The following is a 57,671-nucleotide window of genomic DNA, read 5'->3' as shown; positions in this document are numbered from 1 at the left end:
CCACCTATGACGATGGTGAAGTGCAATACGACCTCGCTGAGATGAAACCCGCTGACCTGAAAGAGTATCGCCGCCGCGCGCAACTGATCTTTCAGGACCCTTATGCGGCACTCAGCCCGCGTATGACTGTGCGCGATATCATTGCCGAGCCGCTTGAGGTCATGGGTCTGACCAAAACGCGCGACGAAACCGACGCCCGTGTGCGCGAGATCGCTGCGAAATGCCGGTTGAACCTTGAGCATCTGCGTCGCTTCCCACATGCGTTTTCCGGGGGTCAGCGGCAGCGCATATCAATCGCGCGTGCTCTGGTGTCGGGGCCGAGTTTCGTTGTGGCAGACGAATCCGTCGCCGCGCTCGATGTCTCAATTCAGGCCGATATTCTGAACCTGCTAAAAAGCCTGCAGGAAGAGCTGGGCCTGACGTTCATGTTCATCAGCCACGATTTGAGCGTCGTAGCCCATACTTGCGATCATGTCGCTGTGATGTATCTGGGCCGCATTGTCGAAAGCGCCCCCACACGCCAGCTGTTCGAAGCCCCGCGCCATCCCTACACAAAGGCTCTGTTCTCGGCGATCCCCTCGCTTGATCCCGATGAGAAGGGCAAGGCGCAGAAGCTGGAGGGCGAAATACCGTCTCCTACGAACCCTCCGACCGGGTGCAAGTTCAACACACGCTGCCCTCATGCGATTGATATCTGCCGCCAGAAAGAGCCGCAGCTTGAACATGAAGACGCCACCCACTTGGTTCTCTGCCACCGATGGCGCGAGCTGATGGAGGCCTGACGCGACCTGTTTCTAAAAAACCTAGACATGCTGAGCACTTACAGTATCGTAACCGCATAGAATCTCGCGCTGGCACACCCGTGCCGGACAACTAGTCGGACGTTTGCGGACCGATCTGAATTTTTGGCGAATTGTGCCGAGGTCCATCTTTGTCACGTCCGGCTTTTGCCGAACCTGATATTGTGAGGTGAAGTATGCTCGATTGGCTGGTGAATATTCTTCAGACCTATCCTGAACTGGCGGTATTTCTATCCATCGGTATCGGTTTCCTTGTCGGCCCATGGAAGCTGATGGGGTTCAGTCTGGGCACCGTGACTGCAACCTTGCTGGCGGCGGTGGTGATCGGGCAGGCGCATATCGACATCGACTCAGCGGTCAAATCGACCTTCTTCATTCTGTTTATCTTTGCTGTGGGTTACGGTGTCGGACCTCAGTTCATGCGCGGCCTGAAGGTAGACGGCGCGCGCGAGGTTTTCTTTGCGCTCAGTGTCCTTGCTCTCTGTCTGGTGATTCCTGTCATAGCTGCGAAGGTGGCAGGGCTGGAATTGGGGTATGCCGCGGGACTTTATGCTGGCTCGCAGACGATCTCGGCGGCGATCGGGGTTGCGACCGATCAGATTGGCCAATTGGGCCTCTCGGCCGAGCAGGCCAAGACCTATGCCAACCAGATCCCAGTCGCGTATGCGGTCACCTATATCTATGGCACTATCGGTTCGGCCATAATTCTGGCCAAGATCGGGCCGCGCCTGATCGGCGTTGATCTGCCCGCCGCCTGTAAGGAATACGAGGCCAAGCTGGGTGGCGGTGCATCGGTGGAAACCGGTGAAGGCATCGTCTCGGCCTATCGCGCTATCGAAGCGCGGGCGTTTGAAATTCCTGCGGGTAGCGACCTGCTGGGCCAGCCGGTCAAGGATCTGATGCCGGGTGTACGCATTTATGCCGAACGACTACGTCGCGGCGATCAGGTGATCGAAGTAGACGACAATACTGTGCTTGAGGCGGGAGATGTCGTCATGTTCTCGGGTCGTCGTGCCGATCTTGTGACCCTGCTGGAAACCAATCTGAAAGAGGCTGACGCTCCCGATCTGTTAAGCATCCCGTCCGAAAAACTGGACGTGTTGATCACCAGTAAGGAGGTCCACAACAAGACCCTCGAACAGCTCAGCAAAATGTCGATTGCACGCGGTGTCTATGTTTCGAAGCTGACCCGCAACATGCTGGATCTACCGCTGCTGCCGGGCACCGTGGTCCATCGCGGGGACATTCTGACCCTTCAAGGTGCCAAACGCCACGTTGAGGCCGCCATCGCCGAGATCGGCTATGCTGATCGGCCTGTCGACACCACCGATCTGGCCTTTGTCGGCTGGGGTATTTTTATCGGCGGTGTGATCGGCACGCTGGCGATCATGATGGGAGGATTTCCCATCAGCTTGTCCACTACAGGAGGGGCGCTGTTGGCCGGTCTGGTACTGGGTTGGTTGCGGACGGTGCACCCAACCTTTGGCCGCATACCGGGGCCTGCGCTATGGCTGATGAATACGCTGGGTCTGAACGTCTTCATAGCGGTGATCGGGATTACTGCAGGGCCGGGCTTTGTCGCCGGGCTGCAACAAGCGGGGATTGCGTTGCTTCTTTGGGGGATCGTTGCCACTTCGCTACCGATGATCTTTGCGGTTTATGTCGGGCACTACGTGTTCAAATTTCACCCCGCTATCTTGTTCGGCGCCTGTGCTGGCGCACGAACGACCACGGCTGCCTTGGGTATGATCCAGGAGGCTGCCCAAAGCCGCATCCCGGCGCTTGGCTATGGGATGCCCTATGCCATTGGCAACACATTGCTGACCATTTTCGGAATGGTCGTTGTTTTGATCCTAAGCTGATTTCGAAAGGTTCGATCCATGGATAGACTCACGCTGCACGATTACGAAGCGCTCAGCCCGTTTCAGATCAAGGATGAGCTGATCCAACTGGCCTCGGCCGAGGCGCGCAAGGCCAACAGCGCCTTTCTGAACGCAGGTCGCGGCAACCCCAATTGGGTTGCCACCCGCCCGCGCGAGGCTTTCTTTGCGTTGGGTCAGTTCGCAGTGACCGAGTCCAAACGCGTGATGGACCATCCGGCAGGGTTAGGCGGTATGCCTGCTATAAAGGGCTGTCATGGCCGATTGCAGGACTGGGCCGCGGCAAATGCCGACATGCCAGGCGTCGATATCCTGCTGGAAGTTGTGGCCCATGCCATTTCAGCCTTCGCGTTCAACGCGGATGAGTTTGTCCATGAACTGACGGATTCCATCATTGGTGATAATTATCCTGTCCCGGACCGTATCCTGAAACACAACGCAGCCATCGCGCATGAATACCTGATGTGGGCGATGTGTGCGGGTCACCGTCCCGACGCGCAATTCGACCTGTTCGCGGTTGAAGGTGGAACAGCAGCGATGTGCTATATCTTCAAAACGCTGAAAGCGAACCGGCTGCTGAGTCCGGGTGACACCATCGCGCTCTGCACTCCGATCTTCACGCCTTATCTTGAGATGCCCGAGCTTGAGGACTACGCCCTCGAATCCGTGCATGTGGAAACGGATGAGGAAGACGGATTTCAGCTGACCGATGCCGCGGTGGAGAAGCTGAAAGACCCCAAGGTAAAGGCGTTCTTTCTGGTCAATCCGGGCAATCCTTCCTCGGTGGCGCTCAGCACCGCATCACTACGCAAGTTGGCTGATCTGGTTGAAAACCACCGACCCGACCTGATCGTGCTGACCGACGATGTCTATGGCACGTTCGTACATGACTTTACCTCGGTGATGGGCCATCTGCCGCGTAATACGATCGGAGTTTACTCTTATTCAAAGTACTTCGGCTGTACCGGCTGGCGTCTGGGTGTGATCGCCGTCGCGCAAGACAACATATTTGACCTGAAACTCGCCGAGCATCCCGAAGACATCAAACAGAAGTTGGACAAGCGCTATGGCACACTCAGCCTGACACCGCGCGATATCCGCTTTATCGACCGGTTAGTGGCCGACAGCCGGGATGTGGCACTGAACCACACGGCGGGACTATCGCTACCGCAACAGGTGATGATGACGCTGTTTTCACTGTGTGAGCTCGTAGATACCAAAAAAGCCTATCAGACCGCCTGCATGGAGCTGGTCCACCGCAGGTTCAAACTGCTGACCGAGGCGTTGGGGGTCGAGGTTCAGGCGGGCGAGCATTATGATGCATACTACGGCATCATCGACTTCGAATTCTGGCTGCGAAAGTATGTGGGTGAGGATGTGGTCACCTGGATCAAGCAGAATATCCACCCGCTCGATATCGCCTTCAAACTGGCCGAGGACTACGGCATCGTCCTGTTGAATGGCAGCGGGTTTGACGCCCCAAGCTGGTCAGCCCGCGTCTCTTTCGCCAATCTTCCGGACGAAGCCTATTCACAGATTGGAACTGCAGTCCGCTCGGTCGCGCGAGGATATGTGCAGGCCTATCGCGCTGCGAACAACCAACCGCTACACGGTTAGACAAGGCCCTACACCTGCGCCCGAACTGGTGTTACCCATAGGCGCAGGGGAGGACGGAATTGGAGATTACCGAACAGCGCATTAAGGCGATGACCACTTCTGGCTTGAACCTCATCGGCCAGGCGCTGTCGATCTACGACAGCAAGCTCCGTCTCGTGCTCAGCAATCTGCGTTTTCAAGAGATGTTTGACCTGCCGGAAGAACTCGTCCAGCCGGGGGCATTGTTCCGCGACACTATCCATTTTCTTGCCAGCCGCGGGGAATATGGCGCGGATGGCGCTGTTGAGGATATGGTCGAAAGCCGTGTCGCGCAGGCCCTGGCCTTTGAGCCTCATTACATGGAGCGTGTTCGCCCCAATGGTCAGGTGATCTCCATCGAAGGTGCACCACTGCCAAATGGTGGCTGGGTGGCCGTTTATACAGACATCACCCGAACCCGACAGGTCGAGGATCTGTTGCGCGCCCGGTCCGAAGAACTGTCAGGGCAGTTGCTGAGCCACGCCGAAGAGCTTTCGGCCACCAACCGCAAACTTGCTGCCACCATCACCGCGTTGGAAGAGGCCAAACGCCAGTTGACAGAGATCGAAGCCCGAACGCGGATGACGACCGAGATGATGCCTGCGCATATCGCGCATCTCGATGCCAACAAGCAGTATGACTATTCCAACCGCCGTCTCAGTTCGGTCATGCCGGGTCGCCCGTCAGAGATTCTGGGGCTCCATATATCTCAGGCTCTAGGTAAGGCGGCCTATGACCGGGTCAAACCGCACCTGGAGCAGGCCTATGGCGGGCAACCATCAGTGTTTGAATTCACCGAAGATCAGGATGCCCGGCGCATTCGCGTGTCCTTTACACCAGATCAGGTCGGCGGGGTTTATGTCATGTCGGTGGATATCACCGAAGAAACACAGGCACGCGTTGCCCTGCAGCAGACCCGTCGCCGCGCCATGGCTGCGCAAATGACAAGCGGGTTGGCCCATGACTTCTCAAACCTTCTGACCATTATCCTGGGGATGCAGTCTCGACTGGCCAAGATGGAGCTGCCAGAAGAGGCCGATAAACTTGTGGCGGCCACTCAGTCGACTGCGCGCCGTGGTGGTCAATTGCTGAACCGTATCGCCGACATGACCGGCAACCGAACGCCGCAGCCCAAAGCCACGGATATGCGCGGGCTGCTTGAGGATTTACGGGTTCTGGCGACTCCATCACTGCCACGCGGCATGGGGTTGTCTGTCGTGAACACTTTGCCTGACGCGCCTTTGATGCTTGATCCGGGGATGGTGCAGGACGCTTTGCTGAATCTGGTTCTCAATGCCCGTGACGCCTGTGGCAGCTCGGGACAGATAACCATCAGTGCCCACGCGATCGGAACGATCTGGGCCGAGGTCACGGTCTCGGACACAGGCCCTGGCTTTTCGCCGGAGGCGCTCGACAAGGCGCTGAACCCGTTTTTTACGACGAAGGGAAGCGATGGCTCGGGGTTGGGTCTGCCCATGGTCTACGACACTGTAAAACTTGCCGGAGGAGATCTGAGTCTGCGCAACACTCCATCCGGGGCATCAGTGGTAATGCGCTTGCCCTACCGTCCTGCGCCGCCGGCGAGATCGGGTCTTGTCCTGCTGGTTGAGGATAACGATGACCTGCGTGACCAGTTTCGCGACATGCTGGTCGAGCTGGGTTGCTCGGTTATCGAGGCAAGCTCGGCTGATGAAGCGCTTGAGTTGACGGCAGAGATTGATGACATCTCGCTAGTCGTGACCGACATCCGTTTGGAGGGGGAGGGGACTGGCATCGACCTTGTGGACCAGATCAACGGTGCGCTGCCCTGTATAATGATGACATCCCTGCCTCACTCCGATCCGCTGCACAATCAGGCATTGACCCGTGCGCCGGTCCTGCGCAAACCGTTTACTCAGGCGCAATTGTCGGCGCTGATCCGCACCGAGGCCGCATAGATGACAAATCCTTTGGTCACTATCCTTGATGATGAGCCCGAAATTCGGCGTATTCTGACCGATGCTCTGGAAGAGGCTGGATTTCGCACCCAGAGCTTTGCCAGGGCCCGCGAATTTGAAGCCTCGCTCAAACGTGTCACCCCGGATGTCTGTCTAGTGGATCTATCGTTGCCCGATACCGACGGCTTGGCGTTGGTGCATCGATTGGCGCTGGAGCAAGGTGCAGCGGTGATCATCATCTCGGGCCGGGCGCAAGTGCAGGATCGTGTCACCGGACTTGAGCTTGGTGCCGATGACTACATCACAAAACCCTTTGACCCCGCCGAAGTGGTTGCCCGTATCCGTGCCCGTCTGCGGTCGTCTGGCCCTGCGGTTCAAAGCTCGGATGTGGCCGAATTCAATGGTTGGACAGCCCAGTTCGATCGATATGTTCTGATTGATGCCGACGGTATCGAAACACCGTTCAGTCATGCAGAAGGTGAAGTGCTGCGTCTGTTTCTGGAAAGCCCCAAACGCCTGATCAGCCGTGCGCGGATGCAGGATATGCTGGGTGGAGGTGCTGGTGACAGTTTTGACCGCGCGATGGATGTCCGTATCTCTCGCTTGCGGACAAAGCTGGGCGAAGACCCTAAAAAACCACGCCTTATCAAAACAATATACGGTGCGGGTTATATCTTCCTCGGCGATGTAAGCTGGCATTGAACACTGCGGCGCCAGCTTGATGCGGCGCCGAACCGGGCCAAGCTATTCACGCAAAGCCTGATCTTTTACCTTCAGAACCGGTTGGATGAGGTAATCAAACACCGTTTTCCTGCCCGACAAGATATCAACCTCCGCAATCATTCCAGGGATGATCTCAACAGCCAAGCCACCCGAATCCAGCATGGTACCTGTGGTCTGGATCTCGACCACAAAAACCTCTTCGTCATTGCGCTCTGAGCGCGTAATCGTGTCGGCCCCGATGCGGACAATTTCACCATCCAGGCTTCCATAGCGCGAAAAATCGTAGGCTGTGATCTTGATCTTTACCGGCTGGCCCGGATGCAAAAAGGCGATATCGCCAGGTTTGACATAAGCCTCAACCAGCAATCGATCATCCAACGGAACAAGCTCGATCAATTCCTCACCGCTGCGCGCCAGACCGCCTATGGTGGTGCGATGGATGCGGTTCACGACCCCCCGCATGGGCGCGCGTATCTGCGCACGCGACACGCGGTCGCGCAAAGCGGGTAGCGCGGGTTGCAATGCAGCCAATTCTGCGGTCACCAGCGCCAAGTCGGTCAAGGCAGCACTGCGGAACCGGTTGCGAGTGGCGCGGACTTTGTCATCAACCTCATCAAGGCCGGTTTTCAATCTGCTGATTACCGCTTCTGCACGAACCTTGCGCCCCTTCCACTCCGCCTCGCTGCGTCGCAAAGCCAACAGAGTCGTCATGGGCTCCATACGTTGCTCTACCAATGGCACCATCAGTGCGCGTTCTTCCGCCAGAACATTCAGTGTTTCGACCGCTGTCACCTGATCGACCAGCCCCTCTTCGTATTCGCGCTGTCTTTGCTCGCGCTGTCTGTGAAGGATGGCAATTTCAGCCGCCAGTTCGGCTTGTCGACCCTGATACAGCGCCGTCTCAGAACGGACGACGCCGGGAGCACCACTCAGCAACTCACCACTGAATATCAGGTCTGTCCCATCGATTTCAGCTTGTAGCCGCTGGGCCCGCGCCATCAAGCCATAGACGCGTTGTTGTTCCTGACTCAGCTCGCGCGCAATCTGATTTGTGTCGAGTTCCATCAGCAAGGTGCCCGCATCAACCAGCAGGCCTTCTCGGACATGCAAAGCCCGCAATACGCCCGCCTCGGTGGCTTCAATCACCTGCACGTCACCCGAGGGCACAATCCTACCGTCGGCGCGCACCACATCGTCAAGTTCCGTGAAATAGGCCCAAATAAACGCACTGATCATGCAAACGGAAATCATGATCAACAGCAGCGAACCCCGAAGCGATGTGCGTCCACGCATTTCGCGGGCAAGAGTTTCAAGCTCAGGATGCCGCGACATTCAAATGCCTCCCGGTCTTGCGCACGTGTTGCGTGAGCAGGCTCTTGGACCCGTCGATGCCAACTTTCCCGTTTTCAATCACGATCACCCGATCGACAAGTTCGAGCAGGCTCGAACGATGTGTGACAACAACTACCGTTTCCTGCTGTGTGGCTGATTTCAGACGCCGTATGACCTCAGCTTCGGATTTGATGTCCATCGCGCTGGTGGGTTCGTCCAGCAGCAGAACCGGCGGCCGTCCAACAAGTGCCCGGGCCAAAGCAATTGCTTGTCGCTGCCCGCCCGACAAACCTTCGCCACGTTCAGCCACGCGCAGGTCATATCCGTGCGGATGCCGCGAGATAAAATCCTCAACCCCAGCCAACTGGCCCGCTCTGATCAAGTCTTCATCCCGAACCCGAAGCCCACCACTCGCGATGTTCTCTCGCACGGTGCCTGAAAACAGCCAGACATCCTGCAATACCGACCCGACATTGCGACGCAGATCGCCCGGATCGATTTGACGGATGTCCAACCCATCCAGCGTCACCGAACCCACCCGAGGGTGATAAAGCCCCAGCATCAATCGTGTGATGGTGCTTTTGCCTGAGCCGATCTGGCCGAGAATGGCAACTTTTTCACCTGGCTCAATGTTAAATGATACTCCATTCAAAGCATCATCCACTTGGTCTGGATAAGCGAAATAAACATTGTTGAACGAAATTCGGCCTTTGAATTTGGGATGACTTATCCATTGGCGTCCATCGGGCCTTTCGCTTTCAACATTCATCAAAGTGTCGAGATTGCGATAGGCGCTTCGCGCCTGATTGACACGCGTCAAGGTCTGAGCCAATTGCCCCAACGGTGCCAGAGCACGCCCGGTCAACATCACCGATGCGACAAGCGCGCCCATGCTCGTCTGCCCATCGGTAATAAGAAATACACCATAGAAGACGACCAAGACTTGTGCCGCCTGTTGCGTAAAACCGGTCAGGTTCAGTGCGAATTGTGTAATCGCCCTGGTGCGTGATCCGTGGTTCGATTGACGTTTGATCGCCTCTTCCCATCGAGATCGCATCAACCGCGAGGCTCCTGTGGTCTTGATCGTTTCAAGGCCTGTCAGGGCTTCAACCAGAACAGATTGTTTTGATTGGCCATCCGAAAAGCTTTGCTCAGCCAACCGGGACAGCATCGGTTGTATCGCAAGACCGGTCAGTAGGACGACTGGAATCGCCAAGGCAGGAATCAACGCCAGTGACCCCCCAACCAAATAGATCGTAAAAAGAAAAAGAGCGATGAAGGGAAGGTCGACAACAGCGACCAGAGTTGCCGAGGTGAAAAATTCACGAAGGGTCTCAAATTCGCGTACGGTATTGCTCGTAGCACCGGTTGACCCCGATTTCCCAGCCATGCCGATGTTGATCAACTGATCGAAAATGCGTCGACCCATCGCCAGATCCGCCCGCTCACCCGCGCGATCAATAAATCCTGCACGCAGTATCTTCAGTAAGAAATCGAAGAGTAGCGCAAGGCCGACACCAAGGGTCAAAGCCACCAAGGATGCTGTCGCTTCGTTTGGCAGCACGCGGTCATAGACGACCATGATAAAAACGGAAGTAGATAACCCGAGAATGTTGGCCAACGCAGCCGCCATCGCGACCTGCGCATATGTCCATCGGCTCGCGGCGAGCGCTGACCAGAACCAGTGGCCTTCGTGGACGTTCCGACCCGTTGTCGCGCGATCCTGATACGCTCTGCGAAAAAGCAACGCGTAACCAGTATAGTTGTCTTTCAGAGCGCTTTCGGGGATTTCCCCAATCCCTTCATCCAAATCGGGATCGAATATCAGAAAGTCACCGTTGTCAGACCGGCCATGATAGACCACTGCCCGCTCGTTTTCCAACAAGAGGATGGCGGGGAAGAGGGTCGTATCGAAATCAGGCAACTTCATTGAACCAAAACCCACCTGCAATCCGGCCCGCTGAGCGGCAGCGATGGCGTCGCGGATCGTCAGATTACCGCTCTTTCCTGATTGCGCAGCATGTATTGATGCGAGCGTCACAGGTCGATCGAGCGTTACGGCGACATTCAGCAAACACGCTTCCAACGCAGTAATAGGGCTGTCCTGAAAACTCATGGTGTCCCGTTCCAATTCGTGAAACTCAATTCGAGCAAATCAAGAATGTCACCGGTCAGGTTTAGAACGGCGTAATTGGTCAGAAAGTAACTCTGTTCCGCCAGGATTAACCTTTCCTGCGCATTCACGTAGTCCCGTTGAGCGTCCAGAATTTCGATCAGGCTGCGTCGACCGATGGTAAATTGTGCGCGGGCGGCAGTGACGCTTTCGGCATTGGCCTGCATCGCCAGCCGGGCTTCTCGCAAGCGATCCGCGCCCGCTTTCTGATCCGATCGTATAAACCCAAGTTCACGCCCGATTTCGCGGATCAAAACCTCACGCTCGGCCTCGACCTGCTTGACCTGTTCCTGCGCTGCGGCGATTGCGGCACGGCGTTGACCAGTGCTGTCGAGTTCGTAGTTAACCGACAAATCGACGCCGAAATCCGTATCCGAGAAATCATCGTGATTGGCAAAAGCGGTGAGGCGCACATCCGGTTTACGCCTGGCCTGAGCCGCAGCCCACTCGGCACGAGCAGCAACCAACGCGGCATCTGCACGTCTAATCTGAGGGCTATCAAGCACGATCTGCTCGTCGCTGCGACTGAGTTCAGGAGCAGGAACTGCGGGAGGAAGAGTTCCCGCAGGTATTCCGAACACTTCCTGAAACCGGGCCTCAGCACGATCCACCCTTGTTCTTGCATCAGCAAAACGTGTTCGCGCATCTGCGGCGCGAGATTGTGCTATAAGAATATCGGCCCGAGATCCAACGCCGCTGTTCACCCGTTCAGAAATTTGTTGCTCAATTTCTTGGTGAACCTCAACATTGCGCTGCGATATGTCATAGATTTTGCGGCGATCCAAAACCACGACATATGCCTCTATCGCAGACAGAGCAGTCGCCGCAGCGGTTTGCAGTTGATCGCCACGGCTTTCCAGCACGCGCGCGCGTGCGGCAGTAAGCGAATTGGCGGCAGCTCCGCCGTCATAGACAAGCTGTGATACACGCACGTAAGGGGTGAGGTCTTCCCGATCCGAATACGTTCGTTCCGAACGCGCATTGAGCCCCAGTGAAACCTGGGGTAGAAATTCACCTCTCGCGGCATCACGATTGGCTTCTGCAATTCCCATCCGTGATGCGCTCTGCGCCAGAGCAGGGCTGTTTTGAACTGCAGCGCGAACGCGTTGTCCAAACCCACTTCGGATCAATGTTGTCGAAGGGTTTATTGCACCGGAGCCTGTCGATCCGTCGGCAAAGGACATGGAAACCTGCGTTAATTCAGGAGTTTGAGCGCAGGCCGACGTCAGAGCCAAGAACACGAGGGAAGAATAACATCTCAAGCCAGACCTAACCCTGCGCATAGGTCACCCGATTTTCATGCTGCAAACGGATCATGTCTTGACCCAACGCTGAGACGAACCCGCATAAGCCGGAGTTCGGCTTTGGTCGGTATTTCTGCCGCTGGCTTTGTGCTTCTGACAGCCACTCGCAATGTGACAACGAAACCTGGTGTGCGTGGATCATCCGCAACGCGGTGACGGGGATGGGTTCATTGGAACCCGAGCCCAAGTATTCAGCCAACTCGTCTTCGTCGACCATCAACAGCTCAGGCAGAGAATTTGACCCCGAAGCAGGCCCGAACCGAGAAAACAAGCCCAAAGACTGAATTCGCTTGCATATTTTGTGCGTCTCTCGCACCGCAGCTTCGCGCATTCGGAAGAAGTCCAGAACGCTCTGCAGTTCGGTCGTAACACGCCCGTCTCTCGTGAAGAAAGGCATGTCTTCTGGATCGGATGAAATAAGGCCCGATGCTTCATCGACCAGAAGTCGGTATTGCTTTTCACTCAAGCGCTCAGCTCGAAATGGAAAGCACCGAAGGGCGGACGGCACGTAGCAAGCGAGCCATTTACCATCGTCAGAGACAAACGGCGACGTGAGCCCTGCTGTCATGGAGAATAGAGCAACAGGTTCGATACGCTCGCCATCCGACTGAAAGAGCATCGGATATGCAGCCGCTACTTGCAGAACCTCGGGACTGACCACGGGACAAGTAACCTGGCTGGCAGCAAAATCGTAAGTGGTGAAACGCTGCCAGTACCGATGCCCATGCCGTTCATGAGTTACAGGAACAACGCCAATATTTGCCATGATTTTATCATCCATCTGCACCACCAGCCTCAATCAGGCGCTTGCACCCGTTGGGTCCGAAAGCAAAATATTATCTGCATTGAGATCAGTCAGATCAGCGAGCCCATCGAACTGTGCTATCGTCTCAACTGTGGCGGTATCAGATGATGAGTAATCGACTTTCACCAGAAGACTGTCATTCCCATCCGTTGCCATCAGATAGATTTCGTCACCCGCTTGCGCCCCGCCAAAGGTTTCCGCTGCGGCTGCAATCGTGTCGCTATCGAGGTCCGATAATGCCGTCTGCAATCCGACGAAGCCTGTGTCTTGCCCTATCGATCCTCCGAGGTTCAGGCTCTCAAAACCGGTGCCGTTTCCACGCAAGCTGCTGGTATCGAGCCCCGCGAACCTGATTGCATCGGTGACTTCGGCAGCGGGCCCCAAAGTGAAGCCCGTGATCGTATCTGTGCCGTTGATCGTTGGATCAACCTCGAACACGACAACGTCCCGTCCTGCGCTGGTGAGGTCAATCGCATCGTCGCCGCCAGCCCCGCGAATGACATCGTCAAGGGCGCTTGCAGTCAGCGTATCGGCCCCATCCGTTCCCAGGTGAAACTGAGATGGGCCGCCATCCGGGGTTGTTAGTGACAAGATGATCGGCTGCGACGCATCCTGTACGGTCATCGTGAACGTCATGATAGGTTGTGACAAATCACTAAAACTTGTCGAAGCACCTGCGAAACTGATGGTTGCAGCCCCTTGCGGATTTGCGAGGAAGAAGGTGAAATCGCTGTTTTCAACCTCCGAGCTGGTATCATAGGTTGCAACCGCCGGGTCAAACCCAAGATCCGCAGTAAAATCCAGCCCCCCCGAGATATCTCGGTCTGGGTCGGCATAAACTTCGAAGGTCACTGTCGATCCGCTTCGACCAGCTTCAGCGATCGTGTAGGCCGCAGGCATGTGGGCGATGGCCTGATTGGTGGCGGGCGTAGGGTCTTGTCCCGCTGCAACCGATGCCTGCGCCTCAAAGCTCAGGTCGTCCCCGGCTTCGACAGATACGAACTGTGAAGCCGGGATGCTGAGCGACCAGGAGCCATCGACGGCAACAGTCCCGCTGCCTACCGGAGCGCCATTGAACGTAACTGTAACGGCCTGTCCGGCACTCAGCCCAACCGAACTACCTGTAATCGTGGTGCCGCCATTCTGCAAATCGCTCAGCGACAGAGCCTCATTGGTTCCTACGTCGCTCATACTCAGTATCGGGCGGAAATCCGTGGTAAGAGATGTCGTGGCATTCGCAGCCGCATTTCCCGCGGCATCTTGCACTGAAGCAGTGATCGAGAACGTACTCGCGTCCGCCAAAGCGGCCAGATCCAGTGCGGGAACCGTTGCGACCCAACTGCCGTTTGTCACGGTCGCAAAATAGTCCTGGCCATTCAGGTTGACGGTAACGATTTGACCATTCTCTGCGCTTGTTGCGCCGGTGATCTGCAGATCCGTCGCTTGTTCGAGAACATCCAGAGTTCCCCCGACCGCAAGCGCATCTAACGAGAGGGTGGGTGCGCTCAGATCGGTATCAAAGCTGGTATTTGTGCTCGCGCTGTTGCCTGCGGCGTCCGAAACAGAAGCTTTTATCTGGTAGGTTGCTCCATCCTGCAAACCACTCAGATCGCCCGAGGGGGCCACATAATTCCAGATCCCGCCGCTTACGGTCGTTGTGCCGTTTGTTTCGAGCGAACCGTCAGGGCGACGTATCTCGATTACAATTTGTGAGCCGTCGACAGCATCAGAGGTGCCCGAGATCGTCAGGCCGCTGTCCCTTTCAACCCTGTTCAAAACAGCCCCCCCAGATGTCGTTGTGATTGAAAGGGAAGGTGCAGAGAAATCCGTGTCAAAGCTGCCGGTTGCCTGCACTGCAGGGTTGCCGGCGTTATCAGAGATGTCAGCGGTTACATTAACTGTTGCCCCATCCGACAAAGAACTGAGGTCGGCCGTCGGTACCGTTACGCTCCATGCGCCGCTCATTGTGGTTCCGGTGTACGGCTGGCCTTCGAAGGTAAGCGTCACTGTTTGACCGTCTTCGGCGGTTGTCGACCCGGTGATAACCAAATCCACGCCTTGCTCGGTGGCATTCATCACCGCACCCGCCGAGAATGTATCAATACTCAGCGATGGCGGGGTCGCATCCTTAACAAACCCGAGCCCTGCCTGCGGCGCGTTAAGTCCATCGCTATCACTCACATCAGCGGTTAACGTGAAGGCTTCACCATCTGCCAACGTTGTAAGATCCGCGCTGGGGATACTAACGTTCCACGCACTGCCGGAGACAATTCCAGTATAGGTTTGACCATCCAGAGTGACTGTGACGGTCTGACCATCTGCAACATTCCCAACCGTGCCACTTACCACCAAATTCGAACCTGCCTCAGCCGCATTGAGCATGTCCCCAACCGACAGCGGATCGATGGCGATAGATGGACCCGTCAGATCTACGGGCACAGACACCGAGACCGGCGTTGCGGGGTTGCCTGCGGAATCTGTGACAGCGACCGAGATGGCGACGGGGGTGCCCGTCGACAGGCTAGCAAGATCTGCGTTCGGAATAGTCAGGCTCCAACCGCCTCCGGACACAGCGCCGGTGTAGTTTTGTCCGTTGAAGGTAACGGAAACCTGCTGACCGTCCTCGGTGTTCGACGATCCGTTCAGAACCAGATCGGCGCTCACGTCAATCAATTCGATTGATCCTCCGGCAACGGGGTTCAGAGTCAGCGTGGGCGCGCTGAAATCGGTGTCAAAACTGCCACTTGCTTGTACTGCCGGGTTACCGGCGAGATCGGAGACGTTCGCGGTTACCGATATCGTCGCCGCATCTGATAGCGAGGCAAGATCGCCCGCGGGGACCGTAACGCTCCATCCTCCGTTCGTAACGGTGCCGCTGTAATCCTGACCGTTGACTGAAACTGTCACTGCCTGTCCGTTCTCAGCATCGGTTGCTCCAGAGATTGTCAGGTCGATCCCCTGTTCGGCTGCATTCAGAACCGCGCCGTGGGAAAAGGTGTCGATGGAAAGAGTTGGGGGTATGGTATCGACATCAAACTGCGCAACCCCAACCGACAGAACTGTTCCATCACCGTCGTGATATTGAACGGTCACGGCCGAAATCCCCTGAGAGAGGGCCTGAGCCTCGGCCTGTGTTAACGACACGCTCCAGCTTCCGTCGACTGCTGGGGTAGCGGTTTTGGTAACCGTTCCAATCATGACTTCAACTGACGCCGTCCCATCAGGTGCAACAGTCTGTGTGCTGATATCGCTGAGCGCGTTAGATTGCAGCTCAGCAAGATTTAGGCTTGGAGGTCGTGGCGTGGGGGGAACCACGGAAGGTTCCTCGGTACTCTCATCATCACGACCACCACCACCGCCGCCGCCTCCGGCGGCGGCTGCCGCACCAGCAAGGCCGAGACCGCCCAACGCCAGTCCGGCACCGCTGATGCCACCGCCCGCAGCGGCTGCGCCCGCAACTTCAACAGCCGCGAGTTCTGCAATTTCCATCGCAGCTTCGTCAGCGACCATGATGGAACCGTTTTCAAGAACCTGAATGTTCTCGGCCCCTACTACGACGGTACGCCCGTCCATCATCTTCAGTTGCACGTCCCCGTTCGGCATGAGTTGTGCCGAGCGCACACCAGTAATTGCTTCGGCAAACTGGAACGAAGAAAGCGCGTCATCCGTAGCCTGCGCCAGCGCAGGCAGAGCCATTAAGGTGGTGCTCAACCCCCCCAGCAATCCGCGCCCGGCCCAGCGTTGAAGCTTTTTGTCGATCCAGCTGCGCGTCTGTCCGTTGTGTTGTGATGTCTCGGAGATCTGAGTATCGGTCGAATCGATGTCTTTGGTCATCTTCCCTCACAATCGGTGATCGCGTTCTGTCAGTCGACAGATGGCAACCCGCCGGAACCGGTTGGTCTTCCCGTCCTGATGGCAATGGGGCCAGATGGGAAAACTTGAATAAAACTGAAACCGAAGTCCTTGTTTTCACCACATTCCTGCTCTGGTTTCGCACCGGAGCATCGGGTCATTCTGATTGCAGTGCCAATGTTGGCATTGGGGGCAAACAACGATGATGCTTCAGTTCGACAGAGTGGTTGCAACGGGGACCGCAGCGCTCGATTCAGGTATCGGCGATCTGGCTTTAAAAACGTTTAACAGCGAAACGTACCTCTATAGTGCGACCGGGCTGCAGGGGGGGATTGCCTCGTGGCACCTGACAGATACCGCTGCTCCGGTATTGCAGGATCAGGAATACTTTGGGGCCTCCATCGCGCAGCAGGTCGGGCGAGGCGGAGCACTTGTTACTTTGGGCACCGAGACCCGGTTGATATTGGATGTAGATACCGCTGCGGGGCTGGTCGGGTATGATCTGAACACCGATGGGACCATCGGTGCGCTGCAAGAAACCACGGGGCTTTCGGGCGGAGGCGATATCTCGGCCGTGGCGCAATCCGCGATCGGGACCGACAGTTTTCTGACCCTCGCGCACACGGATAGCGCCCAGATTGGCACCTATCGCGTGAACGGAGATGGGTCTCTGACCCTGACGAGTCTGACCTCGAATCGCGCGGACGCGATGCAGGCCGCGCAATCGGGTGGAAACCACTTCATACTCACGGTGGATACGGCAAGCAGCACGATCAGAAGCTTTGCCGTAGATCCCAACACGGGGGCTCTGACCCTCACGGATGGGGCCGCCAGCCTTCAAACGTTGGGTATCGGCACGCCGACTGCGATTGAGGCGGTGCAGGCATACGGCAAGTCTTGGGTTGTTGTCGCAGGCGCGGACAGCAATTCCATTAGCGTCATGAACCTGAGCAGTAACGGAACGCTCAAAGCAACCGATCACGTGCTTGATACATTGCATACTCGATTTGCATCGGTGCAGGACCTTTCGGTGATCGAAGTTGATGGCCGCGTCTTTGTCGTCGCCGGGGGTGGGGATGACGGCATTACCTTGTTTACAATGACCCCGGATGGTCAGCTGATCCATATGGACAGTTTCGAAGACACAACCGCAAGCGGGTTGCAGAATGTCGAAACGCTAGGCGTTGCGCATATCGGAGACGAGCTGCAGATCTTTGCAGCCTCACAACAGGATCCGGGCCTCACGCAATTAAGTGTTTCGGTCTCAAATCTAGGTGTTATCGATCAAGGTTTTGGGTCGCTCAGCGGTACAGCCGGGGATGATATGCTGAAAGGCGGGCTCCTGGATACCAATCTGAACGGCGGGGCAGGGGATGACATTCTGATCACGGGCACCAGCGCAACCACCATGACGGGTGGGACGGGCGCAGATATCTTCGTGCTGCGCGAAAGCAGCGGTGTCACAACCATCACAGACTTTGAGGTCGGAATCGATCGGCTTGATCTGACCGACTATTCATTTCTGCGCTCCCCGGCGCAATTGAGTTTTACCACAACCGCGCAAGGTGCTCGAATTGCATATCGCGAAGAAACGATTGAGGTAATTTCGGCGCAAGGCACCTCTCTAACCAGCACGGATATCTTTGGCACCGGCTTTGACGGCCCGGACCATATCCCAACAAATCTTGGCAGCGGACCGGACAACAATGCATCTGATGGGGTTTCCGGCCCGGTTACCATTGACTCAAGCAGCCAGAACCCGGCGTTGACCGATGCGGAAATCAGGTTCACTCCTGACGGCGGCGCAACCGTCGTGGCACAGGCGGATGAGCAGGGCGTATTCGATCTGAATGTCCCCGATGGCACCTTTTCCGGCAAGCTGGATATCGTCAAATCCTATTCGAACGCGAGCAATGATATCACCGCCCTTGATGCGCTTCAGGTGCTACGCATCGCGGTCGGGCTGGACCCAACCTGGGGACCCGCGACACCTCAGAACCTCATAGCGGCAGATGTCACGCAGGATGGAAAGGTGAGTGCACTGGACGCTTTGGTCATTCTGCAAACTGTCGTCGGCCTACCCTCTCCACACGAACCGGAGTGGGTGTTTCTGGAGGCGGATCAGGACCTGTCAGGGATCACCAGAAACAATGTCGACTACACTACAGGAACGGATATCACCATTGTCGATGGTGCATTCACCACCGACATGACATCAATCCTGCTCGGCAATATTGAGGCCCCGTAAGGTTTATTCCCTGAACGCGCGATAGAAGTAGTCCGCCAGCGGTTTGATCAGATAGGACAGGGGGGTACGCTCATCTGTCTTGATCATCGCCTCAACCGGCATACCGGGCAGCAACTCCTGACCGTTCAGGCGTTCAAGTTGTCCGTCATCGGGCTCCACCTCGGCGCGGTAAAAGGTAAAGCCGGTCGTTTCATCGGTGAATGTATCTGCGGACACGTTGATTACATGACCGTCAAGCTCGGGCGTTTCGCGCTGGTTGAAGGCAGGAAAGCGCAGGGCGACCTCCTGCCCGCGGTGCAACTGATCGACGTGCAATGCATCAACGCGTGCGGCCACAAGCAAAGGCGTATCCTGCGGAACAACGTACATCATGGGCTCTGCAGGCTGAATGACCGACTGGATGGCAAAGACCTGACTGTCGTAAACGGTGCCTGCCACCGGTGCACGAATATCCAGACGCGACAATCTTTCGGTCAATGACAAACGGCGTTCGGCGAGTTCCACAACCCGGGATTGGACATCCCGAAGCTCAGCAATCGCCTCTTCCCGACGGGTTGCTTTCAGCTGAACAATCTGGATCTCGGTAGTGGAGATTTGCCCATTCAGGCGCGCAATCGTGGATTCCAGCTGTCCGATTTCACCGTTCAAACTGGCCTCTTCCCGCTGCAGTGCCGAGACGCGGCTGGCCTGTGTCAGGCCGCGTTGCAGCAACCCTTCCTGATCTCTCAACTCATTGGTGATCAGCTCGACCTGCGTGCGCAATGCAGCCAATTGCGCTTGTATACCCTCGATTTCATCTTCGATCTGAATCTTCTGCTTACCCAACTGGTCAATCTGCTGAGTGAGCGTGTCCAGACGCGCATCGAACAGGCGCTGCTGGCCCGCCAGAAGGTCCTCTCCGATATGCTCCTGCGCCTGAAGCTCACCGAGACGGGCATCAAGTTCAGAAGCGTCTACGCCATCTCGTTCTGATTCCAGCCTCGTTTTGCGCGCCATAAGCTCGAACAGCTGTGACTCAACGATCGTCTTCTCGGACGCAAGAAACGTGTCATCCAGACGCAACAGCAATTGCCCGCGCGCGACGTCGTCGCCATCGCGCACAAATATCTCGCCGACCACGCCACCATCGGGATGTTCGATCACCTGACGGTTGCTTTGGACTTCAACCACCCCTTGCGAGATGATCGCGCCCGCCAGTTGAGTCCGGATGCTCCAAACGCCTAGTCCCAGAACAAGAATGGCCAGCGCCAACAGCCCGACCAGAGCGGGTGCCGTGATGCTCCACGCCGTCTTTTCACCCTTCTTGAACATTACTCACCCACCTTGTTCAGATGCCGTTTGATAACATTGGCATTCTGCACCATCGTGCTGAGCACCTCATCGCGCTTGCCAGATTTCACGATTTGGCCTTTTTCGACGACCACCAGATCATCACATTCCGAAATCGCCTGCGGTCTGTGCGTCATGATGATGACGGACTTACCCGCGGCCTTGAACTCACGCACGGCGTTGTTCAGCGCAAGCGTACCATCAGCGTCAAGGGCTGAGTTCGGCTCGTCCAGAATCAGCAACACCGGATTTCCATAAAGCGCACGCGCAAGAGCGATACGCTGTTTCTGGCCACCTGAAAGCTGGCTGTCATTGCCTTCCAGAAAGGTATCATACCCTTTTTCGAGGCTTAGAATAAGCTCATGCGCATTTGCGGTTTTGGCCGCGGCGACCACAGCCTCTGGGTCCGGAGTTTGTGACATCCGTGCGATATTTTCGGCGACGGTACCGTTAAACAGTGTGACTTCCTGCGGCAGATACCCGATGTGGCGCCCCAGATCATCCGGGTCGTACTGATCCAAAGTGGCTCCGGCCAAACGGATCTCACCTGCGGCAGGCATCCACAATCCAAGCAGAGCTTTTGCAAGTGTTGTCTTGCCCGAACCGCTTTTACCGATCACGCCCAGAGCTTTTCCCGGTTCGAGGTTCAGGTTCGCATTCCGCAAAGTGGGAATTTTAGCGCCGGGTGGCACCACCGTCAGAGTCTTGGACACAAGATGCGCCTTGGGCACCGGCAGCTTCGTACGCGACGCCTCGGGCGGTGTGGCATCCAGAAATTTGTTCAGGTTGATCCAGGCGGTGCGCGCCCGTTCGATCATCGACCATTGCCCGACAGCCATTTCCACGGGGGCAAGTGCGCGACCCAGAAGAATGGTCCCTGCAATCATTGCACCCGGCGTCATCTCATTGCGCAGAACAAGCAATGCCCCCAAAGCGAGCATCGCAGACTGCAGGAATAGCCGCAGAGATTTGGTCAGCGAGGTAAAGCTGCCTGTCCAGTCGCTGGCGGAGATTGATTGAGACAACGCTTCGGATCGCTGTTTCATCCAGCGGCGCGCCACATCCTCCTGCATACCTTGCGAACGGACAACTTCGGCCGCCTGTCGCGCATGCTCAGAGAACGCATTAGCCTTGGCCGACGCACTCTGTGCTTCGGCGACCTTCCGGTGGGTCAGCATTTGGTTCAGCATGGCGATCACTATGAGAAGCGTACCGCCGCCGACAGCCAACCATCCCAGAAGCGGGTGGAACAAGAAAATCGCGGCGACAAAGATCGGCGTCCAAGGCAAATCCATCACGGCCAGCAGCACGGGCGATGCACAAAGGGAGCGGATCGATTCAAGATCACGCAAGGCAGTCGCAGGGGCCGAGCGGAATTGCGGGAACAGTGCCCGTCGCATCGTTCCTTCGAAGACCCGTTCATCCAGCGAAGACTGAAACCGCGCCCCGAACCGGGCAACGATGCGCCCGCGCGCATAGTCGAGCATAGCCATCAAGCCGTAGAGCAGAGCGACAAGTAGGAACAACGCCGACAATGTCTCGACCGAGCGCGATCCCAAAACGCGATCATACACCTGCAACATAAACAGAGGGCCAGTCAGCATCAGAAGATTGACAAAAACGCTGAACAAAAAGGCCAGCGCCAGAAAGCTTCGCCCCTGACCCATCACCTTTCGCAGTTCATGGCGCTGCGACGCATTTGGCTGATTTTTCATACTCACTAAAGTTGGCCCCCAACCAATGATAAGTAATACGCGCCCGAAGCCGAACATTCTGATCTTATACGCGGCCTGACCTGCGGGCTAACTATATCTATCCCCCAAACCACGAACAACGGGCGTTTAATTCAGGCGAACAGGTTTGAGCAAGCAATGAACAGGTTCGCGCGTGCTGCAGGCAGAATTACGCTGAACATTACAACTCCTCGCTGGCCTCGGGTTCCGGTCAAGACAAGGTTAAACGTACCGGTGGTTTCAGAGACCGCTAAAGTTGTCGGCGACTTTCAACCCTTCCAATGAGGTGGACGTACGTTGATTGTTGCAGTCGGTAATCAGGGGTCAGGGCCGGTTAAACGGGTTCCTTTGAAATCGGCATTTCGCCAAACCGTGTCAATTTGCGCGCCCAAACACGATTGATCCCAAGCCAATCCTGATTTAAGGGAGGCCCTGTCAAATCAGAGTCATCCGTGGGGCGTCACCGCCTCGTTACGGCTCGGTGCCAGTATTGAGCGTTGGCACACACTCTTGGATCGCACGCCCCGAAAGGCTTTAAAAAAGGTAAGGGAATATGGCAGAAAAATCGAACTTCGATATATTGTATACCATTGTAGACGAAGCGCCGGAACTGGCGAGCGCATCGTTCCTGCCCATCATCCGCAAGTTCGCATCCGCTGCGGGTGTCAGCGTCGGAACCAAGGATATTTCTCTGGCTGGGCGCATCATAGCCACCTTCCCGGAAAACCTGACTGACGAACAGCGAATCACTGATGATCTGGCTGCTCTGGGTGAACTGGTGAAGACACCCGACGCCAACGTGATCAAACTGCCAAACATCTCGGCCTCGGTCCCGCAGCTGGTGGCTGCCATCGAAGAACTGCAATCGCAGGGCTATGACATCCCCAACTATCCAGAAGAACCCTCAAGCGATGAGGAAAAGGCGATCCGTGCGCGTTACGACGCCATCAAGGGCTCAGCCGTGAACCCTGTTCTGCGCGAGGGGAACTCTGACCGCCGCGCGGCGCGTGCGGTGAAGAACTATGCCCAGAAGAACCCACACTCGATGGGTGAGTGGGCTTCGGACAGCAAGACAAAAGTATCGTCGATGTCCGGCAATGATTTCTATGCGAATGAGAAATCAGCCACCATCACAGCCGGGCAAGCAGGCGATGCGAAGATCGAATTTGTTGGCAATGATGGCAACGTCACCGTTCTGAAAGACGGCTGGCCTTTGGCTGAAGGCACCGTGGCCGACGCAACCTTTATGTCGGTAAAGGCGCTGTCATCCTTCCTGGCAGATGCCATCGAGGACACCAAGAGCGACGGTACCATGTTCTCGCTGCATATGAAGGCGACCATGATGAAGGTCTCTGACCCGATTATCTTCGGTTACGCGGTCAAGGCATGGCTGGCCTCGGTGTTCGAGAAATTCGGCGCAGAGCTGGACGCGCTGGGTGTGAACCCCAACTCGGGTCTGGGCGACCTGCTGGAACGTGTGAAGGACAATGCGGATATCGTGGCCGCCATTGACGCGCTGAAAGGTGACCGTCCGTCGATGTATATGGTCGACAGCGACAAGGGCATCACCAACCTGCACGTGCCGTCTGATGTCATCATTGATGCCTCAATGCCCGCCGTGATCCGCGCGGGTGGCAAAGGCTGGGACGAGACCGGTGCCAAGGGTGATACCAACTGCGTCATCCCTGACCGTTGCTACGCGCCGGTGTATGACGAGGCGATCAACTTCTTCAAAGCCAATGGTGCGCTGAACCCAGCCACTGCCGGTGCCGTCGCCAACGTTGGCCTGATGGCGCAAAAGGCAGAAGAATATGGCTCGCACCCGACCACATTTGAAGCGCCCGCGGACGGCACCATCCGCATTGTTCTGGCCAATGGTGAGACATTGCATGAGCATGCGGTGGAAAAGGGTGATATCTGGCGCGCCTGCACCGTGAAGAAGGCACCGATCGAGAACTGGATTCAGCTGGCGATGGATCGTCAGCGTTTGACGGGCTCTGAGGCGATCTTCTGGCTGGACGCGAACCGCGCCCATGATGCTGAGCTGATCAAATACGTCAAACCGGCGCTGGAAGCTGCTGGCGTAGCCGACAAGTTCCTGACCATGGCACCGCGTGAAGCGACCCGTCAGTCGTTGGAAACCATCACTGCAGGGAACGACAGCATCGCTATCACCGGTAACGTGTTGCGGGATTATCTGACCGATCTGTTCCCGATTCTGGAGCTGGGCACCTCGGCCAAGATGCTGTCCATCGTCAAACTGATGAATGGCGGTGGCCTGTTCGAAACCGGTGCCGGTGGCTCGGCCCCGAAACATGTTCAGCAGTTGGTTGAGGAAAACCACCTGCGCTGGGACTCGATGGGTGAGTTCTGCGCGCTGGGGGAATCCCTGAACTTCTTGGCAGACAGCAAAGGTAACGCCAAAGCTGGTGTTCTGGGAACCGCTGCCGAGGCTGCAACGCAAGGAATTCTGGACAACAACAAGTCGCCCAGCCGCAAAGTCGGTCAGCCGGACAACCGCGACAGCCACTATTGGTTCGCACGCTATTGGGCCGAGGCTTTGGCTTCGCAGTCAGATGATGCAGATCTGGCAGCTGAGTTTGCGCCTTTGGCAAAGGAACTGGCTGACAAGGAAGGGCAAATCCTGTCTGAGCTGGCAGCAGCCCAAGGTGCGGCGGCAGACTTGGGAGGTTATTATCATACCGACCCAACCAAAACAGCGGCTGTAATGCGCCCCAGTGCAACACTGAATGCACTGATCGGCTGATCGCCGCCTCAAATTTGTTGATGAATGATCAAGCCGGCCCTTCTGGGCCGGTTTTTTCGTTGGTCCAATAAGAAAAGGGTTGGCCCCCATAGCCAACCCTTTTCTGAGTGAGTGGTGGGGCTGACGCCTCACCGGTGCTGTTGAATCCACACTACGCGAAATACTCGCGCTGAATATTGGGGGATTCCCGTAGCGAAGTGCTTTTTATGCGCTAAAAGAGGCATTCATAAATTTTATGACTATACAAAAAGGTGGATACCTTTTTCTCCACCGTATGCGCTCCCGACGTAGAAGTGAAACCCATTCGCACAACAAAAAAAGGGCCGGTCCTGAGACCAGCCCAAATTTGGTCTTTTCGACCGAGGGATTAGTTGGACGCCGCGTTCAGCTTTTCGTTCTGTTCGCGCAGCGTGTCCGAGATAATCGCGTACCATTCGCCGGATTCACGCATCTCAATCAGACCCTTGTTCATCATCGCGATGTATTCACGTGCGAACGGGTTGGTGCGATGCGCGAGGAAGCTCATCGACGACAGAGTGGATACATACGGGTTTTCAACGATGTCAGCCGAAGTCAAACCCATGTCTTTCATTGTCGACGCGAACAGGTCAACCTCGAACGCCGCCACATCTGCAGTTCCGGTCAATACCGCATCAAGGCATTCTCGGGCCGAATTGGGCTGAACAACAGTTGTATTCTCGCGGTTCAGACCTTGTTCTTCCAGCACCACCATGCTCCAGCCTGCCATGCGGCAAACGGTCGAGCCCTCAAGGTCGGAGAAATCCGTCGCCTTTGCGTATTCGCTTTCAGGCAAAGTGAAGAAGCCACCAACGATGTCATATACCGGAACTGAAGCGACAAATTGAGTACACCGGGCTTCGGTTTCTGCAGACCACTCATAGGAGCGGTTGGTACAATCCGGTACAGTCCACGCGATCGAAATATCAAATGCACCCAGTGGCAATAGTGTGTCCAGATGCGAACTCCAGTCATCTACGAAGCTGACCGAGAAGTCGCGGCTATTGCCTGCACGCTGAAGGCTTGTTGTAGCCAGGCGAGTCATGATGCCACCACCGTTCAGGGCTTCAGTCGTGAACGGCTCCCAGCCGTTGCCCGCAACCATCTTGATCGGCGGTGCATAAACATTCGAGCGTTTGACACTCGCTGCACGCTTTTCTTCAGCAGCAATGAGTTCCTGCGCGCTCTGGCCATTTGGCAGGCTGCCATCCTCACAGGGCAAAGCCAGAACCAAGCCATTTTCAAGCGAACCTGGATTGGTGATAGCGTTGCGGTTCGCATTGAAAATCGGCTGATAGTTCGAGGTGCCATAGGCGGCAATGGCGATGGTTGCCAGTGTATCACCATCCTGAACAGTATAGTTAGAGCAGGCCTCTTGCGCGGCAGCTGCACCTGCGCTCAGCGCGGTGAGGGCTGTTGCCGACAGTACTGCTTTCTTTAGTTTCTTGTTAAACATGTCCACTTCCTCCAGACTTTTGTTTTACTAGGCCAATTGGGGCCTTAACCATTTTCCATTTGATGGCGCAGGGCGGTTGAAACGATGTCGCGCCACTCGCCTGATTGCTGCATGATCGCCAGACCTTGGTTCAGCGTTTCGAGGATCGCTTCTCCATCTGGATTATCTTTGTGGGTCATAACGTTAAGCGACTTGATTGCCGCCAGATTGGGGTTTTCGATAATCTGATGTTCATAGCCCAGTCGCCCAATGGCCTCGACGGCCAGATGGGCTTCGACCGCAACGATATCGGCCGAACCATCCATCACCGCGTGGAAACAGTCATCAGGTGAGACCGGGCGTATCAACTTGATCGCAGGCTCATAAAGGCCGACCGCATCCATATGCGACAGGGACCATCCCTCGGGTCGGCAGATCGTGGCGTCGACGAAATCTGAATAGGTCAGAGTTTCCTCATAGCCCGAACCAGCCTTTGCGAAGAATGTATCGACCACTTCATAGAAAGGGTTCGAGAAATTGTAGGTCTCGCAGCGGGTTCGATCACTTTCGGACAAGGCCTCAGCTTCTTCGCAATTCGGGCGCGACCACGGGAAGGTCGCATCGAACGCGAGGGTCGGCATCAGCAGGTCCAGATGCGATGACCAATCGTTGACGAACTGAATCTTGTAGGGCTGTTCCGGCGCGGCCCGCAGCATCGCGGTTTCGACCAGATCGGTATAGAGACCCCGGTTCGGCAGTGCCTCATCGGTGAAGGGTGCGTAGTTACCCCCGGTGATCAGCAGAAGTTGACGATCGCGGATTTCGGGACGTTCACCACCATCCGCATTGCGGATCAGCGCAGCACCCTCGGCGCGGGCAGCCTCGATCTCTTTCTTGGCTTCTACTTTGGCCGCGAGGACTGCATCTTCGCTAGCCTTTTTGGCCTCGGCCTCAGCTGCGGCGACGCGGGCCTCGGCCTCGGCGATCGCTTTTGCAGCACGCTCTTCTGCGGCCTTGACCAGTTCCGATGCCATTTCCGCTGCCATGCGGCCCGCTTCGGTATCCGGCAATTCAGGGGCGCGGCCGATATCTTCCAGGCAAGGGAAGGCCAGAATGTCGCCAACACGAATGATATTCGGGTTAGGACCGATGACATCGCGATTCACATCATAGATAAACCGGTAATCTTCGGTGGCGTAGACCTTAATCGCCAGTTCTCGCAGGCTGTCGCCACGCTGGATCTCGTAGGTCGAACAGGCTTCTTGCGCGGAGGCCGCCCCTGTTGCGGCCGCAAGAGCCAGACTGGATATGATCAGATGGGTTCTCATGTTGTCCTGTATCCCTGCCTTGTTTAGTTCTGCGCCGGTTTGACCACGGCGATTGAGATATTGTCCTGATCCGGATCCGCCTTGGTATGCAGCGCCTGTAGAAGCGCATCCGCGATGTCACGTGCCGGGGAATGCTTGTGCTGACGCAGAAGTTCTTCGATCTCGGCATTGCTGAGATATTGAAGCCCATCGCTCCCAAGGATCAGAATATCTGCCGCGCTAAGCGCCAGCGGCTTTTCGGGGCAATCCACCTTTGGAATAGCGGCCCCCATGATGACCGAGGTCAGCTGGTTGCGGTCAGGATGACCCTGCGCTTCTTCCGCGCTCAGCAGACCTTGCGCCAGCTTCGCATCGATCTCAGGCGCCATCGAGTGGTCCTCGTTGATCTGCGACAGAGTCTCGTCACGAAACAGATAGAGAGGGCTATCGCCGATCGAAATCCAGAACAGGTTCTGGTTCACCAGCAAGGTTCCCAGCAAGGTTGATCCCAGCCGGGCCCCGGAGGTTTCGCCATGGCTCGCCACCTCGGCATTCGCCTGTATGGCTGCCATGGGCAGGGCGTCGAGCAGAGCGCCCTCAGTCACGTCATTGCGTTCAAGCTGCGCGTCCAGCGCCTCTTGCCAGGCCGAGATTACAAGTTCGGATGCAACCTCGCCCGCGTCGTGCCCGCCCATACCGTCAGCGATCACGACATAACCCGCATTGGCCGTATCAAAGACCCGCGCGGCAATCGCGTCTTCCTGCGTGTCGCGCTGACCCTGGTCCAGGATCAGAGCAATGTCATATGCAGGGGTCGCCAGCATCAATCAGCATCCCGCCAGTCAAAGCCATCATCGCAGAAGGCGGCAAAGCGGATCGAAGTTTCGCTGATACGGATCAAATCGCCGCTGGACAGAGCAACAGTGCTGAGAACCGGCTTACCGTTCAGCCGCACGAGGTTCGCTTTGCCACCATGTCCCAGATAGCATTTCCGGTCCTCGGGATCATAGGCGATCACAGCATGGTTGCTGCGCGAGATACCGGTATCTCCGAAATCCAGTTGAATGGCCTGATCGTCGTTCCGGCCAATCTGCATCAGACCTTCGGTAAGGGTAATGCACGACCCACGGCCAGGACCGGCTGTGATGACGAGCCAGCCGACGGGGAAAGTCTGCTGCGCAGTTTCCGTCTTGGCAACAGGTTCGGCGGTTTCGATCAGTTCCTGAACATGCGTGTCTGCTCGTTCAAAACCCAGGAATGTGGTCTTTACGCGCGACCGGCGATCTTCGACCGGGGCAGGGGCCGCGACCGGAGCTTCAATGACAGGCGCTGGGGTGGGTTCCGGGGCAGGTTGGGGCTCCTCTGCCACAACCTCCGGCTCCGCTTCAGCTTCCGGCTGCAGCTCGGGCGTTTCTTCAGGCTCAGACGGTGCGGTCTCTTCGACAACCGCGGCCATGATATTTTCCTCTTCGATCTCTTCGACAGCCTGAACTGCATCTTCCGCGCTGAGATGAAGGGTAACGATCGGTTCTTCTTCTTCGACCTCTTCCGGTGCGGCAAGTTCTTCTTCGATCTCTACAGTTTCGACCGTGGATGCATCCTCATCGAATTCGGGCATCGCCTCTTCGGGGATCAACTCGTCTGAGTCTTCGTAGCTCTCCGTCGCCATATTGCCGCCACCCAGCGCAGCGCGCAGAGCGTTGAAATCCGCGATCGGTTCAGGCTTGTCCTCCTGTACCGCTTCGGGTTCTACGTTTTCTTCTTCTTTAGGTTTTCCGGCACCTTCGAGAAGCCGGCTGAGAGGGCTTTTATATTTGAACATGGTGTCGACACCTTCTTGAATTCTGACACGGGTTTCGTCCCGCGGGGCTGCTACAAACCGCCGTGCATCACGCACAGGGGCACTGATGAATGGGAAACATGGAAACTTGTAACTTCGCGCCGGGCCGGTTCCCGACGGGGTGACGATGATGCGCCACCCTCAGCACACACACGCTGGCGATTTTCACAATGAACCGGTTTGAATTACTCCTGTGCCAGCGGCATGACCGCCGAGCTTTCGCCGCCGTTGCGCAGAACACTCAGGCGCGCATCGGGTTGGTTTTCAGACACAAGCTGGGCAAGAACGGCATCCAGACTTTCGGGGCCGTCGATCGCGACGCCGGTCTGAGCCTCACGCAGCAGAATGTCACCAGCCTGCAATTCACCAGCTGCTTCGGCCGGGACAGCGGCTACAACGGTTTGCCAACCGGCGTCCCCCGCATGCCGAACATCGAATGCGTACCCATTTTGCAAGCCAAACATCCGGTAAGCGGGCAAAGCCAGTAACCCGTTTTGCGCCCGGGTCTGACCCAGCGGGCGATAACGCGCGGCGACACGAATATAGCCGTCGGGATCGACCGAGAAATTGTCCAGAATCTGTCCCGCGAGCGAGGCATCTGCCCGAACAGGCTCACCGTTCAGCGTAAAGATCGTAGCACCACGCTGCACCCAATCACCGATCACCGACATATCCTGACCCTCGTCCACGCCATTGATTGCAATGACGTTGCCGGTGGAACTGCGGCGTTTAGACATTGAGAACGGAACTTCGACGTCCCAATGCCCGAATGCAATCTGATCCTGCACCAGATTCACCGCAGTGGTCGGAGCCTCTGCAACCTTGGCAGGTTCGGCCGCCGCCGCGTCAGGCGCCACTTCCTCAGTAGCAATTGGAGGCGTTTCCTCAGTTGGAACCTCAGTAACAACCGGATCCTCCAACGCGGCCTGTGTCTGCTCGACAGGTTGTTCTGGCGTAGGTTGTGGTTCCGATGCCAAAGCGGGTTCGGCCTGTTGCGGCTCTGTCGTGGCTTCGGCGGTCTGCTCGACCGGTTCCGGTTCAGCATCAACAGGCGCCAGAGTGGCCGGTGCCTGCGCTGTTGCTGGGGTTGCCTCGGGCGTCGATTGATTGCCCGACATCACGAAATATCCTCCGGCGGCAAGAGCCGCGACAACGACCGCAACCCCTGCAATCATCTTGCCGCTGCCACCCGAACCGCTTTTGACCACGGTATCAACGGCGGCGACGTTCTGCTCCTGCGGCGAAAACTGTGCCAGCTCGTCTTCGGACTTCTCTTCGTTGCCAAGTGTCAGATCCGCGTTTCCAGCCAGCAGAGCGGTCACAACGGCTTCGGCGTTTTCGCTTTCGGCCTTAATGCGTTCCTTTTCTGCCTGCTCATCCAGACGATCCATACCCACAATGACCGAGACCGGCCGATAGGCAAAAGTATCGAACATGACGCCCGGACCTCGGAACATCCGCAACCAATCCAGAGCGGATTGCAGGCGATCAGTGGTGTGGACTTCCATCGCTTTGTCGATCGCTTCGAGGAACCCATCAGGATAACCTTTGAAACGCCCGGCCAGAGGTTCGTAAGGATCGTCTTGTCCGTTGTTGAAGGCGTTCAGGCGGGTCTGGCCATCAATCGGGCGCTCACCACTGATTGCGTGATAGAGCGTGGCAGCCAACACATAAAGGTCGCTGCTGGGACCTTGTTCCGCGCCGCGCACATAGAATTCATGCGGCGAATATCCATCCTTGATCACCCGCAAGGTCAGCAATGCCGCCGACTTGTTGGCCGCCTGTTCGCGTGCCGCACCAAAGTCGATCAGGATCGGTTCGCCGTTTTCATCGATCAGGATATTGTCCGGCGAGATATCTCGATGCAGCATGCCGCTTTGATGGATGAACGAGACCGCCGACAGCATCTTCTCAGTGACCTGAACAATGAAGTCAGGGCCGCTTTTGTTTTCAGGGTTCTCGACATAATCCAGCAGATCGCAACCCCGGATCAGATCCATCGCGATATAGGCGGTGTTGTTGTCCTCAAATACCTGGTGCACATCAACGATGTTGGGATGGACCAGCCGGGCATGATTGCGGGCTTCCTGAATGAACAGGTCGATGATCGCACGCAAGTCGTCCTTGTGATCGGGATTGGCGGGCTCAACCAAGTCACCATTCCGTTGGCAGAGCGCACCCGGATAGCATTCCTTGATGACCACATCCCGGTCCAGGCTATCGCGTGCAAGATAGGTAATTCCAAACCCACCGTTGCTGAGGAAACGGAGGATTTCATACTGACCCCGCAGCAGCTTTGCGCCCGGTTGCAATCCTTCGATCTGAGGTTCGTCGTGCGTTGCGCCGACAGCCTGGTTGTGGCTCATATCTTCCCGCCCATATTACTCATTGTTGCGGTATGGATAACCAGGGCTTCAGCCCGCGAACTCACAACCAAACACAACCGCAGGACACTTGAGACGGTTAGACGTTTCAAATTTGACTTTATTGGGGCCGCCTGATGGCTTCACTAAGGATCAAAAAATTGCAAACAGCTTATTTTGCGCCTAAATTGCTAGTGAACACTATATATTGTAATATGCGGTGGAAAAATCTGAAGTCTATCTTCCAGAATTCGCTGTTTGGTCCACGAATTCGAAACAATAACGGATTGATTCTTGCAGTCTCGAATCGCCGCATTGCGGCTCAATTTTAGCGGGAAATTCTTAGGTGCCAGTTCTGGGTGGCGCAGACGCAACCGTGCTTCCAGCCCAGGCGAGGTTGTCGCTGAGCTGTGCGAGGATGCTGATTGCGTCCTTCAGAGGTGCATCGCCGCTCTCGAATTGCAGTAGTAGAAGCAAATCCGTTGCCTTTTCGAATTCTGCTGGAATCCAGTCAGCCTCTGGGTCGATTTCCTGACCGGACTCTAATCGTTCTGCAAAATCCTCGACGATCTCCTGACAGCTTTGAAGGAAGGCCGCGGGTTCGATTTCAGAGCTTTCGCGCAGATCGCCATAGATGCTCGCAATCGCAGCCAGCCAGTCCTCGAGAATGGGGTTGTCCAGAGGGGGTAGGGCGGATTCCAGGCTGGCGTGAACCGCGTGGCTTTCCGTACTGAGGGTCTCGGGATCCTCACCTTTCAACTGATCCAGATAAGGCAGGAATTCCTGCGCCAAATCCTTGCGCGCCGCGTCCAGATCATGCTGACGATGATCCAAAGCGATTTGAAGCACCTGCTCGGCCAGATTTTGTCCACCGCAGGATTCCCAAAGCTCAAAATCAGGCTCGGGCTCGCACTCCATCGCGCGTACGGCCACAGGGGTTCCAATCGGCACAACAGCACGAAACAGGCCGTCTTTTTCCTTGTTCAGGCGCCCAACGACCCGGTCCAATGCATCGCGAACAGGGGGAAGATCGGCGTGTGTAATGGCCAACAGGCTGTTATCGCGCAATTTTTGTGGAACCTTCGACCACAAGTGACGCTCGGTTTCGCGCCACGCATTCGTACCGTTGGTGCACCAGATCGCGCAATCCACATATCTTAAAAGATCCAAGGTTGGCTTATAGGTGTCGTCCAATGCACCCGCACCGGGCAGATCAAACAATGAGATTTCCTGCAGGGCAGGGGTGTTCAACCCAACCGAAATGAAGTCCGGATTGTCGGCCGCAGCTTTTTCCAAAGCGATCCCTGAATAGATTTTGGGCTCCTTGTCCCACCATCCGACAGTGGTTTCCGGGACCTCTGCATAGGCCACTATGACCAAAGGCAGTTTCAGATGCTGCGGCCCCGTCGGCAGGATGTCCGCACCGGCCAGCATATTGGCGAGGCTGGACTTCCCTGCGCCAAACTCCCCGGCAAACCCGATCGACACCGCATTCGACAGCCGCTCGGCATGGGCCAGAGCGCGAGCACGCATCTCGTCCAGCTCAGACGAGGTAGGCTGCTTTTCGGTGACGGTCAAAAAGCGCTCCAACTGGCGCACTTCCTGCTCGGTTCCGGGGAATTCAATCATTCTGCAGCCTCTGCCTGTCGTGTGTCTACGGGTGCGGTTCCATGCACCGATCCCAGCTCATCCGTAATGCGGCGCGCCTGATCGACGGCTCGTTGCGCTTCGGCGCGCGCATTTGTGCCGCTGCCGCTCCGGTGTTCCAGATGTCCGGCCAGCAGCGCCAGATAGTGATCCAGAACAGTTTGCAACCGTTCTGTCAGATCGCTACGGGCGGTGTCCACAAGATCGTCGCCGATCATCTCAAATTCCTGCACAATCATCCGCTCGGCCCGGTTCAGAACACTACGGCGCGAGATCAGGCGGGACAGCCACGTGACACGTAGCTCTACCGTAATACCCCGGGTCAGGGCGCTGGTATCCGGGCGGAACCACCGGACAGCGCTGGTGTTCATACGATTATCCACTGGTTCCTGCCAACCGGGCAGGGCACGCAAGGCCGCGTTGCTTTGCATGTCGACAGCATAAAGCTCGCTCAGCATCCGCTGGCGCACGACCTGCGTTGCACCCTGCACCAGCTCCCGCATCCGTTCGCGCAGAGGGGTAAAGTTCAGCTCGGTCTCGCCATCCTTGGCCAGCAGAGGCGATTGCCCGTCGGGACCGCGAACGACAATCGAGACCGCCTCGGCCACAGTGTCATCCATCACGCCTCGCAGATTGGCCAACACGTTATCCATGTCATTGGTGATCGCCTCGGTCTTTTCGGCAACCATCGCGCGCAGTTCGGCCAGCGTCTGATTGTTTTCATCCGCATCTGCGGTATCCGGTTCGTCCTGCGCCTCGATCGCGCGCAGATGGGCGGTGCTGCGCTCCAGCTCGCCCTGCGCAAAACTGTTCAAGTGCTGCCACGCCATGTGCATTTGTTCCTGGCGAGGCCCTTCGGTCAGCGCCTTAGTGACATGCCGGCGCAAGTCGGGCAGCCCCGAGGCGATCATGGCTGCAAAACGCAATACGCCCTCGCGGCTGATAGGGCCGGGGCCTTGCTTGATCTCTTCCACACCCGACAGATATTGCTTCATCTGCTCTGGATGCGCTCGCAGCCAAGCCAGAATCTCATCGTGATCAATGCCGGTCTCATCCCCGGTCAGCGCGTAATGTGCCCACTGGGCACTGCCCATCAGCACATCGATATCCGAGTTTCCAAGTGCCTGTTCCAGCCCGTCCATCACGTCGGCGCGAACTTTCGAGGCATCGTCGGCACCACCGCCCAGTTCATCCACACGGTTGATAAACACCACGATCTGACCCAATTCCAACGCCTGCATCAGGCGGAACAGTTTCAGATCTGCCCGCGAAAGGGCCTGATGCGCGGACAGGACGACCACGAAGAAATCAGATTCCTTGAGATACTGGCGCGAAATCTCTTCACGGATCAGCAAGGGATCATTAACGCCCGGCGTGTCGGTCACGGTGACCGGATACGGGAAATGGCCAATGTCGAAATAGACCTCGGCCTTACGGGTGATATCGCTGTACAGACCCCGGTCCGAGCCCGGGTCGTGGCCACCTTCTTCGGTTGGATCATCCCCCGCGCACACATAGCGAGCAAGATCATCCGAGGTCAGCTCGTCCAGATCGTGATGCTCGCCCAGCAGGTGCTTATAGCTTTCGCCCAAACGCAGCTTAGCGCGGGTTTTCATCGCTTCGACCTGCTCTTCGATCATCTCGCGCTTATAGCTGTCCTCTTCATCCGGGAACATGTTGCGCAGCTCTTCGCCTTCGGCAATCAGAGCCTGCCATTGGCGGTTGTCAAAGAAATGGAACTCGGCGCCCGAGGTCCGACCCGAGGGATGGCCGAAATGCATGTCGGTGATCACGGTGGTCCAGGGGTTCACATCCGAAGGCAGATATTCGGCCTGACCGGTGAAGCCGTTGATCAGGCGCGACTTTCCTGCCTTGATCTGACCGACAAAGGCAATCGACGGCTTCAGGTTCGACAGATCGTCGATGATCCGCGAGATGAATTGACGGGTCTCGTCATTGCTCACCTCATTCATGTCTTCGGCTATGCGAATAAGTTCGCGACGATTCAGTTCACTCATTAGATTTACCCTGGTAACTCGTATTTTAGATTTAGTTTTGCAAAATGGACACTATTTGGCAGGAACGCGGTCATTCGACGGCGGTTTTCAAGGACTTCCAAAGGTTTACAACGGCCCCCAACTTGCGGGCATCATGGACGGCAGCGGCGGTCTGTTGACCGTCGCTTAGTACAGCAAGACCTGCACCCTGACCGCCTGACGGGCGCATGACGATCAGTTGCGGTTGTGACAGGACATCAGATCCATCTGCATTCCATCCGGCAAGATCACGCGCGAAGCGGGATAGCAGATCGGTTCCGGGATGTGCAGGTTGATCCGGCGCGCAGATGCCATCGAAAGAGTGCTCCTCAGCATCTCCGATCAGGACTCGCCCAAGAGCAAACCGCTCAGATCCCGTGTAAAACTGCATCGCTATGTCGGATTCAGGCTGCTGATCGGTATCGGGCTCGGGGTCAGGCACGACTGACATGCGAGGCTCATCAGAGATGTCGATTTTATCGCAGGCGGCTTCAATCTCAGAGAAGGTGATACCGACATCGTCCGCCTCAAGCGCGGTATCAGGGCGCAGCGACACCATCTCCAGCGGGCCAGTGGCCGTCGATATGTCCGTCACCAACTGGGCCAGTCGTTCCGTCAGATCTTCACGAGTTTCGGTTCCGAAATCCGGCACAGGCCCCGAGGCGCAGGTGAAAACTTCGGTGATCCGCGAGCTGTTGACCTCGATGGCCAATACCGCGCCATCCGCAGCAGTAAATTCGATCCGCCGAGGCAGGATCGTACGTCTGATTGTGCCCAGAACCTGCTGCCTGCGAGACTTGGCATTGTCACCCGCAAGAAAGGTCACCGGCGACAAACGAGCCACCGACGAACGCCCGATGTCTTCGAGCAGTTCCAGAATTTCGCTATCCATCATACCGTGACCCCCTCTGGTCCCGTCTAAACCGCCGCCGCTACCGGCCCGAGGCTGAGATGTGATTTCGTAAGTGCAAGTCCCACGTTCGTATTGTTGCGACAGATGTAGCACACCACATGATCAGGATATTTCTGCGTCCTGAGAAAGATGTGCAGACGATCTTCAGAAAACACCGCGATTTCCCCAAATCCCGGATGCTCAACGTCGTCAATCTGAGCTGTCCGCAACAGCTCCTCGAACCCTTTGACGCCCCGCCCTTGGAACAGGTTCGCCACCGCAAGTGCCAAATGATCCAGTGCATCTGCGCTGTCAGAATCTTCGGCGCTGGTCCCCAACAACATCCCGGTTTCCATATCGACATACCCGGCTGCAACGCAGTCGGGTATCGTCTCGATGGCCGAACTCAAAGCAAGCTCAATCGACATATCGTCACCTGCCTTCGTGTCTTGAAATCAGGTTCGGATCAAACCGCATGCCATTCCGCTCCGCCACTGTCGGTGTGTTTGGGAACAGCGCGCAACACCTCTTTGTCCTTGCGCGCGCTGTGTTCGCGGGCGATCTGATCGAACTCGGTCAGGAAGGCGGCAAAGGCGCTTTGCAGGCCTTTTGCATCATCCGGCAGTGTCTCGCTCGCGACAATTTCATTCCACATCGCAAACGCGCTGGGTTGTGTGCCTGGCGAAGCGTTCATCGCGCTGTCCGCGGACGGAGTGGCCTCTTCAGCTTCGTCGATTTCCGCATCCGATAGCTCAGCGTTCACGGCAACAACGCGTACCGACGTCAGTGCATTTGACTCCGGCTCTGGCTCATAGTCTTCGTCCTGCGCTTCGTCCTGTTCAGCAAGCAGTGCAGTGATCGAAGACACTGAGGTTGCGATGTCATCCTCAGAGCGCTGCTGGTCATCTGCGCCTTCTTGGCCCTCTACCACCGTCTCCTGCGTTTCCCGTTCGTCGGCATCGGGGCCCAGAACGATCAGCTCTGCCTCGGCGTCATCTTGTTCATCGTCGTCTTCGACGAAGTCGAACTCATCGACATCGGTAACGGGATTTGCCAATAGGTTGAGATCAAGCAGTTCCTCTTCTTTTTCAGCGAAGAGGGCGCGCAGATCTTCCTCGGCCGGTTCTGCTTCAGCTTCCATTTCGGCCCGCATGCGCTCTGCTTCGCCCGCATCGATGCGGGGACGTTCAGCCTCGTCCGAGCGGCGTTCCACCCGTACGGGGCGCACCGGGAAGCTGGTGACTACATCCACTTCATCCACAGGCTGATCTACCGGATCAACAAGCTTGAGCGGTGCCTCTTCCTCTTTCCCAGCCGGGCGCAAAGGCTGCACTTTCTGCGCATCTGGCAGAGATTTGTCGATCTGGTAACGCGCCAGCATGTCGGCACGGTTGTCCATGATCTGTTCCGTGATCTCAAGGAAGCTGTCCACCATCTTGCCGCCACCGCTGCGTGACCAAAGCTCGGCATCGCCGGTCTTGTCACGGGCCAGAATAGCGTCGCGGGCAGAGAACAGGATTGTGCGATTGAACAGATGCCCGGCTTCGCGGTTCACGCGGCGCAGGACTTTCTGGCGATCCTTTTGGTTCAGCGCGTCCGCTCGGGTCACCAACAACAGCGATTTATGCTGCAAACGTTCTGGCAGGGACACCCACGTGGCGCGCTCAGTTTCACGCCAAGCTTGTGTCGAATGAGTACACCACAGGACGCCATTGGCCTGTCCAACGGCACGCTGCCACACATCGGTCGAGATTTTCGGATCCGAAATACCGGGCGTGTCGATCAGGTCGACGGCCTCAAGAATGTCGGCCTCAAGAAAAATCCGTACAAATTGCGCGTCATTGACGCCGACCTGTTCAAGCTGATCCAGTTCGATCGTCTGCGTGCTGCCATCGTGGCGTTTTATATATGCCGGTCGATTACCCCAACTGAACCAGATCGGCGGCAGCTGCGTCGCTGTAACCTGCGTCGGCAAGGCTTGCTTACGCAAAAGAAAATTCATCAGCGTGGATTTGCCTGCGCTGAACTCACCCATAAGTGCAAACACAGGCTTGCGCCGGGACCACTGCTCGATGCGGTTCCAGGCCTTGGGAGAGACGAAGCGGGTTTGTGATTCTTTTACCATAACTCTTCTTATGCTGCTTCGTTACTAAGGTCTTTCAGGATGTCACCCAGAATATCGTCACGCGACTTCTGCGGCTTCTGCTCGGCCACCTGTGCCGCAGCCCTGTCTGGCGATTGCGAAATACTGAGCAATGTATCTTTCTGCTCAGCCATGAAATCGGTCAGGGTAGCGCGGACATTTTCCAAAACGGCTGCAATCTGGTTTTCCTCGATATCCTTGGTGATCGAGTTCGCCTCTGACGCTATCAGGCGCGTGTAGTCCGCCGCATAGGCTTCGAACCCTTTGCGTTTTTGCCACCATCGGCGCCACCATGTGCTTTGCAAATCCAGCGCAATGGTGCGGCCAATCCCCAAAGGTGGCGGGACACGCGGTACGATGGGTGCTTCGATATTGAACTCACCCAGATGGTTGCCCAACAGCTTATGATAGAGCGCTTCGACATCCGCAGCGGCGGCGGCATACAATGCACCGGCATCCTTCCGCATCGCGCGTGCAAAGCTGAAATAGGCCGCTTTCTGCAAAGTGCGCAGACCTGCGGGATCATATTGCCACGTCCCCTGCTCCCCATTCTGTTCCAAATGAGAAATCAGCGAATCCGTCGCGCGTTTGACAAAGTTTGCCTCGGCTGAGGCCAGTCGTTCCAACACCTTGTCACGCAGTTTGCCCGTAAGTTCAGCGACTTTCTTTTGGTATTCGTCGGACACCGTTGCGATAGCATCTTCCGGTGATGCACCATCTAGATCGCGGACAATGCCGTCTGTGCTGGATAGCGTCTTGGCGACTGCGGTCGCTCGAATCTGGCTGGCAATGTTACGCGCACGGTGGCGGACGCGATCCAGAAGGCGGCCCCCCGCCCCTTCGGCAATCCGTTCATTCATTGCAAGCAACAGATCAGGCAGTCCCGAAAGCGCCCAGATCTTGTTCAATGACGCGGCCTGATCACCAAACCCGGCGGCAAGATAGAATGTGTTCAGCGCCTCGCGCGATTCCTCAGTCAGAATGTCCGGGTTTCCGGTCAGCGCGGCCTCGGCCCACAGCGCACTGCCGAAAACAACGCTGGTGTTGGCGTCGATATTGTTCTGCTTCAGTGTGTCCTGAATGCGATCCCGAATCTCGGGCACCTGGGTAACCGGGTCGGACAGTTCATCGATCCGGTTTACGAATAGAATGATCTGGCGATTCTCAAACTGCGCGATGATCCGCATCAGCGCCATATCCATGGTGGTCAATGCCTGACTTGCCGCCAGCACCACGACACAAACCTCGGACCCTCGCAAGCTGCGCAGCGTAATCTGCTCGCGCACCATAAACGTGTCATTGACGCCGGGCGTATCGCACAGCTTCAGCGAGATCGGATATTGCGGGATATCCATGAACAATTCAGCCGACTTCGTGACGTCGGCGAAGCGACCGGTCTTGGGGTTGATGTCCGGATCGTCTTCATCCCCAAGACAGACATAGCGCTGGATCAGCTCATCGTCGAAATAGTCGTACTGGTGGCTTTGACCCAATATCAGATCAAAGTGCTTACCCAGGCGATCTTCGGATTTCGATTTCATTTCAGCGATCTGGCGACGGATATCATCCATCTCGTCATCCGCACCGGCACGATTGGCAAGCTCACCAAGACGCCCACCGCCAACCATCAGGTTGTCCCATTCTTCCTGCTCGAAGAAGGTAAATTTGGACCTGGTATCGCCCTCAGTCCGGGTGTTGATGTTCAGGGTGGTAACAACAGATGTCCACGGGTTCACATCCGAGGGCAGCAGGTTCGGCCGACCCGCCAGAATGTTCACGATCGAAGATTTCCCTGCCTTCACCTGCCCCACAAGCGTGACGCTTGCGGTGAAATTCTCCATCTTGGTTTTCAGCGCCGCCAGCCGCGCCGAGGAGCGCGCATCCGCCACCTCTGTCAATTGATCGATCTGTGTCGTCAACGAGGACATTGCCTCTGTCATCTCAGACAGAGCCTCGTTTCCTACAGACAGAAGATGGTCGTTGCGCGCCATATTTAGCCTCCGGTGCCAGTTGCGGCGATCTGGTCCCCTGCCCCGTCCGGCAGGCTCGCAAGCGTGTCGATACGTGCGATCAGGTCCAGCGCATTACCGAGGATTGCAGCCTCGGAACGTGGGGAAATTGATTCATAAGCCAGGGAATCAGCCAAGATTTCGATCGAGCTGAAGCCCTCACCATTTTCCAGACACGCCACGCGGCGTCCGGTTGGGAAGTCCTGGGATTTATGTGCAGGCAGCGGCATGCGGGCATTGGCCAGCAGGTATCGATTGCCTGAATGGGTACGAAGAGCGATTCCGAAACCCGTGCCAGGATGCTGGCGATTAAGGGTTTTCAGCTCGCCAATGAAACTTTCGCGTGCAAGACCTACAACGTCTTGCTCGGAGGCAGCGGTTTTGATCTGGTTGGTCACGACAGAGACCCTTGTACTGGAGTTGAGCAAAAACTCGTACGGTGCCAGATGGCAAAAAGACTCATTAACTCCTGCGCTTAATCAATTACGATCACCACGGTGTTATTTTGACGCGAATAAGATTTTTTGGCGTTTGAAATGTGGCGCAATTGTGGTCGCGCCCCATAGAAATACCTCAACCAATGAGGGAGCGACATTAGGCTCACCGCCCGAAATCCAGCATGCTTGATGTGCTGACTTTGTTTCAGATGCAGGTCAACAGGTGTGTCTAAAATTATGCGTAGATTCATATAATAACCATATCTATCAGGACTCTAACCCTTAGACCTCTCTACTCCTCTCAAAGCCTTGGCAGTCAAGAAAAGTCTCGCAATACGATCGCTTGGAAATATCCGGAAGCGATGCTCGGCTTGGTAAAATCAGGTATAATCTACCTAAAGTAGTAAAAAATACACTAGAAGATTGCACTTTGTTTCCATATTGGAAACGTAATTACGACCAAAGAGTTACGAATTAATGTGTGGATTTGATTTTACACGCTATACGAGGTGGATTGACGCCAAGGAACGATTGCTTCCAACGCAAATACGATAGCATGCAACAAGCTGGCATCCAATCTGGCCCATAAAACGCCCATCCAGCGACTGTTTCCCAATGCCCCAAACATAATCTTGCGATGAGTTAAATTTTACCTCTCGCCCTCGCCCAAAAGCTTTGCTATTCAGCGCCTCACAACGGTGCTTCGGCACCGGATTGCGGGTGTGGCGAAATTGGTAGACGCACCAGATTTAGGTTCTGGCGCCGCAAGGCGTGGGGGTTCAAGTCCCTCCACCCGCACCATATCCCTTAAAAATTCGCATAATTATCAACATATTGCGTTTTTGAATCTATTTTCAGCCACCCCTTGGCCCACCTTTTGAAAAACCCATTCTCAACTTCGTTGTTTGCTATCCTAAAAATCGGCGCAAGTGCCAACTGCGGTATACGAAATTGGTTTTCTCGAAGCCTTGCGACAACTTCACCTCAGAATTGGCAGGCCTTAACTGACAGAAAAGTAGGCTGATTCTTGGGCCCAACACCTCAAGCTGAAGGACTTTTCTTTAGTTTTCACGTTCGTCCGAAACCTAGGTCATGTTGACAAATGGCGGAACCAAAGGCGGATAGATGTGATATCGACGAAGCCAAGGTAGTTTTCGGCAGTTTTGTCGTATCGCGCGGCGACACGGCGGGCATTCTTGAGTTTGTTGAAGCACCGTTCAACCATGTTTCTCAGCTTATATAGCCCACGATCCACACCGACCCACATCTTTCGTGTCTTGCGCATTGGGATTTGAGTGAGAATATCGCGCTCGCTCATGGTTTTGCGAATGCGATCAGCATCATAGCCCCGACCAACGAGCAGCACCGGAGGTTCGGTGAGGTTGTCCGCCATCACAAGATCAAAACCCAGATAGTCCGATGTTTGCCCCGGTGTGATGTCTGTTCTCATTGGTAGTCCATGGGCGTCGACGCGGAGGTGGATCTTGGTCGTGAACCCACCTCTTGAACGGCCAAAACCTTGTCTCGTAGCCCCCCTTTTGCACCCGCCGCCTGATGGCGGGCTCGAATAACAGTGCTATCAACCATTTGGAGCGCGTCTGGGACAGTTCCGCTTTGGTTCAATGCCTCAAGAATATCCTCCCAAAGGCCCGCCAGCGTCCAACGTCGGAATTACCGGTAAACGCTGGACCATTTGCCGAACTCTTCGGGCAAGTTTCGCCAGGGGTGATCCGGTGCGCGCGATCCAGAATATCCCATCTAAATCAAGACGGTGATTGGTCGGTCTGCGTCCATTCGGGGAACGGACCGAAAGGATGAACCGTTCAAAGAACGCCCACTCCTCGTCCGACATTAGGTTTCGTTCCAAGCTGGTCTCCATTGCACATACCGGCTTGAATCATGATCAGCAGGCGCAGTGAACCCCTTTTGTCAACACGACCTAGGGCGAGATAGAAACTCGCTTTCTCGAAGTCGAAGCTCATAACGCAACTTATCTTTCGCATACATTCATCCAAGTTGTTTTCAACTCGGTATATTTGTCGAGCGCATGGAGCGACTTGTCCCGACCTATGCCGGATTCCTTGAATCCGCCAAATGGTGTGGTCATGTCATCGCAATCATAGCAATTGACGTATACAAGACCTGCGCGAATGCTCTTGGACACTTTGTGCGCCGTCGCAAGATCATCAGTCCAAACCGCTGAGGCCAAACCGTAGCAGCTGTCATTGGCCACCTTGATCGCCTCGTCCACAGTATCAACCGGGATTACGGTCAGCATGGGACCGAAGATTTCTTCCTGTGCAATATGCATGTCGTTAGTAGCATTGTCGAAGATCGTCGGTTCGATATAGCAACCGCCAGTTTCGCGGTTGACACGCTTGCCGCCGATGGCCAAATCGGCACCGTCGTTTCGCGCGTGGTCTACGAATTCCATGACGCGATCTGTGTGACGTTCATCCACCATCGCACCCATGTTGGTTTGGGGATCCAGTGGATTACCGGGGACATAGGTTTTGGCAATCTCAACCAATGTCTCGACAACCTGATCATGGATTGCGCGTTCGACGACAAGGCGGCTTGGGCAGGTGCACATTTCACCCTGGTTGAAGAAGGCCGAATGGGCCGAGGTTGTCGCGGCATGTTCCGTATCGCGATAGCTCGACAGAATGATATTCGGGCTTTTGCCGCCCAGTTCTAGGCCCAGACGTTTGAGGTTGGATTGGGCTGAGTATTCCATGAAATACTTGCCGACCTGAGTCGAGCCGGTGAAGAACAAACCGTCCACATCCATATGCAGACCCAAGGCGCGCCCAACCTCGGGACCGTTGCCGGTGACGACATTGAAGACACCCGGAGGAATGGCTGCTTCAAGCGCCAATTCGGCTAACCGGATAGCCGACAGCGAGGATTGTTCGGCGGGTTTCAGGATAACAGAATTACCGGTCGCTAAGGCCGGTGCTACCTTCCAGGCGGCCATGAGCATTGGAAAGTTCCAGGGCACGACAGCCGCCACCACACCCAGCGGTTCCTTGGTGATCGTGGCGAATGTGCATGGGGCGGTGGGGGCAACCTCGTCATAAATTTTGTCGATGGCCTCTGCGTACCAGTCGAAGCAGTTCGACACGGCACGTACGTCTATTGAGGTGCTGTCCGAGATCGGTTTGCCCATGTCGAGAGTCTCCAAAAGGGCGAGTTCGTCGCGATGGGCGCGGATCAGATCGGCGAGGCGGCGTAGCACAAGTTTACGGGCTGCCGGGGCCTGCTTTGACCAGCGTCCGTCTTCGAAGGCAGCGCGGGCGACCTTGACGGCGCGGTTTACGTCCTCTTCGCCACCGCAGGCCACATCGGCAAGGTGCCGGCCATCCACCGGGCTGATGGAGGCGAAGGTTTTTCCAGAGGCCGCACTGACGAAGTCGCCGTCGATCAGCATTTGAGAGCGGATATCAAGGGCGGCTGCTTTATTCTGCCAGTCGGTAAAGGTCAGTTCGGTCATGGCGCGCCCTTTGCAGTAAAATAGATATCGCATCTTATAAAATGATATCACAAAAAGTCAACTGAGTGTGACGCTTGTACCCAAGATCGCGAATCTTGGGCAAAAAACAGCAGCAGGGCGCCCTATATGACGCCCTGGGAAAACTGGTTTGGGGGGGATTGGCCTAGGTTTCGCCCGCCATTTGGGTCAGAAGCCTCCGCCCGTTGCGACTCATGCCTTCGCGGATATCGCTTTCGGTGGCGACAACTAGCGCGGCCGCATCGCGAGTCCTGAGCGCTGCGAGGATCTCTTTGTGGCGATCGACAAGGTAGTATTCCTTAAGCTGCTCGATGACCTGCCGTTGGAACGGTCCGATCTGGAGCCAGACACTTTCGATCACCGGTATAGAGACTTGGTTGGGGTTGACCGTATAGAGCGTGCGATGGAATTCCTGATTCAGGATCGTCAGGCTGTCCAGGTTGTTCTCCTCGATCTCTGCATCCATCGCATCATCGATTGATCGCATTTTATCTATAATAATATCCGATACATAGGGGAGCGCTCGTTCTGCGGAATGCACTTCGAGGGCAACGCGTAGCGCCACGAGTTCCTCGAAACGGCCAAGTGTCATACGAGGTACGGTCATACGCCGGTTCTGCATGACCTCGATGGCATGTTCCGAACTCAGACGCCGAACAGCTTCGCGAATTGGGGTGGGGCTGAGCTTCAGGGCTTCGGCCAATCCGCGCATCGTCAAGGTGGTTCCGGGGCGAATCGCGCCGATCATTATCGCATGGCGCAGGCGTTCATACACATATTCCTGGGTGGTCAGATCCTTGTCTGAGCCGAATTCAGGGATGATCAAATTCTGATCCTTTGGCATGTGCTTACCCGAGCGGAAGTTTCGATATTTGTGACAGTATTCGAAAAAATAATTGACTCAAGTGCAAAATGGCATCTAAAGATTATAAAAGATATCACAAAATAAAATATGATATCACTACGGAGGAAAAGATGACCAAGGCGGACTTAACAAAATGGCTGGATGACAAGCCTGAGATCGAGTCGATCTTTGCCTGCGTGAGCGATCTGAACGGGACATTGCGCGGTAAACGCGTGCCAGTTGAACAGGCAGGTAAGGTCGTCGAGGGCGGCATGCGGATGCCGCTCTCGGTGGTTGGTGTCGACGTCTGGGGCGAGGATATCGAGAATAGCGAATTGGTTTTCGAGACTGGTGACTCGGACGGTCTGTGCGATTTCACCGGGCGCGAGTTGTTGCCGATCACCTGGTCAGAGCGCCCCACCGCTATGGCGATGCTGTGGATGCGCCGGGAAGACGGCACGCCCTTCACTGGCGATCCGCGCCGCGCATTGGGGGGTGTAGTTGATCGGTTCAAGGCGCGTGGTCTGACCCCTGTGGTAGCGACTGAGTTGGAATTCTATCTCTGCGATCCGTCGGGTGATCGCCCCGAGCCCCCGCGTTCGCCGGTAACCGGCAAGCGGCTGGATTCTGATGGCGTGCTGTCGCTTGATGAGTTGGAGCATTTCGATGGCTTTCTGAATGACGTCTATGATGCCTGCGCCCAGCAGGGTATTCCGGCGGATGCGGCGATTTCCGAAAACGGCGCGGGCCAGTTTGAAATCAACCTGATGCATTTGGATGATCCGCTGCGTGCTGCTGACGATGCGGTGCTGTTCAAGCGTCTGGTCCGGGGCATAGCCCGCAAGCATGGCTTCGCGGCATCTTTCATGACCAAGCCCTACGGCGACCGCGCCGGAAGCGGCTTCCACGTGCATTTCTCACTGCTTGATGAACAGGGCAATAACGTCTTCGACAATGGCGGAGAGGAAGGCACCGAAACAATGCTGAACGCCGTGGCGGGCCTTTTGGCGACGATGCAGGAAAACACCCTGACCTTCGCGCCGCATGCCAATTCCTATCGTCGCCTTCTGCCGGGCGCACATGCGCCAACGGGGGTGGCCTGGGGTTATGAAAACCGTACCGCCGCGATCCGTATCCCGGGTGGCAGTCACAAGGCGCGGCGGATTGAGCACCGGGTCGCCGGGGCCGACGCCAACCCCTACCTTGTTTTGACCAGTATTTTGGGCGGCGCCCTGATAGGGATCGAACGCAAGATGACCCCTGCGCCGGCCATCGTAGGTGATGCCTACAACCAGGATATTGAGCATCTGCCGCTGGATTGGGCTACCGCGATCGAAGCGTTTCAGAAAGGCGGACACGTCGCCGAGATCTTCTCATCCCGGCTTCAGACCATGTTTGTCGAATGCAAACAGCAAGAACTCAGGAAATTCTCCCGCCAAGTAACCGACTTTGAATACCACTCTTACCTGGAGGTCGTGTGATGAACGCCATGACGAATTCCTATGCCGGAGACGGCCGGCACACAACGAGCTACTATGCCGCCTCGGCCAATCCGTCGCCGAAGCGTGCCGAGTTGCAGGGTAACAACGAGATTGATGTTTGTATCATTGGCGCGGGATATAGCGGTCTGTCCACCGGGCTGCACCTTGTCGAAAAAGGCTACAAAGTTGCCATCGTTGAGGGCGCTCGTGTGGGTTGGGGCGCATCGGGGCGCAATGGCGGTCAGATCGTTAACGGGTTGAATGCCAGCCTTCAGACGATCAAGAAACGCTATGGTCAGGACACCGCGACCTTTGTTGCCGGTCTCGTGCAAGAGGGTGGCGAGATCATCCGTGAACGGATCAAGACGTATGAAATCGACTGCGACCTGAAAGAAAAGAACATCTTCACCGGTCTGACCAAGGCGCATATGCGCGAGTTGGAAGAGCGGATGAACCTCTGGGCCAGTTACGGCATCAAAAACCAGGAGATGCTCGACAAGAACCAGCTGCGCGAGCACATCAATTCCGACCTCTACGAAGGTGGCCTGATCGACCATTCGGGCGGCCACATGCACCCGCTGAACCTCGCGCTTGGTGAAGCGGCGGCGTTCGAAAAGCTGGGCGGTACGATCTATGAAATGTCACCGGTGACGGACGTAGACACTGATGCGGCCAAGCCTGTGATCAAGACAGCCAAAGGCACGATAACCTGTAAGACGCTGGTTCTGTGCGGTAACGCCTATCTGGGACATGTCGTTCCCACACTGACCTGGCGCGTTATGCCGGTGTCGACCCAGGTGATGGCGACCGAACCGCTGGGTGAAGAGCTCGCGCATTCGTTGCTGCCGCAGGACGCCTGTGTTGAAGATATCCGCTACATCCTCGACTACTACCGCCTGTCGGGTGACAAGCGCATGCTGTTTGGCGGTGGCACCGTTTACGGTGGCAGCGATCCAAGCAATATCGAGGCCAAGCTGCGCCGCAACATGGACAAGGTTTTCCCGCAGCTCAAAGGCGTCAAGATCGACTATGCCTGGAGCGGTAACTTTGCCCTCTCGTTCAGCCGCGTACCCCAAATGGGTCGAATCGGGCAGAACACCTACTTCGCCCACGGCTATAGCGGACACGGCGTGACCGGCAGCCACACATTCGGGCGTATCCTGTCCGAAGCCATCGACGGCGATCTGACCCGTTTCGACGTGTTCGAGAAGGTGCCGTGGTATCCTTTCCCAGGCGGTCGGATGTTCCGCGTACCGTACTCGATGGTTGGATCGTGGTGGTACGCCGCACGCGACAAACTGGGCGTCTGATTTTCCAACTCAAGTCTCAAAATCTTCAAAATCCAAAGGGAGGATTCCATGAAAAACCTTGCAATCTTTTGTTCGACACTGGCCCTGACCGCAGGCGCGGCCATGGCCGAGGGTGAGTTGAACGTCTACAACTGGTCGGACTACATCGCCGAGGACACCATCGCCAATTTTGAGGCCGAAACCGGAATCAAAGTGAACTACGATGTGTTCGACAGCAACGAAGTGCTGGAAGCCAAGATGCTGACCGGTGCCAGCGGCTATGATGTTGTTGTGCCTTCGATCGAATTCATGGCGCGCCAAGCGCAGGCTGGTGTATTTGCCGAAATCGATAAAGGCGCGCTTAGCAACTATGGGAACTTGGACCAGGGTATCCTGGACGTGATCGCGGTCAACGACCCCGATAACAAATACGGCGTGCCCTACATGATGTTCACCACGGGTCTTGGCTATAACGTCGACAAGGTGAAGGAACGCATCGACGAGGGCAAGATTGGCAGCTGGGACATGATCTTTGATCCCGAAACCGCCGGTAAGCTGGCCGATTGCGGTATTGCCGTCCTGGACAGCCCCTCCGAGATCATGGCGCCCGCGCTAAACTATCTGGGTCTGGACCCCAACTCGGAAGACAAGGGTGATCTGGAGAAAGCGACCGAGTTGTTGATGGCGGTGCGACCGCACATCCGTTACTTTCATTCGTCGCAATACATCAACGACCTTGCCAATGGCGATATCTGTGTCTCGGTCGGCTATTCGGGCGACGTTCTACAAGCGCGCGACCGTGCCGCCGAAGCAGGACAGGGCATCAACGTGGCCTATGCCATCCCGGCTGAGGGTGGTCAGGTCGGTTTTGACATGCTGGCGGTGCCCGACGATGCACCGAACCCGGAAAACGCACTGAAGTTCATAAACTACATCCTTGAACCGCAGGTTGCAGCCGCGATTACCAACTATGTCTACTATGCCAATCCCAACACGGCCGCGACCGAGTTCGTTGTGGAAGAGGTGGCCAGTGATCCGGGCATCTATCCTCCCGCTGATGTCGCAGCGAACCTGTTTTCGCTCAAGCCGCACAGCTCGCGCTATGACCGGTCGCTGACCCGCGCCTGGACCACAATCAAGACCGGACAATAACCCGGCAAACATTGCCGGAACCCGACACGCGGGTTCCGGTCCGATGCAATTCACTCTTCAGGGGGCGAACATGTCAGAAGCCAGATCCGTAACCGAAACGAAACCTTGGGCCGATCCGAACGCGGAACCCTTCTTGCAGATCAAGAACGTGACCAAGATGTTCGGTCAGTTCACCGCCGTGGAAAACGTGTCGCTGGATATCTACAAGGGCGAAATCTTCTGCCTACTTGGCGGGTCCGGTTGTGGTAAATCCACCCTTCTGCGGATGCTCTCGGGGTTCGAAACCCCGACCTCGGGCCAGATCATTATTGATGGTCAGGATCAGGCCGGTGTGGCCCCTTATGCCCGCGAAACCAACATGATGTTTCAGTCTTACGCGCTGTTCCCCCACATGACCGTGGAAAAGAACATCGCCTATGGCCTGAAACGCGATGGTCTGCCCAAGGCCGAAATCGCCACCCGCGTCACCGACATGCTGTCGCTTGTGCAGATGGATCAGTTCGCCTCGCGCAAACCGCACCAATTGTCGGGTGGTCAACGTCAGCGGGTCGCGCTGGCCCGGTCGTTGGTCAAGAAACCCAAGCTTCTGATGCTGGACGAACCGCTGGGCGCATTGGACAAGAAACTGCGTGAAGAAACCCAGTTCGAACTGATCAAGATTCAGGAAAGCCTGGGTGTGACTTTCGTGGTTGTGACCCACGATCAGGAAGAGGCGATGACCCTGTCGAGCCGTATCGGTATCATGACAGCAGGCGAGATCGTCCAGGTCGGTACGCCACACGAGATTTACGAATACCCGCAGAACCGGTTCGTGGCTGATTTCATTGGTTCGGTGAACGTGTTCGAGGGCCGCATCACCGAAGACGGCGACGATCATGTCATCATCAGTTCAAAGGAAACTGGCAGCGACCTCTACGTCCCCCATGGGATCAGCGGTGTTCTGGGTCAGAAGGCCGCCGTGGCCGTGCGCCCGGAAAAGGTCATGATTTCCAAGGAAAAGCTACCGGATGTGCGCAACACATTGACCGGTGTGATCGACGAGATTGCATATATGGGCAACTCCTCGGTCTATCACGTGCGTCTGGACAGCGGTAAACGCGTGCGCGTCAGCCAGACCAACATGACCCGGTCCGGGGACGATCCGTTTGACTGGGACGAAAAAGTGCATCTCGGATGGGCCGGTAATGCCGGTGTTGTGGTGACGTCGTGAGCACCGAAGCCGATATCAATACCAAACTTCCGGGCGGTCGTTTCCTTGGCCGTATCCTGGAAAAGCTGGGCCTAGGGGGCCGCGGGTTGGTCATTGCCATTCCGACCTTCTGGCTGCTTCTGTTTTTTCTCATCCCGTTTCTCGTCGTGGCGAAGATTTCGCTGTCCGAGGCGGCAATTGCACGTCCGCCCTATCTTCCGATCTGGGAGTGGGATGACGGATTCCTGAACCTGACACTCAATTTCGGGAACTACCTGTTTTTGCTGGATGATCCGCTTTACCTCTCGGCCTATATCGAGTCGGTCAAGATCGCGGCGATTTCCACGGTAATCACGCTGCTGATTGGCTATCCCATGGCTTATATGATTGCGCGGTCGCCGGTCGACAAACGCAACATCCTGCTGATGCTAGTGGTGTTGCCGTTCTGGACCTCGTTCCTGCTCAGAGTCTACGCTTGGATCGGATTTCTCAAGGCCAACGGGATCATCAACAACTTTCTTCTGACCATCGGTATCATCGACGAGCCGTTGATCATGCTGCAGACCGATTTTGCCGTCTATGTTGGCATCGTCTATACCTACCTTCCGTTCATGATCCTACCGCTCTACGCCAACCTGGTGAAGCTGGACGAATCCTATCTGGAAGCTTCCGCCGATCTGGGCGCACGTCCAGCGACGACGTTTTTCACCGTCACACTACCCTTGTCGATGAGCGGAATCATCGCTGGCTGCATGCTGGTCTTTATCCCCGCAGTCGGTGAATTCGTGATCCCAGCGCTACTGGGTGGACCCGATACGTTGATGATCGGGCGGGTTCTGTGGAACGAGTTCTTCTCGAACCGTGATTGGCCAATAGCGAGCGCCGTGGCGATCGTCATGCTCTTCGTCCTGGTCATTCCAATTATGATGCTGCGTAAGGCGCAGGCCGCTGAAGAAGGGGCGAAATGATGAAACGCAAATCGAGATTTCTTCAGGTGACCGGGCTTTTGGGATTCATCTTCCTCTATGCCCCTATCCTCTCGCTGGTGGTCTTCAGCTTCAATGAAAGTAAGCTGGTCACTGTCTGGGGCGGCTTTTCAACCAAGTGGTATGGTGAGCTGCTCCGGGACCCGCAAATCCTGCAGGCTGCCTGGATCAGTGCCAAGATTGCCTTTCTAAGTGCAACTCTGGCGGTGACAATCGGGACCGTGGGGTCCTTCGTTCTGACCCGGTTTGAGAAATTCCGAACCAAGTCGATCCTCAGCATGATGATCACCGCACCTTTGGTGATGCCCGAGGTGATCATTGGTCTGTCGCTTTTGCTCCTGTTCGTCGCGATGGAGGGGCTGATCGGATGGCCCGGCGGTCGGGGTATGCTGACCATCATCATCGCGCACGCCACCTTCGGGGCCGCCTATAGCGCCGTGGTGATCCAATCGCGCCTTGTCGATATGGACATGTCCATCGAAGAGGCGGCGCAGGATCTGGGGGCCAAGCCGGTGCGCGTGTTCTTTGACGTGACCCTGCCGGTAATCTCTCCGGCGTTGGTGTCAGGTTGGCTTCTGGCCTTCACACTCAGCCTGGATGACCTGGTGATCGCCAGCTTCGTGTCGGGCCCGGGTGCCTCGACCCTGCCGATGGTCATCTTCTCGAAGGTCCGCCTTGGAGTGAGCCCGGATGTGAATGCACTGGCCACCATCATCATCGGCGTGGTGTCGCTGGGCATCATTGCCGCCGCGTTGCAAATCAACAGGAGCAAGAAATATGCCTCACACGGGTGATCAGGCCTTCCTGCGCAAGGAAACCACCAAAGGCCGTTGGCATGAGATGACTTATGGCGGCGTGCTCAGCTTCCTGCGTCGCAATTACAGCCGGGATCTCGAAGGGGTCGATGTGGCGGTGACGGGTGTTCCCTATGACAATGCCGTCACCTTTCGCCCCGGATGCCGGTTGGGGCCGCAGGCGATCCGGGCCGCATCGGTTCAACTGGCCGAACTCAAAGCCTTCCCATTCGGGTTCGACCAGTTTGATACGCTGTCGGTCGTGGATTACGGTGACGTTCATCTTGACCCTCATCATCCGGATACCGTGCGTCCTGCAATCGAGGCTCATGCTGACCTCATCATCGAAAGCGGTGCCAAGATGTTGACCTTGGGAGGCGATCACTCGATCGCCTACCCACTGCTCAAGGCGCATGCCAGAAAATACGGTCCGGTGGCGTTGATCCAGTTCGATGCCCATTGCGATGCATGGGACGATGACGGCGAGATGCAGGACCATGGCACCATGTTCCTGCGCGCCGCGCGCGAAGGCATCATCGATGTTGGCAAGTCCACCCAAGTGGGGCTACGCACCTTTAATGACGAGGACTTCGGCTTTGAAATTCTCACCAGCCCCTGGATTCACCGCAACGGTATCGACGCCGCGATCGAGGTGGCGCGAAAGAGAGCAGGCGATGCGCCGGTTTATCTGTCCTTTGACGTGGATGGCATGGACCCGGCCTTTGCCCCCGGAACCGGTACGCCGGTGTCCGGCGGCCTGGCGTCGTGGCAGGCGCTGGAATTCGTACGTGGCCTTGAGGGGTTGAACCTGATTGGCATGGACGTGGTCGAGGTTTCGCCACCCTATGACGTGTCAGAGATCACCGCGGTTGCAGCTGCCACGGTGGCACATGACTGGTTGTGCCTGCTTGCCAAAGCTGCGGGTGCCGAGGGCGTCGAAGTTGGGCGTGTCTGAGAGGCCGAACATGAAAATCGGGATATTACAGACCGGGCGCTCCCCTGATGAGCTCCGCGAAAAGCACGGCGACTATGACGACTTCTTCAAGAAGATGTTGGCCGGGCGCGGCTTCGACTTTGTGACCTATAAAGCGCTGGATGGGGTTCTGCCCGCGTCGATCCACGACGCTGATGGCTGGCTGATTACCGGATCGAAATTCGGTGCCTACGAGGGGCATGACTGGATTCCACCGCTTGAAGACTTCCTGCGCGATGTCTTTGATGCCGGAGTTCCCATTGTCGGGGTGTGTTTTGGTCACCAGATCTTAGCGCAGGCGTTGGGCGGCAAGGTAGAGAAGTTTGCTGGCGGGTGGTCGGTCGGCGCGACGGATTACGAGGTCACGGATGGGCCTAGTGAACGCATCCTGGCCTGGCATCAGGATCAGGTGACAGAAATCCCTGACCAAGCTGAGGTGATTGGCTCGTCAGATTTCTGCGCCAACGCGATACTAGCCTATGGTGACAAGGCGTTGACCATCCAGCCACATCCGGAATTCACCTCTGCCTTTCTAACCGATCTGGTTGAAGCCCGGCGCAATATCCTGCCTGACAATATCGCTGAAGGCGCGCTGGCGCGGAACGAGGAAACGCTGACTTCCGACGGTTATGCCGACAAGTTCGAAGAGTTCTTCAAGCGAGACCGGACAAGGTGAAGTGAGCAGGAATGCCCGAATTGATTTGGACCACCGTTATGCTTGAGAGACGGGGGACCGAGAATGGCGAACAGGAGATACAAGCCAGAAGAAATAGTTCAGAAATTGCGACAAGTTGATGTGCCTGTCGGCCAGCGAAGGTTTCCAATTCGATAATGTCATAGCCAAAGGGAGCCTTGCTGGTCGGCCGCCGTTCATTCATCGAGCGGCGAAATATGACTGTGAGCCCAGACCTACCATTTTCGGCACAACGACGAATGATGGCATTCTATGCAGCTCTCTCGAAACGCATCAGTTCGAAAAGGTCATGGTTAGTTGCTGGAAGGGGGTGTTTTAGAAACCCAACGATCTACTATTCACGACGTGGTCGTGAGAACTCCCGTGCCTCTCAAAATCAATCAATTTTAAGGTAGTTCGACACAGCCAGATAGCCAGTCAAAGAGCTGAGGTTTGGATAAACTAACATCCATCCACTAAGAAAGCCGTCTACTTAGACGCAGAGATTTCGCGCAAAACGTTAAAGTGAAAAGCCAAATAAGATCTTTCTACCTTGCGTTTGGGAACCAGATTTTCCGCCCAAATCGCTCGCAAGCGTCGAGACGGAATTCCCGGATATGCATGATGTTCAGCATGATAATTTGCCTCCCAAATCAAGTATCTAATGACAGCGTTACTCTGGACGCTTCTCGTTTCGAACTGTCCGTCAGAATATTCTCCACAGCCATAGTGTTCTGATAGGCTAAAGTATAATATTGCTGTGGGAGCAAGTAGAAGCGGAAGCCAGTAGATAAGCAGCATTGTAACAGGGAAGAAAACCGTACTGACGATTGCAACAATCAAGAAAACAAAAATTGTTAGTCGCGCAACTTTTGCACTTTTCAGTAGACTATGAGACGGCTTGAAAGGAAAATCCGCGCTCTTCGGGCTGCACACCAACTTTGAAAGAACCGCTGGCCAATACCATACGCCACTCATTCTGTAGAAATACTCCCGCAGAGAAGTAAACTTATGTGGTGGATCAGTATCGTCGGCTTTGCCAATATTGGCATGATGAGCCAAGTGTTTGGACTTGAATAGTCCGTAGTTTATTAGGAGTGGCGTGCACCAAAATACTCCAAACGAGCTTTCATCACGCCACCTTTTTGTGTGGACACTGTGCACACATTCGTGGGCCGCATTCAAGAAACCAGCAAAAATTGTGGAGTGTAGCACAACTACAAAACCAGACACATAGATCATTTCCAGCCACAAACTCAAAGTGCTTGATAAAGCGTAGATTACTCCAATTCCAAACCACCTTGGCATCTTGTTAACCTTCTGATTCCACTGGCTTAGGACAATACACATGTGCATCATACAAGTGTTGAAGTTGCTCGCGGCTAGAAGAAACAAACACATACTCAACAAGCGACAGATTGTTACTCTGACCAGTTAAATCCAAAACACCTTCAAAATTTGAGTTTTCAAACTGGGCACTGGCTGCAAGTTTTGATCTGCAAGACTCATCATCCCTTCTCTCGCCGCGCCACGAGCGCAAGAAGATCTGCCGTCCATCATTTAGCTCGCTTAGCCGGGTCGAAATTGCATAGAGTACTGTTCCCCCGCCCCATCTGCCGTTGAATTCTGTCGCCTTTAGTTGGCCGCTCCGGGTAAGTATGAAGTCAACATTGAGCTTACCGGAGTAGCCGAGCTCAAGCGCAAAGTTCGCAAGCTTCGCCTGGCGTGACAAAAACCTGACCCTGAATGCCCTTGGAGTGCATCTCAATCGCTGCAGTCGGATCGATCAGGGCTTTCCGAAACAGATCATTCTGGACCGCAATCTCTGCAGCCTGAAGGCTCGTGTCATTCTCGATGTCTTTTGTTGCTTCACTGTTCAAAACCGTCTCTCCTTTTGTGGTGCGACCTTCGGGGTTGATCCCCTTTTGGTGCTGGTTTTGAGCCGAGCCCTGAAAGGGCGTCGTCTCTAAAACCTGCCCCGTGGCGAACGCGGAGAGGGGCGAGACAGGACAAATCGACAAGAGTGGTGCGGCCCGCAGCGCAACGCGCGAGGACACGGTCTTGTCTATTTGTCTTGTCCGAGGGGGGAGGCCGCGCCTTCCCCCTGACGTCGGGGGGCGTTTGGCTTGTCCAAATCCCGCCTGACCAACAAAAGAAGCCAAAGGATCTTCGATCCTGCGGGAGCACAAAAGGGATCGAAACCCGAACGGGCAGATCACAACGGCATGGAGCGACCATGACCCAAAGCCCCCTGCCCCGGCTCGCAAGAGACGGATCAGGGGCTACTGGGACAGGGAGATCATGCTGGGGTGTTCTGGGTGGAAGCCGGCATGCCGGCTGAAACCTAGAGCCCGGTCACGAGACGACAGGCTCGGGATTTGCCAGGGAGCAAAGTCGCATCCCGCTTTCTCGCTACGAACAGAACGTCGGGCGCCGATCTTCGCAGGTTCCCCTCAAGTTAAGTTCCGCGATTGACCCCGGAATCCTAATCGTGCCTACTGCGCGGATTGAGGAGAACTGATGCATGCAAGAACCAATAATTCGTGAATTGCTGGGCCGGATGCTTGCCCATCGTTTGCTCATTGAACGTTTGATTTACCGCCTTCGGGAAGTCGATGATTTCCAATCCATGGGACTGGAATCTGACTTGAGAAAGATCGAAGCGGATATTGAAGCATACAATTTGCCAGAGGGTATTTCCGAAGCCTGTCAGGACGAGCTGGAAAATCTTGGTGATCATGTCCATTCTGGTCGGGTGGCCAAAGAATAGATCGCTTAACCGGGCTGAGAAATGAAAAATCTACTATCGCTGTCAGTAAGTATCAACCACCGACCGGAACATACCCTCGTCGGCGCTTTTGTTTTTCGAGCTTGTGGAGTGCATCAGTAGCCTGAGCTTCGTCTTCGTAAGTCACCATCATGGCTAGTCCGTTTGTGCCAATTCGCCCCCAGGTCCGAAGGACGCACACCTCCCCAAACAGCGTCGGTTGCAGTTCAATCCCATAGAACCGCGCCATGTTAACGTCTGGATCCACGTGGATCAGATGGACAGGTGTGGTTGCTGACAGCTCCATGACGCGATTGTCGGCAAACTCAGCCCATCTGTCCAATGACATTGCGAAATCAATTCCCGTAAAAGGATTCTGATCCTGAATGGAAAATGACATCGAATGCATCCGCTACTACTATAGCTCACCAATATGTAGGTAATAGGATCGGACATGTTTCGTTTTCTACTATTTGTCTTCGTGATGGGTCTTGCCGCCAGCGCAGGCACGGCGCAGACACCGCCTTCGGCTGATGAGGTCACGCACTACGACGGTCTCTTCGCAGCCGCTCACACCGGCAACGAAGAAATGATCCGGCAACTCGTTGCGGCAGGGGCAAACGTCAACGCGCGCGAGTCCCAAGGCCGCACGCCAGCCCATGTCGCAGCCTTTGCTTCGGAGGACGAGGCGTTGCGTACGCTCGCCGAGGCCGGTGCCGACATGAACGCTCTCGAAGATCAGGCCTACGACCTGGTCACGATTGCGGCCGTTGCAAATGATCCGGAATTGATGACGCTCGCCATCGAGTTGGGCAACGATCCAGGCCTAACGACCAGCCCTTATGACGGAACGGCTCTGATCGCGGCCGCGCATCTCGGGCATGTCGAGATTGTCAGACGGCTGATCGCCGCTGGCGCGCCTCTGGATCATGTGAACAATCTGCATTGGACAGCAGTTATCGAAGCCGTTGTGCTTGGTGACGGAGGCCCGGATCATCTTGCAGTTCTGGATGCGTTGTTGGCAGCGGGTGCTGACAGATCGCTTGCCGATCGTAACGGAACTACGCCACTCGAACACGCCGAGCTACGTGGATTCACAGAGATGGCAGAACGGCTAAGAAAAGAGGATTGAGGCCAAGCCAGCAGGCTGAAGCGGTGAAATTACGTGAATGGCGCCGATGGCAGCTTGGATAGGACCGACCTCTGATCAAAGTGGTGTCGTGGCACAGTGGTGAAAAAGATGAATATGTTATCCATTCTAACCTCTCACGCATCACCCACATCGTCACAAAACAGTTCATACAATACAGCTATGACTGCTGATACTCGTTGATCGGCGATCCTGTAGTAAATGTTCTTCCCATCGC

44 protein-coding genes, 1 tRNA gene and 1 pseudogene (2 of these 46 only partly in view) are annotated in these 57,671 nt (G+C 56.0%); 18 read left to right on the top strand and 28 right to left on the bottom strand.

The window, feature by feature from the left end:
* The 5 genes from ACR0AZ_RS10200 to ACR0AZ_RS10180 all read left to right on the top strand — a co-directional run.
* Nucleotides 1-782: the 3' portion of an ABC transporter ATP-binding protein gene (locus ACR0AZ_RS10200; RefSeq protein WP_480658706.1), read on the top strand. The gene continues 214 nt to the left of window position 1, outside the view; 782 of the gene's 996 nt are visible here — the last part of the coding sequence; its start codon lies off the left edge, out of view; its stop codon occupies nt 780-782.
* 194 nt (nt 783-976) lie between these two features.
* Nucleotides 977-2,662 carry an aspartate-alanine antiporter gene (aspT, locus tag ACR0AZ_RS10195; RefSeq protein WP_480472725.1) on the top strand — a complete coding sequence of 562 codons (1,686 nt, stop codon included), beginning with the start codon at nt 977-979 and terminating at the stop codon, nt 2,660-2,662.
* Between the two features lie 18 nt (nt 2,663-2,680).
* Complete coding sequence (locus ACR0AZ_RS10190; protein ID WP_480667365.1) at nt 2,681-4,297, top strand: bifunctional aspartate transaminase/aspartate 4-decarboxylase; 1,617 nt, start codon at nt 2,681-2,683, stop codon at nt 4,295-4,297.
* Nucleotides 4,298-4,386: 89 nt separating this feature from the next.
* Nucleotides 4,387-6,252: a PAS-domain containing protein gene (locus ACR0AZ_RS10185; RefSeq protein WP_480472914.1), complete on the top strand. Its 1,866-nt coding sequence runs from the start codon at nt 4,387-4,389 to the stop codon at nt 6,250-6,252.
* Nucleotides 6,253-6,954 (top strand): response regulator transcription factor, encoded by a 702-nt coding sequence (locus ACR0AZ_RS10180; protein ID WP_480472729.1) that lies wholly within the window; start codon nt 6,253-6,255, stop codon nt 6,952-6,954.
* Nucleotides 6,955-6,996: 42 nt separating this feature from the next.
* Here ACR0AZ_RS10180 and ACR0AZ_RS10175 read toward each other — a convergent pair whose 3' ends face one another.
* The 5 genes from ACR0AZ_RS10175 to ACR0AZ_RS10155 form a co-directional block, all read right to left on the bottom strand.
* Nucleotides 6,997-8,307, bottom strand: coding sequence for an HlyD family type I secretion periplasmic adaptor subunit (locus ACR0AZ_RS10175; protein ID WP_480472731.1), 1,311 nt, complete (start codon nt 8,305-8,307; stop codon nt 6,997-6,999).
* Nucleotides 8,291-10,423, bottom strand: a complete 2,133-nt coding sequence (locus ACR0AZ_RS10170) for a type I secretion system permease/ATPase (protein WP_480667364.1) — start codon at nt 10,421-10,423, stop codon at nt 8,291-8,293. Before ACR0AZ_RS10170 ends, ACR0AZ_RS10175 begins: the two co-directional genes overlap by 17 nt.
* Entirely contained in the window at nt 10,420-11,664 is a 1,245-nt protein-coding gene (locus ACR0AZ_RS10165) for a TolC family protein (protein WP_480561562.1), read from the bottom strand. Before ACR0AZ_RS10165 ends, ACR0AZ_RS10170 begins: the two co-directional genes overlap by 4 nt.
* Before the next feature lie 85 nt (nt 11,665-11,749).
* Complete coding sequence (locus ACR0AZ_RS10160) at nt 11,750-12,565, bottom strand: SapC family protein (RefSeq protein ID WP_480472737.1); 816 nt, start codon at nt 12,563-12,565, stop codon at nt 11,750-11,752.
* 18 nt (nt 12,566-12,583) lie between these two features.
* Nucleotides 12,584-16,423 carry an Ig-like domain-containing protein gene (locus tag ACR0AZ_RS10155; RefSeq protein ID WP_480667363.1) on the bottom strand — a complete coding sequence of 1,280 codons (3,840 nt, stop codon included), beginning with the start codon at nt 16,421-16,423 and terminating at the stop codon, nt 12,584-12,586.
* 220 nt (nt 16,424-16,643) lie between these two features.
* Here ACR0AZ_RS10155 and ACR0AZ_RS10150 point away from each other — a divergent pair, with 220 nt between their 5' ends.
* Nucleotides 16,644-18,689: a dockerin type I domain-containing protein gene (locus ACR0AZ_RS10150; protein ID WP_480667362.1), complete on the top strand. Its 2,046-nt coding sequence runs from the start codon at nt 16,644-16,646 to the stop codon at nt 18,687-18,689.
* A 3-nt stretch (nt 18,690-18,692) separates the two neighbouring features.
* Here the strand turns inward: ACR0AZ_RS10150 and ACR0AZ_RS10145 are convergent, their stop codons facing one another.
* Both ACR0AZ_RS10145 and ACR0AZ_RS10140 read right to left on the bottom strand, forming a co-directional pair.
* Nucleotides 18,693-20,000 (bottom strand): HlyD family type I secretion periplasmic adaptor subunit, encoded by a 1,308-nt coding sequence (locus ACR0AZ_RS10145; RefSeq protein WP_480667361.1) that lies wholly within the window; start codon nt 19,998-20,000, stop codon nt 18,693-18,695.
* On the bottom strand, nt 20,000-21,733 hold the full coding sequence (locus ACR0AZ_RS10140; RefSeq protein WP_480658693.1) for a type I secretion system permease/ATPase: 1,734 nt from the start codon (nt 21,731-21,733) through the stop codon (nt 20,000-20,002). The genes ACR0AZ_RS10145 and ACR0AZ_RS10140 overlap by 1 nt, the downstream gene beginning before the upstream one ends.
* A 571-nt stretch (nt 21,734-22,304) precedes the next feature.
* Here ACR0AZ_RS10140 and ACR0AZ_RS10135 point away from each other — a divergent pair.
* Nucleotides 22,305-24,518, top strand: coding sequence for an NADP-dependent isocitrate dehydrogenase (locus ACR0AZ_RS10135; RefSeq protein ID WP_480667359.1), 2,214 nt, complete (start codon nt 22,305-22,307; stop codon nt 24,516-24,518).
* Nucleotides 24,519-24,885: 367 nt separating this feature from the next.
* On the opposite strand, the gene ACR0AZ_RS10130 is transcribed toward ACR0AZ_RS10135, so the two are convergent.
* The 12 genes from ACR0AZ_RS10130 to ACR0AZ_RS10075 form a co-directional block, all read right to left on the bottom strand.
* Complete coding sequence (locus tag ACR0AZ_RS10130; protein ID WP_480472749.1) at nt 24,886-25,992, bottom strand: peptidoglycan-binding protein LysM; 1,107 nt, start codon at nt 25,990-25,992, stop codon at nt 24,886-24,888.
* A 44-nt stretch (nt 25,993-26,036) separates the two neighbouring features.
* Entirely contained in the window at nt 26,037-27,299 is a 1,263-nt protein-coding gene (locus tag ACR0AZ_RS10125; protein ID WP_480472751.1) for a substrate-binding periplasmic protein, read from the bottom strand.
* Between the two features lie 23 nt (nt 27,300-27,322).
* A complete protein-coding gene (locus tag ACR0AZ_RS10120) occupies nt 27,323-28,102 on the bottom strand; it encodes a PP2C family protein-serine/threonine phosphatase (RefSeq protein ID WP_480472753.1) in 780 nt (259 codons plus the stop codon).
* Entirely contained in the window at nt 28,102-29,100 is a 999-nt protein-coding gene (locus ACR0AZ_RS10115) for an FHA domain-containing protein (RefSeq protein ID WP_480472755.1), read from the bottom strand. Before ACR0AZ_RS10115 ends, ACR0AZ_RS10120 begins: the two co-directional genes overlap by 1 nt.
* A 203-nt stretch (nt 29,101-29,303) precedes the next feature.
* Complete coding sequence (locus ACR0AZ_RS10110) at nt 29,304-31,484, bottom strand: serine/threonine-protein kinase (RefSeq protein WP_480472757.1); 2,181 nt, start codon at nt 31,482-31,484, stop codon at nt 29,304-29,306.
* A 339-nt stretch (nt 31,485-31,823) separates the two neighbouring features.
* Entirely contained in the window at nt 31,824-33,110 is a 1,287-nt protein-coding gene (locus tag ACR0AZ_RS10105) for a dynamin family protein (RefSeq protein ID WP_480667358.1), read from the bottom strand.
* Nucleotides 33,107-35,146 carry a dynamin family protein gene (locus ACR0AZ_RS10100; protein WP_480667357.1) on the bottom strand — a complete coding sequence of 680 codons (2,040 nt, stop codon included), beginning with the start codon at nt 35,144-35,146 and terminating at the stop codon, nt 33,107-33,109. The genes ACR0AZ_RS10105 and ACR0AZ_RS10100 overlap by 4 nt, the downstream gene beginning before the upstream one ends.
* A 70-nt stretch (nt 35,147-35,216) precedes the next feature.
* Complete coding sequence (locus ACR0AZ_RS10095; protein ID WP_480472763.1) at nt 35,217-36,059, bottom strand: hypothetical protein; 843 nt, start codon at nt 36,057-36,059, stop codon at nt 35,217-35,219.
* 23 nt (nt 36,060-36,082) lie between these two features.
* Nucleotides 36,083-36,484 carry a hypothetical protein gene (locus ACR0AZ_RS10090; RefSeq protein ID WP_480472765.1) on the bottom strand — a complete coding sequence of 134 codons (402 nt, stop codon included), beginning with the start codon at nt 36,482-36,484 and terminating at the stop codon, nt 36,083-36,085.
* A gap of 38 nt (nt 36,485-36,522) precedes the next feature.
* A complete protein-coding gene (locus tag ACR0AZ_RS10085) occupies nt 36,523-38,181 on the bottom strand; it encodes a dynamin family protein (RefSeq protein ID WP_480472767.1) in 1,659 nt (552 codons plus the stop codon).
* A gap of 8 nt (nt 38,182-38,189) precedes the next feature.
* Nucleotides 38,190-40,190, bottom strand: a complete 2,001-nt coding sequence (locus ACR0AZ_RS10080; protein WP_480472769.1) for a dynamin family protein — start codon at nt 40,188-40,190, stop codon at nt 38,190-38,192.
* A 2-nt stretch (nt 40,191-40,192) separates the two neighbouring features.
* Nucleotides 40,193-40,606, bottom strand: coding sequence for a hypothetical protein (locus ACR0AZ_RS10075; RefSeq protein ID WP_480472771.1), 414 nt, complete (start codon nt 40,604-40,606; stop codon nt 40,193-40,195).
* A 755-nt stretch (nt 40,607-41,361) separates the two neighbouring features.
* Between ACR0AZ_RS10075 and ACR0AZ_RS10070 the strand changes: the two genes are divergently transcribed.
* A tRNA-Leu gene (locus ACR0AZ_RS10070) sits at nt 41,362-41,446 on the top strand.
* A gap of 289 nt (nt 41,447-41,735) precedes the next feature.
* On the opposite strand, the pseudogene ACR0AZ_RS10065 reads toward ACR0AZ_RS10070, so the two are convergent.
* From ACR0AZ_RS10065 to ACR0AZ_RS10050, 4 genes and pseudogenes are all read right to left on the bottom strand, one after another.
* Nucleotides 41,736-42,182: pseudogene (locus ACR0AZ_RS10065) on the bottom strand (IS5 family transposase); the annotation flags it as partial.
* Between the two features lie 90 nt (nt 42,183-42,272).
* Nucleotides 42,273-42,497 carry a transposase gene (locus ACR0AZ_RS10060; RefSeq protein ID WP_480667474.1) on the bottom strand — a complete coding sequence of 75 codons (225 nt, stop codon included), beginning with the start codon at nt 42,495-42,497 and terminating at the stop codon, nt 42,273-42,275.
* A 138-nt stretch (nt 42,498-42,635) separates the two neighbouring features.
* Nucleotides 42,636-44,138, bottom strand: a complete 1,503-nt coding sequence (locus ACR0AZ_RS10055) for an aldehyde dehydrogenase (protein ID WP_480667356.1) — start codon at nt 44,136-44,138, stop codon at nt 42,636-42,638.
* Between the two features lie 163 nt (nt 44,139-44,301).
* A complete protein-coding gene (locus tag ACR0AZ_RS10050) occupies nt 44,302-45,000 on the bottom strand; it encodes a GntR family transcriptional regulator (RefSeq protein WP_480472777.1) in 699 nt (232 codons plus the stop codon).
* 131 nt (nt 45,001-45,131) lie between these two features.
* On the opposite strand from ACR0AZ_RS10050, the gene ACR0AZ_RS10045 reads away from it, so the two are divergent.
* The 8 genes from ACR0AZ_RS10045 (at nt 45,132) to ACR0AZ_RS10010 (ending at nt 53,540) form a co-directional block, all read left to right on the top strand.
* The gene (locus tag ACR0AZ_RS10045; protein ID WP_480472779.1) at nt 45,132-46,481 is read left to right on the top strand and encodes a glutamine synthetase family protein; all 1,350 of its coding nucleotides are present in this window, start codon (nt 45,132-45,134) and stop codon (nt 46,479-46,481) included.
* Entirely contained in the window at nt 46,481-47,791 is a 1,311-nt protein-coding gene (locus ACR0AZ_RS10040) for an NAD(P)/FAD-dependent oxidoreductase (protein WP_480472781.1), read from the top strand. Before ACR0AZ_RS10045 ends, ACR0AZ_RS10040 begins: the two co-directional genes overlap by 1 nt.
* A 48-nt stretch (nt 47,792-47,839) precedes the next feature.
* Nucleotides 47,840-48,922 carry a polyamine ABC transporter substrate-binding protein gene (locus ACR0AZ_RS10035; RefSeq protein WP_480472783.1) on the top strand — a complete coding sequence of 361 codons (1,083 nt, stop codon included), beginning with the start codon at nt 47,840-47,842 and terminating at the stop codon, nt 48,920-48,922.
* 70 nt (nt 48,923-48,992) lie between these two features.
* Complete coding sequence (locus tag ACR0AZ_RS10030) at nt 48,993-50,132, top strand: ABC transporter ATP-binding protein (protein ID WP_480472785.1); 1,140 nt, start codon at nt 48,993-48,995, stop codon at nt 50,130-50,132.
* 56 nt (nt 50,133-50,188) lie between these two features.
* Nucleotides 50,189-51,079 (top strand): ABC transporter permease subunit, encoded by an 891-nt coding sequence (locus tag ACR0AZ_RS10025; protein ID WP_480472916.1) that lies wholly within the window; start codon nt 50,189-50,191, stop codon nt 51,077-51,079.
* Nucleotides 51,079-51,891 (top strand): ABC transporter permease subunit, encoded by an 813-nt coding sequence (locus tag ACR0AZ_RS10020; protein WP_480472787.1) that lies wholly within the window; start codon nt 51,079-51,081, stop codon nt 51,889-51,891. The genes ACR0AZ_RS10025 and ACR0AZ_RS10020 overlap by 1 nt, the downstream gene beginning before the upstream one ends.
* Nucleotides 51,875-52,846, top strand: coding sequence for an agmatinase (gene speB, locus ACR0AZ_RS10015; RefSeq protein WP_480472789.1), 972 nt, complete (start codon nt 51,875-51,877; stop codon nt 52,844-52,846). The genes ACR0AZ_RS10020 and speB overlap by 17 nt, the downstream gene beginning before the upstream one ends.
* A 10-nt stretch (nt 52,847-52,856) precedes the next feature.
* Nucleotides 52,857-53,540, top strand: coding sequence for a type 1 glutamine amidotransferase (locus ACR0AZ_RS10010; RefSeq protein WP_480472791.1), 684 nt, complete (start codon nt 52,857-52,859; stop codon nt 53,538-53,540).
* A 486-nt stretch (nt 53,541-54,026) separates the two neighbouring features.
* On the opposite strand, the gene ACR0AZ_RS10005 is transcribed toward ACR0AZ_RS10010, so the two are convergent.
* The 3 genes from ACR0AZ_RS10005 to ACR0AZ_RS09995 all read right to left on the bottom strand — a co-directional run bounded on the left by ACR0AZ_RS10005 (nt 54,027) and on the right by ACR0AZ_RS09995 (nt 55,417).
* A complete protein-coding gene (locus tag ACR0AZ_RS10005) occupies nt 54,027-54,779 on the bottom strand; it encodes a fatty acid desaturase family protein (protein ID WP_480667473.1) in 753 nt (250 codons plus the stop codon).
* Between the two features lie 70 nt (nt 54,780-54,849).
* A complete protein-coding gene (locus ACR0AZ_RS10000) occupies nt 54,850-55,269 on the bottom strand; it encodes a hypothetical protein (RefSeq protein ID WP_480667355.1) in 420 nt (139 codons plus the stop codon).
* Nucleotides 55,232-55,417, bottom strand: a complete 186-nt coding sequence (locus ACR0AZ_RS09995; protein WP_480667354.1) for a hypothetical protein — start codon at nt 55,415-55,417, stop codon at nt 55,232-55,234. Before ACR0AZ_RS09995 ends, ACR0AZ_RS10000 begins: the two co-directional genes overlap by 38 nt.
* 644 nt (nt 55,418-56,061) lie before the next feature.
* On the opposite strand from ACR0AZ_RS09995, the gene ACR0AZ_RS09990 reads away from it, so the two are divergent.
* Entirely contained in the window at nt 56,062-56,307 is a 246-nt protein-coding gene (locus ACR0AZ_RS09990) for a hypothetical protein (protein ID WP_480667353.1), read from the top strand.
* Nucleotides 56,308-56,359: 52 nt separating this feature from the next.
* On the opposite strand, the gene ACR0AZ_RS09985 is transcribed toward ACR0AZ_RS09990, so the two are convergent.
* On the bottom strand, nt 56,360-56,704 hold the full coding sequence (locus ACR0AZ_RS09985) for a WGR domain-containing protein (protein WP_480667352.1): 345 nt from the start codon (nt 56,702-56,704) through the stop codon (nt 56,360-56,362).
* Nucleotides 56,705-56,758: 54 nt separating this feature from the next.
* On the opposite strand from ACR0AZ_RS09985, the gene ACR0AZ_RS09980 reads away from it, so the two are divergent.
* Complete coding sequence (locus ACR0AZ_RS09980; RefSeq protein ID WP_480667351.1) at nt 56,759-57,436, top strand: ankyrin repeat domain-containing protein; 678 nt, start codon at nt 56,759-56,761, stop codon at nt 57,434-57,436.
* A 134-nt stretch (nt 57,437-57,570) separates the two neighbouring features.
* Here ACR0AZ_RS09980 and ACR0AZ_RS09975 read toward each other — a convergent pair whose 3' ends face one another.
* On the bottom strand, nt 57,571-57,671 hold the end of the coding sequence (locus tag ACR0AZ_RS09975) for an ArsR/SmtB family transcription factor (RefSeq protein WP_480667350.1). Its footprint extends 142 nt past the window's final position; 101 of the gene's 243 nt are visible here — the last part of the coding sequence; its start codon lies beyond the right edge, outside the window; it ends in the stop codon at nt 57,571-57,573.

Source organism: Ruegeria sp. BE3 (assembly GCF_056538865.1).
This window is presented reverse-complemented; position numbering and strand designations above follow the sequence as displayed.

Coding starts and splice junctions, on each gene's coding strand:
- aspT (WP_480472725.1), top strand. CDS start 977: ATGCTCGATTGGCTGGTGAATATTCTTCAGACCTATCCTGAACTGGCG.
- ACR0AZ_RS10190 (WP_480667365.1), top strand. CDS start 2,681: ATGGATAGACTCACGCTGCACGATTACGAAGCGCTCAGCCCGTTTCAG.
- ACR0AZ_RS10185 (WP_480472914.1), top strand. CDS start 4,387: ATGACCACTTCTGGCTTGAACCTCATCGGCCAGGCGCTGTCGATCTAC.
- ACR0AZ_RS10180 (WP_480472729.1), top strand. CDS start 6,253: ATGACAAATCCTTTGGTCACTATCCTTGATGATGAGCCCGAAATTCGG.
- ACR0AZ_RS10175 (WP_480472731.1), bottom strand. CDS start 8,307: ATGTCGCGGCATCCTGAGCTTGAAACTCTTGCCCGCGAAATGCGTGGA.
- ACR0AZ_RS10170 (WP_480667364.1), bottom strand. CDS start 10,423: ATGAGTTTTCAGGACAGCCCTATTACTGCGTTGGAAGCGTGTTTGCTG.
- ACR0AZ_RS10165 (WP_480561562.1), bottom strand. CDS start 11,664: ATGTCCTTTGCCGACGGATCGACAGGCTCCGGTGCAATAAACCCTTCG.
- ACR0AZ_RS10160 (WP_480472737.1), bottom strand. CDS start 12,565: ATGGATGATAAAATCATGGCAAATATTGGCGTTGTTCCTGTAACTCAT.
- ACR0AZ_RS10155 (WP_480667363.1), bottom strand. CDS start 16,423: ATGACCAAAGACATCGATTCGACCGATACTCAGATCTCCGAGACATCA.
- ACR0AZ_RS10150 (WP_480667362.1), top strand. CDS start 16,644: ATGATGCTTCAGTTCGACAGAGTGGTTGCAACGGGGACCGCAGCGCTC.
- ACR0AZ_RS10145 (WP_480667361.1), bottom strand. CDS start 20,000: ATGTTCAAGAAGGGTGAAAAGACGGCGTGGAGCATCACGGCACCCGCT.
- ACR0AZ_RS10140 (WP_480658693.1), bottom strand. CDS start 21,733: ATGAAAAATCAGCCAAATGCGTCGCAGCGCCATGAACTGCGAAAGGTG.
- ACR0AZ_RS10135 (WP_480667359.1), top strand. CDS start 22,305: ATGGCAGAAAAATCGAACTTCGATATATTGTATACCATTGTAGACGAA.
- ACR0AZ_RS10130 (WP_480472749.1), bottom strand. CDS start 25,992: ATGTTTAACAAGAAACTAAAGAAAGCAGTACTGTCGGCAACAGCCCTC.
- ACR0AZ_RS10125 (WP_480472751.1), bottom strand. CDS start 27,299: ATGAGAACCCATCTGATCATATCCAGTCTGGCTCTTGCGGCCGCAACA.
- ACR0AZ_RS10120 (WP_480472753.1), bottom strand. CDS start 28,102: ATGCTGGCGACCCCTGCATATGACATTGCTCTGATCCTGGACCAGGGT.
- ACR0AZ_RS10115 (WP_480472755.1), bottom strand. CDS start 29,100: ATGTTCAAATATAAAAGCCCTCTCAGCCGGCTTCTCGAAGGTGCCGGA.
- ACR0AZ_RS10110 (WP_480472757.1), bottom strand. CDS start 31,484: ATGAGCCACAACCAGGCTGTCGGCGCAACGCACGACGAACCTCAGATC.
- ACR0AZ_RS10105 (WP_480667358.1), bottom strand. CDS start 33,110: ATGATTGAATTCCCCGGAACCGAGCAGGAAGTGCGCCAGTTGGAGCGC.
- ACR0AZ_RS10100 (WP_480667357.1), bottom strand. CDS start 35,146: ATGAGTGAACTGAATCGTCGCGAACTTATTCGCATAGCCGAAGACATG.
- ACR0AZ_RS10095 (WP_480472763.1), bottom strand. CDS start 36,059: ATGATGGATAGCGAAATTCTGGAACTGCTCGAAGACATCGGGCGTTCG.
- ACR0AZ_RS10090 (WP_480472765.1), bottom strand. CDS start 36,484: ATGTCGATTGAGCTTGCTTTGAGTTCGGCCATCGAGACGATACCCGAC.
- ACR0AZ_RS10085 (WP_480472767.1), bottom strand. CDS start 38,181: ATGGTAAAAGAATCACAAACCCGCTTCGTCTCTCCCAAGGCCTGGAAC.
- ACR0AZ_RS10080 (WP_480472769.1), bottom strand. CDS start 40,190: ATGGCGCGCAACGACCATCTTCTGTCTGTAGGAAACGAGGCTCTGTCT.
- ACR0AZ_RS10060 (WP_480667474.1), bottom strand. CDS start 42,497: ATGTCGGACGAGGAGTGGGCGTTCTTTGAACGGTTCATCCTTTCGGTC.
- ACR0AZ_RS10055 (WP_480667356.1), bottom strand. CDS start 44,138: ATGACCGAACTGACCTTTACCGACTGGCAGAATAAAGCAGCCGCCCTT.
- ACR0AZ_RS10050 (WP_480472777.1), bottom strand. CDS start 45,000: ATGCCAAAGGATCAGAATTTGATCATCCCTGAATTCGGCTCAGACAAG.
- ACR0AZ_RS10045 (WP_480472779.1), top strand. CDS start 45,132: ATGACCAAGGCGGACTTAACAAAATGGCTGGATGACAAGCCTGAGATC.
- ACR0AZ_RS10040 (WP_480472781.1), top strand. CDS start 46,481: ATGAACGCCATGACGAATTCCTATGCCGGAGACGGCCGGCACACAACG.
- ACR0AZ_RS10035 (WP_480472783.1), top strand. CDS start 47,840: ATGAAAAACCTTGCAATCTTTTGTTCGACACTGGCCCTGACCGCAGGC.
- ACR0AZ_RS10030 (WP_480472785.1), top strand. CDS start 48,993: ATGTCAGAAGCCAGATCCGTAACCGAAACGAAACCTTGGGCCGATCCG.
- ACR0AZ_RS10020 (WP_480472787.1), top strand. CDS start 51,079: ATGAAACGCAAATCGAGATTTCTTCAGGTGACCGGGCTTTTGGGATTC.
- speB (WP_480472789.1), top strand. CDS start 51,875: ATGCCTCACACGGGTGATCAGGCCTTCCTGCGCAAGGAAACCACCAAA.
- ACR0AZ_RS10010 (WP_480472791.1), top strand. CDS start 52,857: ATGAAAATCGGGATATTACAGACCGGGCGCTCCCCTGATGAGCTCCGC.
- ACR0AZ_RS10005 (WP_480667473.1), bottom strand. CDS start 54,779: ATGATCTATGTGTCTGGTTTTGTAGTTGTGCTACACTCCACAATTTTT.
- ACR0AZ_RS09990 (WP_480667353.1), top strand. CDS start 56,062: ATGCAAGAACCAATAATTCGTGAATTGCTGGGCCGGATGCTTGCCCAT.
- ACR0AZ_RS09985 (WP_480667352.1), bottom strand. CDS start 56,704: ATGTCATTTTCCATTCAGGATCAGAATCCTTTTACGGGAATTGATTTC.
- ACR0AZ_RS09980 (WP_480667351.1), top strand. CDS start 56,759: ATGTTTCGTTTTCTACTATTTGTCTTCGTGATGGGTCTTGCCGCCAGC.